The organism is Nonomuraea sp. NPDC001684, assembly GCF_053596515.1.
This window is the reverse complement of the sequence record NZ_JBSFGJ010000007.1, coordinates 1-56841: the sequence shown is the minus strand read 5'-3', so window position 1 is coordinate 56841 and position 56841 is coordinate 1. Positions and strand designations below refer to the sequence as shown.

Genomic DNA, 56841 nt, shown 5'->3' with positions numbered 1-56841 from the left:
TCCCTTCGGCGGGGGATATTAAGGACGTCGTCGATCTTTACCGAGACTTGACCGCAATTCAAGGGGGTTGGTGAATGCCGCTCATCGCGGTGTCCGCCGTCTGGGCGGTGTTCTGGGGGTCCTGGGCGGCTCTGCTGCCTGCCGTGAAGCAGGAGCTCGGCGTCTCGGCGGCGCAGCTCGGCACGGCGCTGAGCGCGGTGCCCGTCGGGGCCCTGCCCGCGATGGCGCTGACCGGCCGGCTGGCCCGCGGGCGCGAGCGCCATGCCCTCATGGCGACGACCGCCCTGTTCGGGCTGGCCGTGGCGGGCCTGGCCGCGGTCACCGCGTACTGGCCGCTCGTGGCCGGGCTGCTGCTGCTCGGCGCGGCCAGCGGGGCGCTCGACGTGGCGCTCAACCTGACCACGGGACGCGTCGAGCGCGAGAGCGGCCGGCGGCTCTTCCAGGCGGTGCACGCGGCCTTCCCGCTCGCGGTCATCGTGGCCGCCCCGCTCACCGGCCTGGCCCGGTCGCTCGGCCTGGACGTCCGGGCCGTGCTGCTGGTGATCGCGGTGCTGGTGGCGGCGACGTCCCTGTCGCTGCCCGCTCTGGCCGTGGGCGGCGGCCGGGCCGCCCCCTCCGGCGACCACCACGCGGGGCGCCGGCTGTGGGGCGTCGCGCTGCTGCTCGGGACGCTGGCCGGATGCGTGCTGGTGATCGAGAACGCCGTCGAGCAGTGGTCGGTGCTCCTGCTGGAGGAGCACCGGGCCGCCACGCCGCTCATGGCGAGCCTGGCTCCCTCGGTCTACATGGCCGCGCTCACGGCCGGCCGGATCGCCGCGCAGACCCTGCCTCCGGTGCCCCTGCGCGCGCTGTACCTGGTCGCCGGGGTGGGCGGCGCGGCCGGGATCGGCCTGGCCGGGCTCGGTGACGGCGTGCCGCTGTCGATGGCGGGCTTCGCCCTGACCGGGCTGGCGCTCGGGCCGCTGGTGCCCGCGCTGCTCAGCCGCTCGGCCGCCGACGACCCGACCGGGACGCTGGTGTGGGGCGTCTCGATGGTCTCCTACGCCGGGTTCGTCGTCAGCCCGCTGCTGGTGGCGGGGCTGACCGGACCGTTCGGGCTGCCCGTCGCGCTCGCCGCGCTGGGCATCCTGGGGCTGCCGCTGATCGTACGGTTCGTCATCATCGATGGGGACTCGGCGTGAATATGGTGTTTCGTTGGGGAAAGCGCACCACGGTTCGGGGTATTGCCCCAGGTGATTCGGACGTGAAGAGGGGATCACCATGGCCGTCTGCGACAACTGCGGCAACGACTACGACATGGCCTTCGAGGTGCACGCGCAGGGGGCCGTGCACACCTTCGACTGCTTCCAGTGCGCGATCGAGGCCATGGCGCCGATCTGCGAGCACTGCGGCACCAAGGTCATCGGGCACGGCGTCCAGTCGGGCGAGCACTGGTACTGCTGCGCCCACTGCGCCCGCGAGGAGGGCAACAAGGGCATCGTCGACCGGGTGATGGCGAGCTCGTCCGCCTGACCGGACGGCGTCAGGCCGGGCCCAGCAGCGATCGCACGCGGCTCAGGGCGCGGTCGAGCGCGTCCTGAGGCACCGGCGCGGCCAGGTCGAGGGTGATGGCGCCGTTCTTCGCCTCCCACAGCCCGGCCACCCGGCCCTCGTGCACCACGACGGGCGAGATCCAGCCCGCCTGGCGGCTGACCTTGGGCTTGAGCGACGGCGGGACGAGCGGGGCGAGCGTCCGCGGCGCCCCCAGGATGAACTGGTCGAAGCCCGGCAGCAGGTGGACCTCCTGCGAGGGCCGGGTGGCGGCCAGCTCGTCGGCGTGCTCGGCCAGCGCGTACAGGGTCGTGCCGTCGTCGGCCCTCACCTCCACCAGCTCCGGGGCCAGGCCCTTGACCCACGCCTTGAGCACCGCCTTCCTGGCCACGCCGCCGAACAGCCAGGTGTCGAACATCTCCGGCGTGGCCGGCCCGTGGGCCCCCAGGAACGCCCGCAGCACCCGCACGCCCGCCTCCTCCTGGCCGGGCAGCTCCCCAGGCCAGCCCGGCACCCACGATCGCGGCGCGGTGAAGGTCACCTTGCCCTCGCGGGGCGGCCCGTAGCACAGCTCGCCCAGGCGGCTCAGCGGCTTGAGCAGCGCTCCCCATCCGGACGTCAGCGCCTCGCGGAGATGGGCGTCGCCGGTCAGCGCCACGATCGCGTCGACCAGCTCCTCGCGGGTCAGCGGCGCACCCTTCAGCGCCTCGGGAACGGCCTCGATGACGGCCTCGATCTCCGCGGCGGTCACGCCGTGCCCGCGCTGCCAGGAGCCCTTCTCCCAGAAGCGCAACGTGCTCAGCGCCGCGCACAGGCCGGCCAGCTCGTCGGCGGGCACCAGGTGGAGGGTGCCGCGCATGAGCCAGGTCTTGACCAGGGTCCGATCGCTCCACAGGGCCCGGTCGATCTCACCGGGGTCGGGCCGGGCGCTCCTGACCGCCACCGCGAGCTGGGCCGAGGAGGCGACCTGCGCCTGCACCCCGCACAGCCGGCGGGCCACCGACACCGCGTCCGGCCCGTCGGCCGCCGCCACGAACTGCCTGCGCAGCCGCCAGGAGAGGATCTGCGGCCAGGTGAGCTCCATCGTCATGCGTCACTTCTACCGCCTCCCACCGACGTTCCGCACATTGGGCGAAAAAAGGGGATATGAGAGGATCAAGCGTGCCTCTCGACGGTCATCTTCTCGCGCTGTTCGCGGTCACCACCATCGTGGCGATGATCACGCCCGGCCCCGACATGCTGTTCGTCCTGGGCTGCGGGATGCGGGGCGGCCCCAGGGCCGGGCTGCTGGCCACGGCCGGGGTGGCGACCAGCGAGGCGATCCACGTCGCCGTGGCCGCCGCGGGGCTGGCCGCGCTCTTCGCGGCCGTGCCGGTCGCCTTCACCGTCGTACGGATCGGCGGCGCCGCGTACCTGATCTACCTGGGCGTGCGGATGTTGCGGGACCGCAAGGGCGGGGTGAGCGACATGCCCGAGCCGGGCACCGGGATGTCCGGCCGCCGGGCCTACCTGAGCGGCCTGCTGACGAACCTGCTCAACCCCAAGATGGTCACCTTCACCGTCGCCTTCCTCCCGCAGTTCGTCGATCCGGGGCTGGGGCGGATGTGGCTGCAGTTCGCCGTGCTCGGCGCCGTCCTGATCGCCTTCGAGTTCGTCGTGGACGGCGCGGTGGGCGTGCTGGCCGGGCGCATCGGCGGATGGCTGCGCCGCAGCGCCGTCGCCCGCCGCCGGGTGAACACGGCGACGGGCGGCATCTTCGTCGGGCTCGGCGTGAAGCTCGCCGTGGAGCGTTGAACGCCGGTCAGCCGGTGAAGCCGATGTCCTCGTAGCGCAGGTCGTAGAAGCCGCGCGCGCCGACGTTGGCCAGCGTCTGCTTGGCCGCCACGTTCTGCGGACGCTGGTAGAGCGGCAGGACGTTGACCAGCTTCCAGATCAGCCCGTCGGCTTCGTTCGTCTGGGTGCGGGCGCCGGCCGGGTCGAGGTTCTGGGCCGCCTTGTCCATGGCCTGGTCGATCTCCGGCGAGCCGGTACGGCCGAAGTTGGCGTTCCACGTCTTGCCGTTCGCCGAGTTCGCGTAGATCCCGTAGCTGCTCGAAATCGGATAAGGCGTCCCGATGTAGGCGAAGGGCGTGATGTCGAAGTTGCCGGGGATGACGTACTTGGTGAAGAAGTCGTCGCTCGGCACCGCCTTGATGGTGAGCTTGACCCCGATCTGGGCCAGCATGTTCTGGGCCAGCTCACCCTCGGACTTGCTGAGCTGCACCCCGGACGGCACCACGAACCGCAGGTCGAGCGGCTGCCCGTTCTTCTGCCTGACGGCCCCGTTCAGCTTCCAGCCGGCCGCGTCGAGCATTTGCTTGGCGCGTTCGGGGTTGTAGACGCCGAGACTTCCGGCGTTGTCCAGGTAGCCCTCCTGGGTGTTCATGAAGAAGTGGTTGTTCAGCAGCGCGATCGGCCAGTCGAGCCCCTGCAGGTCGGACTGCGCGATGGCCTGCCGGTTGATGCCGAGCTGGATGGCCTGGCGCACGTTCACGTCCTTGAGCGGCTCGCTCGACCCGTTGAAGGTGAAGTGCCGGAAGTCGGGCCCGGCGGCCTGGCGCACCTGGGCGCCCTGCGTGGCCCTGGCCCGCGCGTAGTCGGGCGCCGACGGCCCGACGTCGATGAGGTCGAGCTCCCCGTTGCTGAACGCGCCGATCAGTGAGTCCTGCTCCGAGGCCCGGTAGATGATCTGGTCGAGCTTGGCCCGGTTGCCCCACCAGGCGTCGTCGCGGACGATCGTGATCGTCTTGGCCGTCTGGTCGAAGCCCTTGAACTTGAACGGCCCGGCGGTCACCGGGATCTTGTTCAGCCACGCGGTGTTGAAGGCCTGCGGTGTCCGGTTCGTGGCGGCCGGCAGCAGCGGCCCGAACAGCGACTGCCAGTCGCCGAACGGCTTGGCGAAGGTGACCTTCACCTCGTGGTCGTCCTTGCCCCGCTCGACCTTCTCGATGTCCTGGTAGCCGGTGGCCGAGACGATGTGGAACTCGGGGTTGCGGCCGTTGAGCGCCTGCCACTGGGCCTGGTAGTCGGCCCAGGTGATCGGCTGCCCGTCCGACCACTTGGCCTTGGGGTTGAGCGTGTAGGTGACCACCTGCTTCGGGCTCTGGTCGGTGACCTTGGCGTCGAGTACGTAGTCGGGATCGACGGTGATCTCCGCCTTCTCGTCGGAGACGAACGGCGAGGGCAGCAACGCGTTGCTGATCACGGCCGCCACCGCCAGGTTGCCGTCGACGTGGTTCCGGTTCCACTGGCTGGGGAACTCGTTGATGCCCCAGCGCAGCGTGCCGCCGTCCTTGACCTTGTCGCGCGGCTGCGGGTTGATGTCGAAGGCCTTGATGGTCTTGTGCGCGCCTTCCGTGCCGCTCGCCGAGCCGCCCCCCGAGCCGCCGCCGCCACAGCTCACCAGCGACAGCGAGCCGGTCACGGCGACGGCCACGACAAGACGTGAAGCTTTCATCGAGCGCATTCCTCCTGATCTAGACGACGTCGAGCCTCTCGGCGTAATGGCAGGCCGCGCCCTGGTCGTCGCCCACCGGCAGCACCTCGGGCTCGACGTCCACGCAGAGCGCGCGCTCGTCGTGGGTGAGCACCGAGCGGAACTTCGGGCAGCGGGTGCGGAAGCGGCAGCCGGTCGGAGGGTGGGCCGGGCTGGGCAGGTCGCCTTCGAGCAGGATGCGCTCGCGTACGCGCTCACGCGCCGGGTCGGGCAGCGGGATCGCCGACAGCAGAGCCTGCGTGTACGGATGCGCCGGAGCCCCGTAGACCGCGTCTACCTGCCCGATCTCGGCGATCCTGCCCAAATACATGACCGCCACCCGGTCGGCGATGTACCGCACCACCGCCAGGTCGTGCGCGACGAACAGGTACGACAGCCCGAGCCTGGACCGCAGCGAGCCGAGCAGGTTGATGATCCCGGCCTGGATCGACACGTCGAGCGCGGAGACCGGCTCGTCCAGCACCAGCAGCCTGGGCTCCAGCGCCAGCGCCCTGGCGATGCCGATGCGCTGGCGCTGGCCGCCGGAGAAGTCCTGGGGGTAGCGGGCGGCGTGCGCCGGGTCGAGGCCCACCAGGGCGAGCAGCTCGCCCACCCGCCGGCCCGGCCGGCGCTCGCCGTGGGTGCGCAGCGGCTCGGCCAGGATGTCGTAGACCGTCATGCGCGGGTCGAGCGAGGCCATCGGGTCCTGGAAGACGACCTGCATGTCCCGCCGGATCGCGGTGCGCCCGGCGCCGTCCAGCCGGGCGGTGTCGCGGCCGAGCACGACCACGCGCCCCTCCTGCGGCGGGACCAGCTCCAGGATCTGGGTGAGCGTGGTGGTCTTGCCGCTGCCCGACTCGCCGACCAGGCCCAGCGTCTCGCCCCGGCGGATGTCGAAGCTGACGCCCGCCACCGCGTGCACCGTGCCGACCCTGCGCTTGAACAGCGCCCCCTTGAGCAGCGGGTAGTCCTTGACCAGGCCGTCGACCTCCAGCACCGGCTGCTCGGCGCGCACCGCGGGGGCGACGGGCTCCCCGGCCGCGTGGCGGCCCGGGCCCTGAGGGCGGACGATCTCCCAGCGGATGCACGCCGCCCGGTGGCCCGTCGCCACCTCGAACAGCGGCGGCTCGGCCTCGTCGCACTCGTGGATCTTCAGCGGGCAGCGCGGCGCGAACGGGCAGCCCGGCGGCAGCGCCGCGGGGGAGGGCGGGTTCCCGGCGATCGGCAGCAGCGGCTGACGGCCGCCGCGGTCGACCCGCGGGATCGAGGCCAGCAACCCCGCCGTGTACGGCATGCGCATCCGGTAGTAGATGTCGTCGACGCCGCCCACCTCGACCGGGCGCCCGGCGTACATGACCAGGACCCGGTCGGCGAAGCCGGCCACCACGCCGAGGTCGTGCGTGATCATGATGATCGCCGCGCCGGTCTTCCGCTGGGCCTTCTTCAGCACCTCCAGCACCTGCGCCTGGATGGTCACGTCGAGCGCGGTGGTGGGCTCGTCGCAGATGATCACGTCGGGCTCGTTGGCGATGGCCATCGCGATCATCACGCGCTGCCGCATGCCGCCGGAGAACTCGTGCGGGAAGGCGAGCGCCCGCTCGCTCGGCGACGGGATGCCGACCAGCTCCAGCAGCTCGACGGCCTTGACCGCGGCGTTCTCCTTGCTCACCCGCTGGTGGACGCGGACGGCCTCGGCGATCTGGTCGCCCACCCGGTAGACGGGCGTGAGCGCCGACAGCGGGTCCTGGAACACCATCGACACGGTCTTGCCGCGGAAGCGGGTCAGCTCCCGCTCGGAGGCGCCGATCAGCTCCTTGCCGTGCAGCCGCACCGACCCGGTGACCCGGGCGCTCGGCGGCAGCAGGCCCATGACCGCGGCCGAGGTGACCGACTTGCCCGACCCGGACTCGCCCACGATGCCCAGCACCTCGCCCGGGCTCACCGAGTAGGTGACCCCGCGCACCGCGCGCACGTCGCCGAAGGACACGTGCAGGTCGCTGACCTCCAGGACGGGGTTCGCCGCCGGCCTCATCGCCGCGCCGCCGGGTCGAAGGCGTCGCGCAGCGCGTCGCCCATGAGGTTGACCGCCAGCACGGTGACCACCAGCAGCCCGGCCACGAACCAGAACGTCCAGGGCGCGTAGACCGCCGTGCGGGAGCCGTCGGCGATCAGCGTGCCGAAGGACACGTCGGGCGGCTGGATGCCGAACCCGAAGTACGACAGCGAGGTCTCGGTCAGGATGGCCGCGCTGACGTTGAGCGTGGCGTCGACGATGAGCAGCGAGGACAGGTTGGGGATCACGTGCCGGAAGATGATCCGCACCGGCGGCACCCCCATGAAACGGGCGGCCTGGATGTACTCGCGCTCCTTCAGCGAGATCGTCATCCCCCGGACGATCTTCGAGGTCACCATCCACAGGAACAGCGCCAGCATGACCACGAACAGCACCCACTGCCCGGCCCCGAACAGCGGCGACATGATCGCCAGGATGAGGAACGCGGGCAGCACGAGCAGCAGGTCGGTCACCCAGCTCAGCGCCCGGTCGGTCCAGCCCAGGAAGTAGCCGGAGAAGGCGCCCACCACGGCCGCCACCGCCGTGGACACCAGCGCCGCCAGCAGGCCCACGATCAGCGACTTCTGCATGCCGCGCAGCGTCACCGCGTAGACGTCGGCGCCCGTCTGGAGCGTTCCGAACCAGTGCCGCGGCGAGGGCGGCTGCAGGAACGCCGTGAAGTCCTTGTCGGCGTAGGACCACGGGCTGAACAGCGGCCCGGCGAACGCCAGCAGGAACATCAGCGCCAGCACCGCGAACCCGATCAGCCCCTGCGGTGAGCGGAAGAACCGCCCGGCCACCACCCGCAGCCGCGACGGCGCCCGGCCCAGGTCGCCGGTCAGCTCCTCCGCCAGCTCCTCGTCGGAGAGCGTCATCACGCCCGCACCCTGGGGTCGAGCGCGGCGTGCAGCAGGTCGGAGGCGAGCGCGGCGCACAACACGGCCACCGCGGCCAGGAAGGAGATCGCCGCCACGGTGTTGACGTCGTTGGTGAAGATCGAGTTGATCAGCTGCTCGCCCAGCCCGTGCCAGCCGAAGATCTTCTCGGTGAAGGTGGCCCCGGTCAGCAGGGTGCCGAACGTGAAGGCGAAGTAGGTGGCCACCGGGATCAGCGCGGTGCGCAGCGCGTGGCGGGTCAGCGCCCGGCCCCTGCTCAGCCCCTTGGCCCTGGCCGTGCGGACGAAGTCGGCGCCGAGCACGTCGAGCATCATGTTGCGCTGGTAGCGGCTGAAGACCGCGACCAGGCCGACGGACAGCGAGATCGTCGGCAGGATCAGGTGTTGCACCCGGTCGAGCACGTAGCCCCAGAACCCGGTCTGCAGGCCGGCGCTGTACTCGCCGCTGACCAGCAGCACCTGGCGGCCGAAGAGGTTGTCGTTGGCCCAGGCGCCGGCCAGGATCAGCATGTTGGCCAGCACCACGACCGGCACCGCGAGCACGACGAACGACAGGCCCGTGGAGAGCCGGTCGAACCAGCCGTACTGCCGCACCGCCGCGTACGCGCCCACCAGCACCCCCAGCAGGCTTCCGAACAGCAGCCCCAGGATGACCAGCCGGAACGTGACCCCCATCCGCCGCCGAAGGTCCTCGTTCACGGGCGAGCCGGTGACGGTCTTGCCGAAGTCGCCGTGCAGCACGCCCGCGGCCCAGGTGGCGTAGCGCTGCAGCAGCGGGGTCTTGTCGTTGAGGTTGAGCGCGGTGAGCTGGGCGTCGACGACGGCGGGCGGCGGTTTCGGGGTGCGGTCGGCGTAGTTGGAACGCGGGTCGAGCGCCCCGGCGGCCAGCAGGTACGCCAGACTCGCGGCCACGCCGACCAGCACCACGTAGTTGAGCAGCCTGCGGGCCAGGAACCCCGCCATCGTCCCCCTCCCGGACGCGCACGATAGGTAGTCATACTGCTACACGCAGCAGCATCGTGGCGCGGGGAAATGCCAAAGAGGGGTTAACGTCCGGAAAGTTCGTCCACGGCGGTGCGCACGTCGTCGCTGGTGATCGTCGTGAGGTCGGCGGCGCTGGCCGACCCGCCGCCCGACGCGTGGGCGGCCAGGCGCACGTCACGGCGCATCGCGGCCCGTTCGAACAACGAGCGGGCGAAGCGGCCGTTGCCCAGGCCGTCGATCAGCCGTTCCTCGCACACCCAGGCGAACACCTCGTCGAGGTCGCGCAGGGCCTGCTCGTCGAAGCTGTCGCCGGCCTTGCCGGCCAGCAGCACCGCGATCTGCGACAGCTCGCGCGGCGAGTAGCTGGGGAAGGCCACGCGCTGGTTGAACCGGCTGGCCAGGCCCGGGTTGGTGGCCAGGAAGGAGTCCATCTCGCGCGAGTAGCCGGCCAGCACGATGACCAGCCGGTCGCGGTCGTCCTCGGCCCGTTTGAGCAGCGTCTGGACGGCCTCGGAGCCGAAGGCGTCGCCGCCCGCGTAACCGGGGTTGACCAGGCTGTAGGCCTCGTCGATGAACAGCACGCCGCCGAGCGCCCGGTCGACCAGCTCGTTGGTCTTGATCGCGGTCGCGCCGAGGTGCTGGCCGACCAGGTCGGCCCGGTGGGCCTCGACGACGTCGGGCCTGGCCAGCAGGCCGAGCGCGGCGAAGACGCGGCCGAGCACCCGCGCGACGGTGGTCTTGCCGGTGCCGGGCGGCCCGGCGAAGACGAAGTGCCGCATCTGGGGCGGCGTGGGCAGCCCGCGCTCCTGCCGCATGCGGGCCACCTGGAGCTGGGCGGCGATGGCGTGCACCTGCCGCTTGACCGGCTCAAGACCGGCCATCGCGTCGAGGTCGGCCAGCGCCTCCTCCAGCGTGGGCGTGGCCACGTAGCCGCGGAAGCGGGCGGTCAGCTCCTCGAACGCCTTGGTCACGTCGGGCGTGGTGGTGGTCACCAGGTCGTGGGTGGTCGGGGTGCCGCCGGCGCCCACCACGCGCACGTCTCTGGCCTGCGCGGCGGCCTCGACCAGGCTGCGCACGAAGCGGGCGTTGCCCAGCTCGTCGACCAGGCCGCGCCGCTGGACGTCCTCGTAGAGGCCGAGCAGGGCGCGCCTGGCGTCGGGGGCCATCGTGTCGCCCCTGCGCCGCTGGAGCACCTCGGTGATCTCGGCCAGCTCGGGGGCGGAGTAGCTGGGGAAGCGCACCCGGGTGGCGAACCTGCTGGCCAGGCCCGGGTTGCTGGACAGGAACGAGGCCATCTCCTGCTCGTAGCCGGCCAGGATGATGATCAGGCGCTCGCGGTCGTCCTCGGCCCGTTTGAGCAGGGTCTGGACGGCCTCGGCGCCGAACCTGTCGGGCTGGCCGTCGGAGGAGTTGACCAGGCTGTAGGCCTCGTCGACGAACAGCACGCCGCCGAGCGCCCGGTCGACCAGCTCGTTGGTCTTGATCGCGGTCGCGCCGAGGAACTCGCCCACCAGGTCGGCCCGCTGCGCCTCGACCACGTAAGGGGTCTCCAGCAGGCCGAACGCGTAGAAGATCTTGGCCAGCGCGCGGGCCACGCTGGTCTTGCCGGTGCCCGGCGGGCCGACGAAGACGAAGTGCCTGGTCGGGCGTTCGGCGGTGTAGCCGGCCTCGGCCCGCAGCCGGGTGGCCTCGATGGAGGCGGCGATCGAGCGGACCTGCTCCTTGACCGGCGCCAGCCCGATCATGCCCTCCAGCTCGGCCAGCGCCTCCTCGACGGAGATCTGCGGCGGCGCGCCCGCCTTGTCGGCCTGCGGCTCGGGCCGGCCCTCGCGGGCGCGCACGCGCACCTGCTGCTCCTCGGCGGACAGCTCGGCCTTGGCCCGCCGCGCCTGGAGGAACCGGTGGACCAGCACGACGACGGCCGCCAGGCAGGCGCCCCAGAGCGCGACGGCGGCCGACACGAAGGAGAGCCCGAAGGCCAGCACCCCGGCCGGCACGAGCGCGGCCAGCGTGGTCACCCACGGCGTGACCCAGCGGATGAGGTGGGCGGCGGCGGCCACGGGCAGGGCCAGCGCGACCATCGCGTGCAGCGCCATGGAGCCCGGGGGGAAGCGCCAGGAGAACAGCGGCAGCGCCAGCACCACCCAGCCGGCCACGACCAGCGCGGTCGCGGCGGCCCGCGGGAAGCGCATGGTCAGCGCCACGAAGGCGAGCGCCATCAGGACGAGGGGGAACGTCTTCAGCAGATCCCAGCCGAGCGCCGCGCCCACGCCCATGACGACGATGAGCAGGACGGCGTAGAGCACCCGGCGCACGGCGGGGGGAATCTGGAAATAACGCAGTCTCACCTGCTCGAACAGATCCCGCGCCGCGGCCCGCCCCGCGGCCTGGGCCCTGTCGGACTCACGCATCACGCCTCCCCGGTCCGCCCCCGGTTATACCGCACCCGACCGACGATTGGGCGGGCCTGACACGCTAGGTGGAGGTCACGAAAAGGGCGATCCGCCGTCCGAGTTCGGTGCCGGCGTCCTCCTGGAGGAAGTGGCCGGCGCCGGCGATCACCGGATGGGACAGCCCGGCCGTGCCCGCGACGGCCTTGAGCATGATGGGCGCCATGCCGCCGGTGATGGGGTCGCCGTCGGAGAAGGCCACCAGGAACGGGCGGTCGAGCGTGGTGAGGATCTGCCAGGCAGCGCGGTTGGCGGGCGCGGCGGGGTCGTCGGGCGTGATCGGCACGAGCTCGGGCAGGGCACGCGGGCCCGCTTTGTACGACTCGTCCGGGAACGGCGCGTCGTAGGCCGCCCGCACCTCGTCGCTGAGGCGCGTCCGGCAGCCCGCCTGGACCAGCCGGGCGATGTCCAGCGTGGGGGCGCCGGCGACGGTGTCCCTGAAGCGGTGCCAGACGTCGGGCATGGGAATGTCACCCGAGGGCAACCCCGTGTTGGCGGCCACGATCCTGGCCACGCGCTCGGGGTGCTCGGCGGCGATCCGAAGCCCGATCAGGCCGCCCCAGTCCTGGCCGACGACGGTGACGCGGTCCAGGGCCAGCGCGTCGAACAGCAGCGCGCGGGTCCACTCGACGTGCCTGGCGTAGGTGTGGTCGGCGGGGTCCACGGGTTTGTCCGAGCGGCCGAAGCCGATCAGGTCGGGGGCGATCGCGCGCAGCCCGGCCGCGGCCAGCTCGCGCATGACGTGGCGGTAGAGGAAGGACCAGCTCGGCTCGCCGTGCAGCAGGACGACCGGCTCGCCGTCCGCGGGGCCGGCCTCGACGTAGGCCATGCGCGGGCCGTCCGGCAGGTCGGCGTGGCGGGGCTCGTAGGGGAAGTCGGGCAGGTTCGCGAAACGCTCTTCGGGGGTGCGCAGGGTCCGCATAGAACAAAACTCTATTCACCGTCGCTGGTGCCTGCCGGGGAACTCGCCGACGAGCACCTGCTTGGGGGTGACGCGCAGCACGTCCGGACCGGCCAGGGCGATGCCGCGCACCTCCACCCAGAACCGCCGCTGCAACGGGTCGGCCGCGAACACCGCGACGCGCGGGTCGGCCGCCACGCCCTCCCACGCCTCGGGCCCGGCGATCAGCCGCAGCTCGCCGGAGGAGGTGACGGACCCGGCCGCGCCCACGACCCGGGGGCCCGCGGGGTCGCCGTAGGACAGGACGAGGCTCCTGGCGTAGGAGAACGCCTGGCGTGCCTCCGAGGTCAGGACCACCGAGGGCGCGCCGCCCATGGGCAGGTCGCACATGACGAGCGAGGCCCGCCAGGGCCCCGGCGCGCCGCGCCACCACGCGCGCAGGGCGCGGGCCGCGAACACCGTCATCGCCGCGGCGAGCGCGCCCACCCCCGCCCGCCAGCCCCAGGCCGACCCCAGCGCGCCGCCGACGGCGCAGCCCAGGGCGGCGAGCGCCACCAGCCCGCCCGCCGCCAGCAGCCAGCCGTCGCCCCCGCGGCGGGCCCGCAGCCAGGCCCGCACCATCGGGAACGGCACCGCCACCGCCGCCACCGCGGCCCGCGGCTCGACCGCCAGCGCCCCGCCGACCAGCGGCACCAGCACCGACCAGGTCCTGATGAGGACGATCCACAACGTCACGCCGGCGTTCCTGGCCGCCGTGCGCTCGCCCGTGACGCGGGCCAGCTCGGCCAGCGCGGGCATCGGCCGCCCCCGCCACGACTCCGCCAGCACCCGGACGACCGTCAGCGCCGGCCACATCAGCACCACGATCCCGGCCAGCCCCGCCCAGACCGGATCCCGCCAGGACGGCGCCGCGTGCGCCGCGCCCAGCAGCAGCCACCCCGCGAACGCCGGCACCGACAACCCGGCCGACACCACGGCCGCGCCCAGCCAGGGATCGCGCCCGGCCATGGCCGGCACGTACGCCCAGACCCCCACCCGCCGCGCCTGCCGGACCGTCAGCGGCACCAGCGCGGCCAGCGCGGCGAACCCGCACCACCGGGCCCACCCCGCGGAGTCGAGGGCCAGCGCGGCCGCCGTGACGGCGATCGTGGCCAGGGCGAGCAGCAGCCGGGCCTGGCGCGCCCACACCTCCAGCGCCCGCCTGGCCCGTCCCGTCTGGCGCGGGTCGACCGGCCAGGCGGGATCGTGGTGCGGGCGCGGACGGTCCCAGCGCAGCAGGCACAGGGCCAGGTTCACGCGGGCCTGCGGATGGGCCGGAGCCGTGGCGAGCGCGGCGCGGTAGGCCCGCCCGGCCCGCGGATGGTCGCCGCGCAGCAGCGCCAGGTCGCCGAGCAGGACCTCGGGGTCGGCCTCCTCGGGGGCGAACCGCGCGGCCAGCGCGGCGTCGGCGACCGCCGCGGGCCAGCGGCCGGGGATCCGGCGGGAGATCGCGGCCAGGCGCAGGCGGGCCGACCAGGAGCCGGGCGCGAGGTCCACCGCGCGTTCTGCCGGGGGGAGGGCGTCGGCGTCGCGGCCCTGGCGCTCGTGGGCCAGGCTGATGAGGCGGCAGGCCCATTCGTCGCCGGGGTCGAGGTCGGCCGCCCGGCGCGCGGCCTCCAGCGCCGATTCGGGACGGCCCGCGTTCAGCCTGGTCAGGGCCTCGGTGCACCACTCGCGTGAGGACTTATCGGAAATATCATCTTTACCGGCACTTCCAGCGTTCCCCACGGCTCCCATGATCGGGTGACGGATGGAGGTTGGGTAGATCCGGACATATGGCTGTATCTCACTAGAGAGGTGGGGGGCCTCGCGGATCGGCCCATACCGCTATGCCGAGCGCCTGGCATGGCCTAAGCTGCCACGCAAGCCGGAGTGGAGAGCCGCGGCAGGAGAGGGCGCGAGACCGCCCCCCGTGAGTTCCCCCGCTTTCGACCGTTCTGCACGTGCAGGCCCTGGTGACCGGATCGGCCTGCAAGGAGGCCCATGACCGTCACCCAGGCCGCACCCCTCGTACGGCGTGCCGATCGCCCGCGACGGGACAACCGCTGGGCCGTCCTCGTGCTGCTCTGCCTGAGCCTGCTGCTGATCACGGTCGACGCCACCGTCCTGCACATCGCGGTGCCCGCGCTCACGGCCGCGCTCGAACCGTCCTCCGTCGAGCTGCTGTGGATCATCGACAGCTATTCGCTCGTCGTCGCGCCGCTGCTCATCGTGTTCGGCACGCTCGGCGACCGCTACGGCCGCAAGCGGCTGGTCCTGGGCGGTTTCGTGCTGTTCGGCGTGGCCTCGGCGGGAGCGGCGTTCGCGCCCACGCCGCTGACCCTGATCCTGGCCAGGGCGCTGCTCGGCGTCGGCGGCGCCATGATCATGCCGGCCACGCTCTCGCTGATCCGCCAGGTGTTCACCGACCGGCGCGAGCGGGCCGTCGCGCTCGGCGTCTGGAGCGCGGTCGCCGCGGCAGGGGCGGCGGTGGGCCCGCTGATCGGCGGCGTGCTGGTCGGCCTCTGGTGGGGCGCGGTCTTCCTGATCAACGTGCCGATCCTGCTGGTGCTGCTGCCGCTGGCCGTCCGGCTGCTGCCGGAGTCGCCGCTGCGCAGGGAACGTCCTTGGGACGCGACGAGCGCCGTGTTGTCGGTGCTCGGCCTGCTCGCCCTGGCCTTCGGGCTGAAGGAGGCCGGGTCGGGGACCCTGCTGCCGTTCTGGGCCTCGGTGCTGGTCTTCCTCGGCGGCGCGGGGCTGCTGGTCGCGTTCGTCCGCCGCCAGTCCCGTCTGCCGGCGCCGCTGCTGGAGCTGGCCCTGTTCCGGCGGCGGGAGTTCACCACCGGCGTGGCCGGCGTGCTGCTGGGCGTGTTCGCGCTGGTCGGGCTCCAGCTCATGCTGGCCCAGTACCTGCAGCTCGTGCTGGGCGACAGCCCGGTGCGCGCGGCGGTCAGGATGTTGCCGCTGGTGCTGTCGGCCGTCACCGGCGGGCTCGCGGCGGCCCACATCCTGCCCAGGATCGGCATGCGCGCCACGATGAGCGGCGGGCTCGGGCTCGTCGCGCTGGCCCTGACGCCCACGCTGGGCTGGGGCGTCGAGGGCCATCCGGTGATGCTGGCGGTCTGCTTCGTGGGCATCGGGTTCGGCGTGCAGGTGGCGCTGCTGGCCGCCTCCGACACGATCATGTCCTCGGTGCCCGAGTCCCGGGCCGGCGGGGCCGCGGCCATCGAGGAGACCGCGTACGAACTGGGCGCGGGCCTCGGCGTCGCCGTGCTGGGCACGATCACCACGCTCGCCTACGCGCCCGCCCTGCCCGCCGTGCCCGGCGTGTCGGCGGGCGGCATGGACCAGGCCAGGCAGTCGCTGGCCGGCGCCGCCCACGTCGCCCGCGAGATCGGCGGCAGCACCGGCGACGCGCTGCTCGACGCCGCACGCTGGGCCTTCGTCAACGCCCTGCACACGACCGTGGTGGTCAGCGTCGTCCTGCTCGGCCTGACCGCCGTCGCGGTGGCCATGCTGCTCAGCCGTGATTGAGGTGTGCCGTGCCCCGGACAGGGCAGACAAATATCGTGAAACAGGCCCTGCGTGATGTCGCCGCCTTAGTCGCCCGCGTCGGCGTGGGCGGCATCTTCTTCGCCAACGGCTGGACCAAGCTGGAGGACGGGCTCACCGCCACCGGCGCGAAGTTCCTCCAGCAGGGCGCGCCCGCTCCTGGCGCGTGGGCCACGGTCACCATGCTCACCGAGCTGATCGGCGGAGCGCTGCTGATCGCCGGGCTGGGGGTCGCCGTCACCGGGCTGATCCTGTTCGCCGAGGCGCTGGGCGTCTTCCTGGTGGCCCCGCCGCTCAACCCCATCAGCATGAACGAGCTGATCCTGCTCGGGGCGGCCGCCATCCTGCTCGCCGTCGTGGGCGCCGGACGGCTGTCGGTCGACCACATGGTGGTGATCCGCAGGCGGGAGACGGAGGCGGCCAACGAGTTCGCCGCCGACGCCGAGGCCGACCGGGTCATCGCCTCCCTGCGCGACGCCGACGCACCGGCCCGCCAGTCGAGACCGGCCGAGGATGCCGATCCGCCCGCCCGTCAGTCGAAGCCGGCCGAGGACGCCGTCCCGCCCGCCCGCCGGTCGAGACCGGCCGAGGACGCCGTCCCCGAGGAGGCCGGTCAGCAGGCCGGGGACGCGCCCTCGCCCATGACCGACACCATGCCGCACCCCCGGACCCGCACGCGCCCCGCCGGCCCGCCGGCCACCGAGGAACCCGCGCCGGCCCCCGTGCCCGGCGACACGCTGGTGGCGGGCCGCAAGAAGCCCGCGCCCCGCGGACGCCGTCCCTCAGCGGACGGCTGAGCGCGCGGGCACGCGCAGCGCGCCCTGGGTGAGCGCGATGGCCAGCAGGATGACCAGCGCGCCCACCGGCTGGTTCCAGGTGATCGTCTCGTCGAGCAGCAGCACGCCGGAGGCCACCGCGAACACCGGCAGCAGGTACGTCACCGTCGAGGTCGTCGTCACGCCCGCCTGGGCCTGGACCCGGTACAGCAGCAGGTAGGCCACGCCCGTGCCGAGGCCGCCGAGGCCCAGCAGGCTCCACCAGACCTCGGCGGGCGCCGCGGTGTCCACCAGCGGCACGCCCGCCACCAGCGTGATCACCGCGAGCTGGGCCGCGCCGGTCAGGAGCTGCCCCGCGGCCAGCACCACCGGCGGCTCGGACCGCCGCCCGGTGATGAAGCGCCCCATGTACGCCCCGCCGACCCCGTAGCACAGCGCCGCCCCGAAGCAGGCCAGGCTGCCGCCGAGCTGCCCGCCCGCCATGGGCTGCCACACCCCGAGCACCACCATGACGCCGGCGAACCCGAGACCGAGCCCGGCCGCCCGCGCGGCGGTCGCCCGCTCGGCGCGCAGCACCAGCGTGAAGGCCAGGGTGCACAGCGGCGTGGTGGCGTTCCAGATCGCGGCGACAACGGAGGAGACGTACTGCTCGCCGTAGGCGAACAGGGTGAAGGGCAGCGTGGTGAGCACGACGGAGGCGATCTGGAAGTGCCCCCACAGCCGCGGGTCGCGGGGGAGCGGCCGCCTGGTCACCGCGAGCGCGACCAGCAGGGTCGCCGCGCCGACCGCCATGCGGCCGAACGACACCTGCAGCGGGTGCAGCGCGCCGACGGCGATCTTGATGAAGAAGAAACTGTTGCCCCAGATGGCGGCCAGCAGCAGGAACGCGGGCAGCCACCTCCCCGTGGCCTCGCTGCGCACGTACGCCTCCTGTAGATGAACCATCGAGGAGCGTAGCGGTCACAACCGACAATTGGGAGAAGTCACATGTCGGCGGTGAGCCGGGCCACCACCCGCATCTTGTTCATCGCGTCCAGCGCCGCCACCTTGTACGACTCCGCCAGCGTCGGATAGTTGAACACCGCGTTGACCAGGTAGTCGACGGTCCCGCCGCAGCCCATCACGGTCTGGCCGATGTGCACCAGCTCGGTGGCTCCCGTGCCGAACACGTGCACGCCGAGCAGCCGCCGGTCCTCCGAGGAGACCAGCAGCTTGAGCATCCCGTACGAGTCGCCGATGATCTGCCCCCTGGCCAGCTCCCGGTAGCGCGAGATGCCCACCTCGAACGGGATCCGGTCGCGGGTCAGCTCGTCCTCCGACCTCCCGACGAAGCTGATCTCGGGGATCGTGTAGATGCCGATGGGCGGCAGCTCCCGCAGCTCCGCCACGGGTTCGCCGCAGGCGTGCTGGGCGGCCACCCGGCCCTGCTCCATCGAGGTGGCGGCCAGCGCCGGGAAGCCGATCACGTCGCCGACCGCGTAGATGTGCGGCACGGCCGTGGCGTAGTGCTCGTCCACCCGGATCCGGCCGCGGTCGTCGGCGGCCAGCCCGGCGGCCTCCAGGTTCAGCTCGGCCGTCCTGCCCTGGCGTCCGGCCGAGTACATGACGCAGTCGGCGGGGATGCGCTTGCCGCTCTCCAGCAGGGTCAGCGCGCCGCGCGGGCGGCGTTCGACGGCGGCGACGTGCTCGCCGAAGCGGAAGGTCACCGCCAGGTCGCGCAGGTGGTACTTGAGCGCCTCGACGATCTCCAGGTCGCAGAACTCCAGCATGCGCTCGCGCCGTTCGACCACGGTCACCTTGGTGCCGAGGGCGGCGAACATGGAGGCGTACTCGATGCCGATGACCCCGGCGCCGACCACGACCATGGTCTCGGGCACCCGGTCCAGGTGCAGGATCGCGTCGGAGTCGATGACCGTGCGCTCGTCGAACTGCACGCTGTCCGGGCGGGCGGGGGAGGTGCCGGTGGCGATCACGATCCGGTCGGCGGTGACCTTGCGCTCCTCGTCGCCGCTGATCCCGATGGTGTGCGGGTCGAGGAAACGTCCGGTGCCGGGCAGGACCGTGACGTGGTTGCGGCCGAGCTGGCTGCGGATCACCTGGATCTCGCGGCCGATCACGTGCTGGGTGCGCATCCCGAGGTCGGCGACCGTGATCTCGTCCTTGACGCGGTAGCTGGCGCCGTACAGCTCCCGCTGGTTGAGGCCGGTGAGGTAGAGGACCGCCTCGCGCAGCGTCTTGGACGGGATCGTGCCGGTGTTGATGCAGACGCCGCCGATCATGTTCCGTTTCTCGACCATGGCGACGCGCCGGCCCAGCTTCGCCGCCGCGATGGCGGCCTTCTGCCCGCCGGGACCGGAGCCGAGCACCAGCACGTCGTAGTCCGCCACATCGCCCAGTGTGAGCGCGCGGGGTTACCGGCGGAAGACCCGTCGGCCAGACTGCGCGTATGCAACGTGCATTCCGTCAGGTCGACGTGTTCACCTCCGTCCCTTATCGCGGCAACCCGCTCGCGGTCGTGCTCGACGGCCAAGGGCTGGACACCGAGGAGATGCGGCGCTTCGCCGCCTGGACGAACCTGTCCGAGACGACGTTCGTGCTGCCCCCGACCGTGCCCGGGGCCGACTACCGGGTCCGGATCTTCACCGGGGGCGGCGAGCTGCCCTTCGCCGGGCATCCCACGCTCGGCACCTGCCACGCCTGGCTGGAGAGCGGCGGCCGGCCGCGGGACGCGGCGGAGATCGTCCAGGAGTGCGACGCCGGGCTGATCCGGGTGCGCAGGACCGCGGACGGGCTCGCCTTCGCCGCGCCCGAGCTGCTGCGGTCCGGGCCGGTCGAGGAGGAGCTGGCCGAGCGGCTGGCCGAGACCCTGCGCATCGGACGCGAGCGCATGCTGGCCGTCGAATGGGCCGACAACGGGCCCGGCTGGGTGGTCGTCCTGCTCGCCGCCGCCGAGGAGGTGCTGGAGCTGCGGCCGGGCGCGATCGAGCACATGGTCGGCGTGGCGGGGCCCTGCCCGGAGGGCTCGCCGTACGCCTACGAGGTGCGCGTCTTCGCCCCCGACGTCGAGGATCCGGTGACCGGCAGCCTGCACGCGTCCCTGGCGCAGTTCCTGCTGCGCACGGGGCGGGCGAAGGCGCCGTACACGGCGGGGCAGGGGACCGTGCTCGGCCGCGCCGGGCGCGTGCGGATCACCGCCGACGATCGGGACGTGTGGGTCGGCGGGTCGGTCGTCACCTGCGTCAGCGGCCAGGTCGCGTTGTGAAGCGCACCTCGTCGCCGGGCCGCAGCTGCGCGGCGACCGGCAGGTCGGCCTGCCGCACCACCGCGATCACCGGGTAGCCGCCCGTGGGCGGGTGGTCGGCGAGGAACACGATCGGCTGCCCGCTCGGCGGCACCTGCACCGCGCCGGTGACCATGCCCTCGCTCGGCAGCTCGCCCTGCCTGGCCCGCGTCAGCCCGGGCCCGCGCAGCCGCACCCCGACGCGGTTGCTGTCCTGGCTCACCTCGTACGGCCCCCCGCACAGCGCCTCCAGCGCCCCAGGGACGAACCAGTCGTCCCGCGGCCCGGCGAGCACCCGCAGCACGGCGGGTGCGGGCCCCGGCGGCGGCGCCAGGTCCACCGAGATCTCCCCGGCGGCGGACCCGCCCACCGGCAGCAGCGTCCCGGCCCGCAACGGCTCGGGGCCGAGCCCCGACAGCGAGTCGGTGGACCGGCTGCCCAGCACCGGCTCGACCGCGATCCCGCCGCGCACCGCCACGTACGTGCGCAGCCCCCACTCCGGCGCACCCAGCCGCAGCTCGCCCCCCGGCGGCACCCAGAACGGCGCCCCCATCCGCGCCTCCGCCGGCGCGCCGGTCAGCGCCGCCCACGCGCCCTCGTGGAACCGCAGCCGCGCCAGCCCGAACGTCACCTCGACGCCCGCCGCGTCCTCGCGGTTGCCCACCAGCCGGTTGGCCAGCCGCAGGCTCGGCGCGTCGGCCGCCCCCGAGCGCGGGACGCCCAGATGGGCCAGGCCCGGCCGCCCCAGATCCTGGACGGTCGCGTAAGGGCCGGGCGCGATCACCTCGATCATGCGCGCTCGAACCGCACGCGCATCCCCGGCCGGAACAACGACGGCGGCTCGGCCGTCACGTCCCACACCCGGGTCGCCGTGCGCCCCAGCAGCCGCCACCCGCCGGGCGAGGCCGTCGGGTAGACCGCCGAGTACGGCCCCGCGACCGCCACCGAGCCGGCCGGCACCGACGTGCGCGGCGTGTCCAGCCGGGGCAGCTCCAGCACGGGGTCGAGCCCGGTCAGATAGGCGAACCCCGGGGCGAACCCCAGCCACCCGACCACCAGCTCGCGCCCGGTGTGCCGGGCGACCACCTCCTCGGCCGAGATCCCGGCCAGCGCCGCGACGGAATCGAGATCGGCCCCGTCATAGACGACGGGAATCGTCACCATCGGCCCGGCCGGCGCGTCCGCCCCGGCCGCCGCCTCGCGCGCCGATCCCGTCAAGGCCGTCAGCCTGGCCCGCAACCGCTCCCGGTCGGCGCCCGGCGCCACCACCAGCACGGTCTCCGGCCCCGGCACGACCTCCACGACCCCCTCGGGCCGCTCGGCCCGCAGCGCCGCGTCGAGCCGGTGGGAGGCCGCCAGCGACCCGGTCTCGACGAGCAGCGCGTGCTCTCCCGCCGGACGGATCACGCGAACGCCTGCAGGACCACTCCGGCCGCCAGCAGGTCGTTGCGCACGGCACGGGCCAGCCCGACGGCGTCAGGGGTGTCTCCGTGGACGCACAGCGACCGGGCGGAGACGGACACCGGACTGCCGTCCACGGCCGTCACAGAGCCCTCCAGGGCCATCCGGCGGGCCCGCGCGGTCACCGCCGCCGCGTCGTGGATCACCGCCCCCGCCTCGCGCCGCGGCACCAGCGCCCCCGCCGCCGTGTACGCCCGGTCGGCGAACGCCTCGCTCACCGTCGGGACGCCCGCCGCCGCGGCCACCTCGTGCACGACCGAGACCGGCAGCGTCAGCACCGGCAGCGTCGGGTCGTAGTCGGCGACCGCGTCGATCACCGCCGCCGCCTGCACCTCGTCGCGGCAGACCCGGTTGTACAGGGCGCCGTGCGGCTTGACGTAGGAGACCCGGCCGCCCATCGCCCTGGCGATGCCGTCGACGGCCGCGAGCTGGTAGAGCACCTCGGCGCACAGCTCCTCGGGCTCGACCTCCATCTCCCTGCGGCCGAAGTGGGCCAGGTCGCGGTAGGACACCTGGGCGCCGATCGACACGCCGCGGTCGACGGCCGCGGCGCACGTGCGCCTGATCGTCACCGGGTCGCCCGCGTGGAAGCCGCAGGCGACGTTGGCGCTGGTGACGATGTCGAGCAGCGCGAGGTCGTCGCCGAGCCGCCAGATGCCGAAACCCTCACCGAGGTCGGCGTTGAGGTCGATCACCATCCCACCATCATGACGCAGCGCTACCTCGGCGCGACGAACAACGTCTGAGTCGCCGTGCCGACTTCGCCGCGCTCGTCGTACAGGGTGGTGCGGGTCAGGCCGCGGCCGGAGGGGCCGATCGCGGTGGCCGCGTCCATGCAGGTCCACTCGCCCACCGGGGTGCGGAACAGCGAGATCGTCAGGTCGACGTTGACGAAGACGTGGGTGGCGAAGTCGACGGCCGGGCTCACGCCGTTGCCGCTGTCGGCGAACGCGGCCAGCCGTTCGAACGGGGTGATCTCCTCGCCCTCCACCAGCGGCACGGTCAGCCTGCCCCACACCGTGGCCGGGCCGGGCAGCATCGGGCCGCCGCGGGCGAACCGCCAGTCGAACGCCCTGCCGTAGCCGAAGCCCGACACCAGGTAGGACGCCGCGTGCTCGGGCGAGGGCGGCGGCACGGGCGCGGGCGGCCCGGCGGCCGGCGTGGCGGGCGTGTCGGCCTCGCGGATGCGCCACGCGGTGGCCCTGGCGTACTCGCGCCCGCCGGACAGCACGGCCGCCGACAGGCACTGCACCCGCTTGCCGTCGCGGACGACGTCGGTGACGACCTCCAGCTCGGCCACGGGCACCGGGGCGAACACGTCGACCGCCAGCCTGGACAGCGCCAGGCCGGGCAGCGGCGCGGTGCGGTCGAGCTCGTGCGCCATCAGGGCGGTCACCGGGCCCATGTGCTGGGAGCCCGGGTCCCACGGCCCCTGGGTGTGCTCGGAGGCGAGGTAGCGGCCCATGGCCAGCCGGCGGTACATCGACATGGGACGGACTCTAGATCTCGTCGGGGATGTCGGCGATGTCGTCGAGGGCGGCGGCCAGCTCGTCGGGGTCGCCGCCGATGCGCTCGGCGATCTCGATCAGCACGTGGAGCACGTCGTGGCGGTCGTGGCCGAGGTCGAGCAGGCGCTGGGCGGCCTCCCACAGCTGGGGCGGGTCGCCGTCCCACAGCCGGGTCGCGATCTCCTCGTGCCAGGCCAGGTGCTCCTGGTCGATCACGCCGCCGTGGTCGATCTCCAGTAACGTGCGCCGGTCGGCCTCGTCGGCCGGGTTGAGCCGGTCGAGGTCGATGCCGTTGTGCACGCCCTGCAGGTAGGGGAACGCGAACACCCGTCTGGCCAGCGCCGACAGGTCGCCGTCGGGCAGCAGCCGCTCCAGCAGCGGCCGGTCGAGCCCGAACGACGTCGGGTCGCGGTAGGCCTCGGGGAACTTGCCCGTGGCCTCCCACACCGCGTCGAGCGTGGCCTTGAGCCCCTGCTCGGGCAGGCCGGTGCGGCGCGCGGCGAAGCGCACCCACGCCGACAGCACGTGCGGCATCGCCTCCTGCTCGGCCGCGCTCAGCATCACCTTGCGCGGCAGCCAGTCGAGCAGGAACGTCTCGCACTTGGTCGGGCTGACCCGCAGCGGCCGGTTGAAGTCGCGCTCGCAGCCGTAGTCGATGATGTGGTCGGCGCAGCGCGAGGCCGCCGACGGGTCGGACAGGTGCTCGGCGGCGTCGGAGGCCAGGAACTCGGCGGCCAGCATGGCCCGCCGCTCGCGGCTGTAGGGCGCCTCGATGTGCAGCGGCGCCGGACGTTTGCGGCCCGGCGGCAGCGCCTTGAGCCGGGCGCGGGCGAAGGCGTGGTAGGCGCTGTAGCTCTCGCTCACCGGCGGCGGCGTCTTGGGCTCCCTGGTGGCCTTCATGGCCGAGTCCAGGAGCGCCCTGGCCTGCTCGGGCTGGATCTCCTCGAACAGCAGCATCGGGTTGCCCGCCGCCTCGGCCCTGGCCTGCTCCAGCAGCTTGTCGACGTGCGAGGAGACCCACGCGTCGCGGGCCATGCCGTTCATGTTGTGGTCGACGACCACGACCAGCGCGTGCCGGTCGCTGGGCACCGATGCCTCGTTCCATCGGTAGGCGAACGTGCAGATCACCGTGTCCTGGTCGCCGTAGGCGTCGCGGGAGACGTAGCAGCCGGTGGGCTTGACCGCGCCGACCTTGTCGGCCCAGCCCGGCCTGGCCACGCCCGACTCCATCATCGCCAGCGCCGCGCCCTCGGCCTTGGCGCCCTGGCGGGCGGTGCCCAGGTAGGCCAGGCACACCAGCAGCGTCAGAGAGGCCGGGGTGCCGGCCTTGGCCGCGTAGTCGACCAGGCCCTCCCCGAGGACCTGCTCCACGTCACCGCCCCTGACCCGCCTGCCCCACCAGGCCCCGATCATGTCTGAGACCATCAGCTCCGCGTCGAGAGGGCTGCGCACCGCGAGCAGCTCGCGGGCCGCCTGCACCATCTCCTGGAACACGTCGTCGGGCGGGCTGCTCTCCCGGGGATCTCGTCGGTGTCGGCGCACGCCCTCACTCTCTCGTATTCCAGGCGCAAACGGTGAAGAGAACTCGGCCTGGTGACCCCGATGTTATCGGTGGAGCCGCGATCAGCGGGGACTTCGGGGCGGCGGGGCGGAGTTCACGATGGCGAGCAGATGCTCGCGCGCGATGCGCTCCACGACCTCCGGTGTGGGCGGGACGCCGAGATGCTCGGCGCACGCGCACACGTCGGCCACGCACCGGTCGATCGTGTCCACGGGTACGGTCAGGAACTCTTCGGCCAGCCGGAGACTGACCGGCTCCCTGAGGAAGCGTGTGGCCAGAGCGAGCATAGATGTGAGATTCCTCTGGAGACCCGGGAGCAAACCCCCAGGAACGTATGCAGGGTGACTTGCGCTCCCATTTCATCTTTTCTCGGCCTTGTGTCAAGGCTCTGAGGCGCCTGTGTTCGCTTCTCGTGCAAAGCTGTTTCCATGCGCATCCAGCTCGCCCAGCGGGACGAGGCAGACGAGCTCCTCGGCCGCAGCCCGCTCGCCCTGCTCGTCGGCATGCTGCTCGACCAGCAGATTCCCATGGAATGGGCGTTCACTGGGCCGTACACCATCTCGGAGCGCCTGGGGCACGACCTGACCGCCGAGGAGATCGCCGCCTGCGACCCCGAGGCGTTCGCCGCGCTCCTGGCGCAGAAGCCGGCCGTGCACCGATACCCCAAGTCGATGGCCGCCCGCGTCCAGCAGCTCGCGGCCTACCTCGTCGAACACTACGACGGGCGGCCCGAGCTCATCTGGAGCGACGCGGCCGACGGGAAAGACTTGTTGAAACGACTGCAGGCCCTTCCGGGATACGGCAAGCAGAAGGCCCAGATCTTTTTGGCATTGCTGGGCAAGCAGCTGGGGGTCCAGCCGTCAGGCTGGCGTGAGGCAGCCGGACTCTACGGCGAGGAGGGGTCATACCGTTCGGTCGCCGACGTGGTCGACACCGACAGCCTGGGCCGGGTGCGCGCCGCCAAGCAGGAGGCCAAGCGCGCGGCCAAGGGCGAGTAACCTGATCTTGCTGCGCAATGTGGAGCGACTTTGACAGGATGCGTTGACCCTTATGGCGACCGGGCGGCGGCGGGGGCTTCCGTCGGCGCATGCCCATCGCCGATGATGTACTGCAGAATCCGGTCGCCCGGAGCTGCGCTACGCCGATACACAGTTATGGAGATGTGCCGCGTGGGAGACCCTGGCACGCGACGGAGGTGCCGACCATGAGCGCCGAGACCTCCGTTCCCCGTCCCCGGGAGTCGGATGTGGACATCTCAGACTCCGCCCTGTTCAAGGGCATGCTGTCGGAGGCCGAGTTCGCCTTCGCGTTCTTCGACGGCGATGGCCGCGTCCAGCGGGTCAACGACGTGTTCAGCGACGTCGTCAGCGTGCCCGCCGAGCGCCTGGTGGGCCGCCTGCCGGTCGAGGTGCTGGCGGCCGACCTGAGCCAGATCATCACCCACGCCGTCCAGGCCGTCATCGAGAGCGACGCGCCGGTCACCGAGGGCCGCGTGCGCGTGCGGTCCGCCGAGGGCGACACCCGCCACTGGTCGCTGTCGTTCTCGCCGGTCCACGACGAGGCGGGCGAGCTGCGCGCCATCGCGCTGGTGGGCCTCGACGTGACCGAGAGCCGGCAGACCGAGGAGGCGCTGCGCCGCAGCGAGGAGCGTTACCGCTCGCTGGTGGAGGCGCAGTCCCAGCTCGTCTGGATCACCTCGCCCACGGGCGCCGTCGTCGAGGACGCGCCCCAGTGGCGCGCCATCACCGGCCAGGGGCTGGAGGAGTACCTCGCCAACGGCTGGCTGGAGGTCGTCCACCCCGAGGAGCGCCAGCAGACCGAGGAGGCCTGGCGCGAGGCGCTGCGCGGCCGCACGATGTTCGAGTGGAACTACCGGGTCCGCACCCGGGCCAGCGGCTACCGCCACTTCGAGGTGCGCGCGGTGCCGATCATCAGGCACGGCAGGGTCGTGGAGTGGGTCGGCGCCAACACCGACGTCACCCCGCAGCGCGAGGCCGAGGAGATGCGCGGCAGGCTGACCGACCAGCTCGGCGCCGCCGCCCTGCGCACCGCCCGGCTCCAGGGCGCCACGGCCCAGCTCGCCGAGGCCCTGACGGTCGAGCAGGTCGTCCAGGTCATCATCGACGTCGGCCGCACCGCCCTGGCCGCCGACCGCTCGGCCGTGGCGCTGCTCGACACCGACCGCGCCGCGCTCAAGCTGGTCAACGGCGAGGGCATCCCCGAGGTCCAGGGCTCGGGCGACGAGATCCCGCTGTCCCACTCCAACGTGATGACGATGGCCGTCAACAGCCGCCGTCCGGTCTTCGCCGAGTCGCCCGAGTCGCTGAAGGCGCAGCTGCTGGAGGCCGGCGACGACGAGGAGGCGCTGGCCGGGTTCATCAGCCAGGGCGACGAGCGCGCCTGGGTCGGCCTGCCGCTGCTGGCCGCCGGCCGGGCGCTCGGCGCGCTGCGCTTCTCGTTCACGCGCCCGCAGAAGATCTCCCAGGAGGACGGCGTCTTCCTGGAGGCGCTGGCCGGGCAGTGCGCCCTGGCCGTCGAGCGGGCCACGCTCTTCGAGCGCGAGCACCGCACCGCCGAGACGCTCCAGCGCAGCCTGCTGCCCGACCGCCTGCCCGTGGTCAAGGGCCTGGTGCTGGCCCAGCGCTTCCGTTCGGGCAGCCGCCACGTCCAGGTCGGCGGCGACTGGTACGACGCGTTCGTCCTGCAGGACGGGCGTGTCGCGGCGGTCGTCGGCGACGTCATGGGCAAGGGCGTCAAGGCCGCGGCGGGCATGGGCCGCATCCGCAACGCGATGCGGGCGCTCGCGCTCACCAACCCGCCGCCCGCCGCCGTGCTCACGGGCCTCGACCGGGTCTTCGAGGCCACGGAAGAGGAGGAGCAGGTCACCACCCTGGCCTACATGGTCGTCGAGCCGGTCACCGGCGAGGGCACGCTGGCCATGGCGGGCCACCCGCCGCCCGTCCTGGTCTCGCCCCAGGGCACGGCGATCCTGTGCGACGCCGAGCCCGGCACGCCGCTGGGCTGGCCGACCAGCCGCCGGCAGTTCCGGTTCGTGGTGCCGCCGGGACACACCGCGGTGCTCTACTCAGACGGTCTCGTGGAGAACAGGAAGCGAGGGCTTGACGCCGGTCTCGCAGAGATTTGCAGTGTTGTGACCGAAGCGCCGCCTGAGGTGGTCAGCAGTCCGCACATGTTGCTGGACTTCCTGGTTGACCGGATGTTGTCTGGATATGAACAGGATGATGACGTTACCGCGCTCGCAATTCACGTCCCGCCGGCCACGAAGAGTGACTGAATGAAACAGTCATAACGGTTGCTTTCGGGTATCAGTGCCCCGCTTACGTACGCACTACTGTCTTGGTCGGCCTAGGGTGGAGGACAACCGCCGGGAGGTGGCCGTATGGAGTGCGGGGTCGTGCCACAATGCTGTGTCAGGTCCGTCGCGCTTCGCACGGCCTCACCGATCTCCGAGAGAGGCAACAGCCCCCAGCGGGCATCTGGGTCCATTGTCGCCACGCGTTCGTTCGAGAGGTGTTCGTGTCGCCTGCAAGTTCGACTCGCTCGAAGCCACAAGAGCTGAACGAGCCCGTCATTCAGCGACTGCTCGAGCGTGGGCGCTCGCAGGGTTTCCTCGAGTCTGAGGATGTCCGTCAGGCCTTCGAGGAGGCGGACATCCCCATGTCGCACGCCGCCGCGTTCTTGCGGAACCTCAGCAAAGAGGGCGTGACCGTGGTGGTGACCGCCGCGGATTCGGCTGCGCCGAAGAAGTCTCGTGGTCCAGCAAAGCGCCGCACCGCTGCCCCCGTCAAGACCAAGACGGCAGCGGCCGCCAAAGAGCAGCAGCCCGAGACCGTGACCGCGGTCGTGGGCGCCGCTGAGGCCGAGCCGGCCGCCAAGAAGCCGGCTCCGGCCAAGAAGGCCGCTCCCGCTCCGAAGAAGGCGGCTCCGGCCGCCGCCAAGAAGGCCAAGCCAGAAGTCAGCGCTGGGCCTGCCGAGACCAAGCCGAAGGCACCCGAGGGCCTCAAGGCGACCGACTCCGACGACGACGATCTCGAGCTCGACGGCGACGTGGAGCTGGAGGACCTCGAGGACATCGAGGTCGACGACATCGTGGCCGAGGACGACTCCGACGCCGAGGGTGACTCCGACTCCGACGACGACTCCGACGACGAGCCCAAGGCCGCCGACGTCGCCGCCGCCACCGCGGACAAGACCGAGGACGAGGTCCTCATCCTGTCCGACGACGACGACGACGCCCCGGTCGCCCAGGTGGCCGCCGCCGGCGCCACCGCCGACCCGGTGAAGGACTACCTCAAGCAGATCGGCAAGGTCCCCCTGCTCAACGCTGAGCAGGAGGTCGAGCTGGCCAAGCGCATCGAGGCCGGTCTGTTCGCCGAGGAGCAGCTCGGCGGCGGCGAGACCGACAGCCTGCCGGTCGACGTCCGGGCCGAGCTCGAATGGATCGCCGAAGACGGCCGCCGGGCCAAGAACCACCTGCTGGAGGCCAACCTCCGGCTCGTGGTCTCGCTGGCCAAGCGCTACACCGGGCGCGGCATGCTGTTCCTCGACCTGATCCAGGAGGGCAACCTCGGTCTGATCAGGGCCGTGGAGAAGTTCGACTACACCAAGGGCTACAAGTTCTCCACCTACGCCACGTGGTGGATCCGGCAGGCGATCACGCGTGCCATGGCCGACCAGGCGCGGACCATCCGCATCCCGGTCCACATGGTCGAAGTGATCAACAAGCTGGCCCGGGTCCAGCGGCAGATGCTGCAGGACCTCGGCCGCGAGCCCACGCCGGAAGAGCTGGCCCGCGAGCTGGACATGACGCCCGAGAAGGTCGTCGAGGTCCAGAAGTACGGCCGCGAGCCCATCTCCCTCCACACCCCGCTGGGTGAGGAGGGCGACAGCGAGTTCGGTGACCTCATCGAGGACTCCGAGGCCATCGTGCCGGCCGACGCCGTCAGCTTCACGCTGCTGCAGGAGCAGCTGCACTCCGTTCTCGACACGTTGTCGGAGCGGGAGGCGGGCGTCGTGTCGATGCGGTTCGGCCTCACCGACGGGCAGCCGAAGACGCTCGACGAGATCGGCAAGGTTTACGGGGTCACCCGTGAGCGCATCCGCCAGATCGAGTCGAAGACCATGTCCAAGCTGCGTCACCCGTCCCGGTCCCAGGTTCTGCGCGACTACCTGGACTAGGAGCCACCTCGTCGATCGCCCCGTCCGGAACCCTCCGGGCGGGGCGATCGCCGTTTCCGGGGGCGTCAGGCCGGGTCGGTGACGTGCACGTCGAGCAGCCAGGGGCGGTTCGGCCGCGCGGGCTCGGCGAGGTCGACCGTCCAGCCCAGGTTGCCGAGGGTCTTGGCCAGCTCGCCGGGCGTGCCGGGGGCCTCCTCCTGCTGGAGCAGGACGCGGGCGATCTCGCCCCGGGTGGCCTTGGCCATGTGGCTGACGACCTTGCCGTCGCGGAAGACGCGTACCGACACCGACCGGTCGCCGGGCTGCCAGGCCCCCGCGTACGTGGCCGAGCGCAGGTCCACCACCAGCCCCGGCATCCGGTCCAGTTCCTTGGCCAGGTGCGTGCGCCAGTAGGCGGCCAGGCCGCCCAGCGGCGGCAGGCTGACACCCATCGACAGGCGGTACGGCGGCACCCGGTCGCAGACGCGCAACACGCCCCACAGGCCGGAGAAGATCAGCACGGACTCCTCCGCCCTGGCCCTGGCGGCGTCGTCCAGGGTGTTCAGGCCGAGGTTGTCGTACAGGACGCCGGTGTAGAGGTCGGCGGCGGGAAGGGTGGGCGCGGTCTTCAGCGCCGTGTTCTTGGCCGCCTCGCCCGCCAGACCGGGCGTCAGCCCGAGCACCTGCGCGGCGTCGCGGCGCTTGGAGGCCCGGATGAGCGCGGTCACGACCCGCTTGCGGGCACGGTCGAGCTTGGGGAAGGACAGCTCGCCGAGCGGCGGGCCGCTCCCCTCGGCGGCCTTTCCTTCGGACGGCGGCAGCAGAATCAGCACAACCCCACACCCTAACGGGCCGGTCAGAGGGTGTTCGCGCTGGTCGGCTAGGCTGCGCGGATGAACGTCGACCTGCTGGTGCACCAGGCGTGGCCGGCCTACGAGCAGCGTGTCCACGACGGCTGGGTGCTGCGTTCCGCCGGAGGCGTGACCAAACGGGCGAACTCGGTGCTCGCCCTGAACGCCCCCGCCGACCTGGACGCCGCGATCGGCGCCGCAGAGGCGTTCTACGGCGAGCGGGGACAGAACTGCGCCTTCTCCGTCGGCCCCGGCACCTGGGCCGGCCTGGACGCCGAGCTGGCCCGCAGAGGGTACGAGCTGGTCGATCCAACGGTCGTCATGGCCGGATCACCGTCGGCCGAGCCGCGCGGCCCGGTGCGGATCGAGGACCATCCGTGGCCGGAATGGCTGGAGACCTGGTGGTCCGTGGACGGCCGGTACGGCGCCGGCCTGGAGGAGGCCGCCCGCATCTGCACCGGCGTGCCCGCCTGGTACGGGGCCGTCGAGGAGGACGGCGTGCCGGTCGCGGTCGGCCGGGTGGTGCCGCAGGGGGACACGGCGGGGATCTTCTGCATGGCGACGTTGCCGCGGGCCCGGCGGCGCGGGCTGGCCCGTACGGTGCTGCGCGCCCTGACCAGGCATGCCGGGGCGAAGAGCGCGTACCTGGTCACCACCGAGCCCAACCACGGGGCCCAGGCTTTGTACCGCAGCGAGGGTTTCCAGACCATCGGCCGATACCACTACCGCGTACGAACACCGTGACCTGAGCCGTACGACCGGCCTGCACCAAAGACGTGTGCACGGCCCCAACCACGCCGCGTGCGGACGCTTGAGACGCCGGCGCCCGTGCGGCCCTCTGACCACCGGGCGGAGGCCTGGTACACGGCAGGCACGGCCTGGGCCACGCCTCCGCCCGCGCTCTGGATCCGCGTGTACGTGTGTCCAGGGCCACAGTCTGCGTGCGCCCGGACATCCCCTGCGGGTGGCCTGATTCACTGCGTGCGTGTGCGCTGGACCACCGTCTTCGCGCAACCCGGCGACCGCCTTCGCGCACCCAGCCCTGCCTGTACGCGGTCTGGCCACTACGTCGTGTGACCTGAACCATCGCTTGCGGGTGCTCTGGCCACCGCCTGGACGGGGTTGAACGCAGAACGGCGATCCCGGCGTGGTGTGCCGGGATCGCCGAACTGGTCGTGCAATATGTGGTTATGTGATCACAACGAACGCGTCAGCGGTCGTCGTTGGGGTTCATTGACGGGGTTTCGCTGAGGCGAGCCGACTCGTCCAGGATGTCGGCGCCCTTTTCGCGCAACGCTGCGACGTGCTGACGCCCATGGTGGGCGCAGAACAGCAGCTCCCCACCAACAGGCAGGGTCGCGCGAATGTAGGCCTGGGCGCCGCAGCGGTCGCAGCGGTCGAGGGCCGTCAGCGGCTTAACGGGGGCGAGAGCTCCAGTCACGTATCGCCTTTCGGGTCACCCCCGCCGAAGCGAGGATCTGGCGTCAGTCACTTGAGACAACATCTAACCGGACGTGGACGTTCCCAACCTCCGCCTCGCTACGCCCAGAGCAGAATGTGTCCGAAAGTAATGGTGATCAGCCGGTTGGTAACGGCAAACGTGTCGCCATGGCAAGCTTGTACGCGCGCCTGAGGGAAGAACGGTAGGCTACGCACACGTGTTCGATGCTTAGACCAGGGGAGCAAGAGTGACGGTAGTGGAGGCGGGTTACACAGCTCGTCACCTGTCGGTGCTTGAGGGCCTCGAGGCCGTACGCAAGCGGCCGGGCATGTACATCGGGTCCACCGACAGCCGCGGGCTCATGCACTGCCTCTGGGAGATCGTGGACAACGGGGTCGACGAGGCCCTGGCCGGCCACTGCGACCGCATCGAGGTCGAGCTCTACGCCGACGGCTCCATCGAGGTGCGGGACAACGGCCGCGGCATCCCCGTTGACATCCACCCCAAGACCGGCCTGGCCGGCGTCGAGCTCGTCTACACCAAGCTTCATGCCGGCGGCAAGTTCGGCAGCGGCTCCTACGGCGCCTCCGGCGGCCTCCACGGCGTGGGCGCCTCCGTGGTCAACGCCCTGTCCTCCCGGCTCGACGTCGAGGTCGACCTCGACGGGCGGGTCCACGAGATCAGCTTCAGGCGCGGCGTGCCCGGCGTCTTCGACGGCGACGGGCCCACGGCCAAGTTCAAGAAGAAGTCCGGGCTGCGGATCGGCGGCAACCTGCCCAAGAACGTCACGGGCACCCGTGTGCGCTTCTGGGCCGACAAGCAGATCTTCCTGCCCGACGCCGAGGTCTCGCTCGACGAGATCCACGTGCGCCTGCGGCAGACCGCGTTCCTGGTGCCGGGCCTGACCCTGGCGGTCTTCGACAGCAGGGGCGAGGAGCGTACCGGCGAGGAGTTCCGCTTCGACGGCGGCATCTCCGAGTTCACCGAGTTCCTGGCCCGCGACGAGCCCGTCTGCGAGGTGCTGCGGCTGCAGGGCGTGGGCCACTTCCACGAGACCGTGCCGGTCCTCGACGACCAGGGCCACATGACGCCCACCGAGGTGCAGCGCGAGCTCACCGTCGACGTGGCGGTCCGGTGGGGCAAGGGTTACGAGTCGACCGTGCGCTCGTTCGTCAACGTGATCGCCACGCCCAAGGGCGGCACCCACCTGACCGGTTTCGAGCGCGGCCTGGTCCGCACGATCAATGAGCTGCTGCGCGAGACCCGGCTGCTGAAGAGCGGCGACGACCCGGTCAACAAGGAGGACATCTCCGAGGGGCTGACCGGCGTGGTCACCGTCCGGGTGCCCGAGCCGCAGTTCGAGGGGCAGACCAAGGAGGTGCTCGGCACCTCCGCGGCCACCCGCATCGTCTCCCACGTGGTCTCGCGCGAGCTCAAGGAGCTGTTCGCCAACCCGCCGCGCGGGTTCAAGCAGCCGCTGCGGGCCGTGCTGGAGAAGATCGTCGCTGCCGCCAAGGCCCGCATCGCGGCCCGCGAGCACCGCGACAACCAGCGGCGCAAGAGCGCCCTGGAGAACTCCGCGCTGCCCGCCAAGCTGGTCGACTGCCGCAGCGACGCCGTCGACCGCAGCGAGCTGTTCATCGTCGAGGGCGACTCCGCGCTCGGCACGGCCAAGCTGGCCCGCGACTCCGAGTTCCAGGCGCTGCTGCCGATCCGCGGCAAGATCCTCAACGTGCAGAAGGCGTCCGTGAGCGACATGCTCAAGAACGCCGAGTGCGCCGCGATCATCCAGGTGGTGGGGGCCGGGTCGGGGCGTTCGTTCGACATCGAGGCGGCCCGCTACGGCAAGGTCATCCTCATGGCCGACGCCGACGTCGACGGCGCGCACATCCGCTGCCTGCTGCTCACCCTGTTCCACCGCTACATGCGGCCGATGGTGGAGGCCGGCCGGGTGTTCGCGGCCGTGCCGCCGCTGCACCGCATCGAGCTCACCAACCCCGGGCGCGGCAAGGAGAAGTACATCTACTGCTACTCCGACGCCGAGCTGCAGAAGGTCCTGCGCGACCTGGAACGGCGGGGCAAGCGCTGGAAGGACCCGGTGCAGCGGTACAAGGGCCTTGGGGAGATGGACGCCGACCAGCTCGCCGAGACCACGATGGACCCGCGGCACCGGGTGCTGCGCCGGGTGCGCATCGAGGACGCCGAGGGGGCCGAGGCCATCTTCAGCCTGCTCATGGGGAGCGACGTGGCGCCGCGACGGGAGTTCATCGTCAGCAGCGCGGCCGAGGTCGACCGCGACCACATCGACGCCTGAGCCTGGAGGCTCTCACCCGGGGTCACGTATCTGACCCCGGGTTTCGCTGACACCGGCTCAAGCAAGGGCCCAGATTTCAGGGACCTCGCGCCCATGTCCGCGGCGCTACCGTGCTGCAACCTCGCCGGCAGAACGCCACCGGGTCTCAATGCGACCTTGTGCTTCCACAACGGCCTCTCGCGTTTCCTCGATCGAAAGACGGACCCCGTGTCGTCAGGCTGCGCCCTGGCCGGGCTTCTGGGGCCGCCGAATGTCACGTCACCGCGCCTCAATCTGGCCCCTGGGCTCAAGGTGATGGCGGCGTCCTCGGGCCAGGCGACGTTGGGTACGGGAGGACGCTGGATTCCGGGTGTCATCGGGCCAGGGCGACGCCGGGCTCAGGAGGACGCCGGATTGGGGCGGCATCGGGCTCAGGGCGGGCATTCAGGGCCTCGGAACGCCCTCCGGCAGCAGGGTTTCTGGCCCAAGGAGGGGTGGCGTTGCCGGCGGATGGCGCGCGGGCTGGCTTGAGGAAGTCCTCATGGGAGGTCGGAGCGGAGCTCCCGGCCGATGCGGGGGCGCTGCACGTTTGGTAGGGCGCGGGGCTGCTTGGCAACCCCGGCGACCCGGTCTCGAAGGGTTCTGCCCAGGTCGGAAAGGGCCCGTCGCTTCCGCCGCCAGACGGCCCGCCCTGGCGGCACGCCGGTCACAGGGCGTTCAGAAGGCGCTGCGGTGATGCGCTCTCTGTCGCACGCGGTCTTTCGCAGGCAACTCGGTCTCGCCTGTCACCGACGGTTCGGCCGGCTGGGATGGGCTTCGTTTGCAGCGCAGCGCGCCTTAGGTTCTGTGTCCGCTGCAGAGATGCGCAGCGCGGGGGGGCCGCTCGGGCCCGTTCATGGCTACGCCTAGGGCCCCGACCGGGGCTGTGGGCGTGTCGGCTTGGGGCGTCACCCGGACCTGCGCCGCATCGGTGTGCCCGCGCAGGACGTGGGAGCCGGTCATCACGGTGGCCGCTGGTAAGAGCATGTCGCGCTTGGGGCATCGAGGGCCTTGGACCAGCTTCGTCGACCGGCGTCGCACCGGCACCGGCCCCAAGGCTCTCAGAGCCTCACGTAGGGCTTCTGAGGTCAGCGGCTGGGGTCCGAGTGCTAGTAGGGCGTTCTGGAGGCTCCTGGGCCTCGTGGTGGCGTGGGTGGGCGCGCTGGCGGGCCTCTTGGTGTTGCGGTGCAGCGAGGTGCACGGTGGGCCGCCCGCATGAGGGGCCCGCGGAGGCCTGAGGGGGAGGGTGGCAAGTCGGGGAGCGCGGTAGGGGCCTGGGCCTGGTGCCCAGCATCGGGATTGCATGTGGTGGCTTGAGTGCTCATGGCGCATAGGGCCCTGCTGGTGGGGATGGCTGCTTCTGGGGACTGGCAATTCCCCGGTCCCGGGCTCGGTTCTGGGCTCTTGGTGGGTGGGGGTTTCCGGCCTGCTTCGTGCTTCCGTGTCCTTGCGGACGGTAAGCGCCAGTTACGTAGTGTCATCCACGAGTCGGCGGGGTACGGGCGGGACGCAGCCGTTTCGCGGATCACCTCCTGGAACGAGCCCTGCCAGATCCCCCCACGAAGTCCACGGCCCCGATGGGCGGGGGGAGAGGAACGGCGATGGGGGTGACCGCGGGGGCGGCGGTGGATCTGGGGGCGGCGCGCATGCAGATGGCGTTGTCCCTCGGCTGGCACATCATCATCGCCTGTCTCGGCGTCGGCATGCCCGCCATCACCCTGCTGGCCGAGTGGCGCGGGCATCGCACCGGGGACAACAACTACCGGCTGCTGGCGCGACGCTGGGCCAGGGCGCTCGGGGTGCTGTTCGCGGTCGGCGCAGTTTCGGGGACGATCCTGTCGTTCGAGATGGGCCTCCTGTGGCCGGGCATGATGGGCGTGTACGGCGAGGTCATCGGCCTGCCGTTCTCGCTGGAGGGCATCGCGTTCTTCGTCGAGGCCATCTTCCTCGGCATCTACCTGTACGCCTGGGACCGCCTGCGTCCCGTCCCGCACCTGCTGACCGGGATCCCGATCGTGCTGGCGGGGGTGGCCAGCGCGTTCTTCGTGGTCGCCGCCAACGCCTGGATGCAGCAGCCCACCGGGTACGAGGTCGCGGGCGGCCGGATCGTGGCCGTCGATCCATGGGCGGCGATGTTCAACCGGGCCACGCCGCCCCAGACCGTGCACATGATCCTGGCGGCGTTCATGGTGGCCGGATTCCTGATGGCCGGCGTGTACGCGGCCGCCATGCTGCGCGGCCGGCGCGACCGCTACCACCGGCTCGGCCTGCTGCTGCCGCTCACGGTCGCGGCGGCCGTCACGCCCGTGCAGATCGGCGTCGGCGACTGGGCCGCGCACTTCGTGGCCGAGTACCAGCCGGTCAAGCTGGCCGCCATGGAGGGCGTGTTCCGTACGGGCCGCGGCGTGCCGCTGCACCTGGGCGGGATCGCGGTGGACGGCGAGCTGAAGTACGCCCTGGAGATCCCCTACGGCCTGTCCCTGCTGGCCCACTGGAACCCGCACGCGGAGATCGCCGGCCTGGAGCAGGTGCCGCTCGCCGACCGGCCGCCGGTCAACATGGTGCACTGGGCGTTCCAGATCATGGTGCTGGTGGGCTTCGGACTGCTGCTGCTCGGGGCCTGCCTCGCGCTGTCCTGGAAACGACGGCGTGACCTGCCGGAGTCCCCGTGGTTCCTGCGCGCCGCCGCGCTGTCGGGCGTGGCCGCCGTGCTGGCGCTGGAGAGCGGCTGGGTGGTCACCGAGGTCGGACGCCAGCCGTGGATCGTGTTCCGGGTGATGCGCACGGCGGAGGCGGTCAATCCCGCGCCGGGCCTGGTGTACGGGTTCGCGCTGGTCACGGCCGTCTACGTGGTCCTGACCGTGGCCACCGTGTACGTGATGCGCCGGCTGTCCCGCGACGTGCCGGTGCCGCTGGCGCCGCAGGAGCCCGACGTCACCGGCTACAGGGTCGTGTGACGATGCCGCTGCCGCAGATCATGCTGGCCGTCCTGTGGATCGGGCTGACGGCGTACGTCCTGTTCGGCGGCGCCGACTTCGGCGGCGGCGTCTGGGACCTGCTGGCGGGCGGCGCCGAGCGCGGCCGGCGGCGGAGGGACCTGGTGGAGCACTCCATCGGCCCGGTCTGGGAGGCCAACCACGTCTGGTTGATCTTCGTGATCGTGCTGGCCTGGACCGGCGTGCCGTCGGTGTTCGCCTCGGTCGCCTCCACCCTCTACATCCCGCTCACCCTGGTGGCGCTGGGCGTGATCGGGCGCGGCGCGGCGTTCGCGTTCCGCAAGGTCTCCTCGCGGCTCTGGCAGCGGCGGCTCTTCGGCGCCACCTTCGCCTTCTCCTCGGTGGTGACCCCGTTCTTCCTCGGCGCCGCGGCGGGCGGCATCGCCTCCGGCCGGGTGCCGCCCGGCGTCGCCAAGGGCGACCTGGTCGGGAGCTGGGTCAACCCCACGTCGATGGCGGTCGGCGCGCTGGGCGTCGGCACGGCCGCGTACCTGGCCGCCGTCTACCTGACCCGCGACGCCCCGCGCGGCGGCCAGGAGGACCTGGCCGAGGAGTTCCGGCGGCGGGCGCTGGGCTGCGGGGCGGTGGTCGGCGTGCTGGCGGCGGTGAGCCTGCTCGTGCTGCGCGCCGACGCGCCCGCCCTGTTCGCCGAGCTGACCACCGGCCGCGCCCTGCCGCTGCTGGCGCTGTCGGTGCTGGCCGGGCTGGCCTCGCTGGTGCTGCTGTGGCGGCGGGCCTATCTGGCGGTACGCCTCAGCGCCGCGCTGGCCGTGACCGGGCTGCTGTGGGGCTGGGGCGTGGGGCAGTACCCCGTGCTGCTCCCCGGCCTCACCCTCGACCAGGCCGCGGCCACCGACGCGGTGCTGGGGGCCAGCCTGGGCTCGCTGGCCGTCGGCGCGGTCCTGCTGGTCCCGTCGTTGTGGTGGTTGTACGCCACCTTCCAGCGCGAGCGCGGCGAGATCAGTCGCCGACCGGCGTGAGCAGGCCCGTGCGCACGTCGTAGATCGCGCCCGTCACCGGCATGTCGGCGGGCAGGAACGGGGTCGTGCGGATGCGGGTGAGGTCGTGGCGCAGCGCCTCGCCCTGGTCGGGGACGGTGTGGAACTCCAGGCTGCGGGTGTCCACCCCCCGGGCGCTGGTCAGGTCGTGCACGTCGGCGTCCGTCACCTTGGTCATCCCGCAGTCGGTGTGCGGCATGACCAGGACGCGCTCGACGCCCAGCAGGTACACGGCGAGGACCAGCGTGCGCAGTACGTCGTCGGTGACCCGCGCGCCGGCGTTACGCAGGATCTTGGCGTCGCCGGGTTGCAGGCCCAGCAGGCCCAGCGGGTCGATGCGGGAGTCCATGCAGGTCACCACGGCAAGCCCGCGGGCTGCCCGGCCGGTGAGCCCGGAGTCGCCGAAGTCCTTGGCGTACTTCGCGTTGGCGGCATACAGGTCGTCGAACGCAGTCATGCCTCAGATCTTCCCTTACGTCCCAAAGATGATGCTTTCCGGGGTGGCGACTGGCGCGAGTTCCCGAAGGTCCCACGAAAATCACTCACCTTGAGTGATGATGTCGTCACCATCTGTACGTCGTCGAAGAAGGTCAGTCGTGAGTAGGTCCGAATCGCTCGCCGCGTATCTCCGCGCTCAGGCCCGGCGCCGCCTCGACCGTGTGGAGTCCAACGACGACGGGCGCAACGCCAGATGCGCGCTGGCCCTGCTCGACACCGCCGCGTACGCCGCCGGCCTGCCCGAGGACGACCCGATCATCCTCATGCTCGACCAGGCGGGCTGCTACGGGCCGCTCGGCTGCGAGGAGTTCGACCCGGGGGAGGCCGGCGTCCGGCTGATCCGGTCGTGGACCGGCGGCGAGCCCCACGAACTCCTGCTCGCCCTGCCCGCCGCCATCGAGGCCGCCGCCTCCGCCTGAGCCGCGTTCAGGCCGCGTTCAGGCCGCGTTCAGGCCGCGTTCAGGCCCTGTTCAGGCCGTGGGCTCGTTCCCCGGCCGCCACTTGATGCCGCAGCCGATCGAGGCGCGCTGCTCGGCCGGGACGGGATCGCCCGCCAGCAGCGCGTCGACCGCCGCGCGCAGCGAGGAGCCCGTCACCGGGATCGAGTTGCCCGGGCGCGACCCGTCGAACTCTCCCCGGTAGACGAGCCGCAGGTCGCCGTCGTAGAGGAAGAAGTCGGGGGTGCAGGCCGCGCGGTAGGCCTTGGCGACGTCCTGGGTGTCGTCCAGCAGGTACGGGAACGGGAACCCCGCGCGCCGGGCCTGTCCGGCCAGGTGTGTGGGATCATCGTCGGGGTAGTTCACGCTGTCGTTGCTGCAGATGCCCACCACCGACAGCCTGGAGCCGTAGCCCGCGGCCAGCGTGCCGAGGCCCGTCTCGATGTGCCGTACGTAGGGGCAGTGGTTGGACAGGAAGACCACGAGCGTGGCGGGAGAGCCCTTGAGGTCCGCGAGCGAGACGCTGCCGCCGTCGATGGCGGTGAGGTCGAAGGCGGGCGCGGGAGTGCCCAGGGGAACCATGAACGAATTGGCAGCCATGACCTTCATTCTCGTCGGCCGGGACGCCGGCGAAACAAGTCCAGGAGGTGAATGATGGCCGGCATCGCGGAGTTCCGCACGACGGTCCTCGACTGCCCGGAGCCGCGGGCGCTCGCCGAGTTCTACTCGCGCCTGCTCGGCTGGCCCGTCACGTACGAGGACGACACCTGGGTGGTCGTCGAGGACGGCGGCTCGCCCAAACGCCTGGCCTTCCAGCGCGTGCCCGGCCACCGGCCGCCGACCTGGCCGGAGGGCGATCGGCCGCAGCAGCTCCACATCGACGTCACCGTCACCGACATGGACAAGGCCGAGCGGCAGGTGCTGGAGATCGGCGCGACCAAGCACGAGCGGCAGCCGAGCGAGGACGACAGCTTCCGGGTCTTCCTCGACCCCGCCGGCCACACGTTCTGCCTCTGCCGCGACTGACCGGGCACCCGCCCCGCGCAGGCGGGGCGGGCCTCCGTGACGCCGGTCAGCCGGGGATCACTCCTCCTCGGACGCCGGGGGCGCCGGGGGCGCCGGGGGCGCCGGCGCGTCGGCCTGCGGCCCCGCGGCCAGGGCGCCGCCGACGGCGCCGATGGTGTGGGTCAGCCGCACGCCGGAGCCGTCGCGGCGGCCGATCTCCTCCGGCAGCGGCACCGGCTTGCCCACCGCCGACACGGCCTTGGCGGGCGCGGGGCCGGCCCAGGCGAGCAGCAGCTCGTCCTCGCCCTTCAGGAAGCGCTGGGCCCGCACGCCGCCGGTGGCCCGGCCCTTGGCCGGGAACTCGGCGTAGTCGGAGACCTTGCCGCCCCCGACCTGCGTGCCCGGCAGCGCCGTCGAGGACCCGGCCACGGTGACGACCTGCGCCGGACGCGAGGGGTCGACCACGCCGAACCAGATCACCCGGGCGCCGCCGTCGAGCCGGATGCCGGCCATGCCGCCGGCCGGACGCCCCTGGGGACGCACCAGCGAGGCCGGGTAACGCAGGAGCTGGGCGTCGGAGGAGATGAAGACCAGGTCGTGGTCCTCGGAGTCGAGCTCGGCGGCGCCCACCACGGTGTCGCCGTCCTTGAGGGTGATCACTTCGAAGTCGTCGCGGTTGGCCGGGTAGTCGGGCACCACCCGCTTGACCACGCCCTGGGCCGTGCCGAGCGCCAGCCCGGGGCTGTCGGGGTCGAGCGAGCCGAGGCCCACGACCTTCTCGTCGGGCTGCAGCGAGACGAACTCGGAGACCGGATGGCCGCCCGACAGCGTCGGCGGGTTGGCCGAGGGCGGCAGCGTCGGCAGGTCGACCACCTGGACCCGGATCAACCGGCCCAACGACGTCACCACGCTCACCTCGCCGCGTACGGACGTGCGCGCCACCGACACCAGCACGTCGTGCGCCGAACGGTCGCCCTCGCCCGCCAGCGGAGCCGCGTCGGAGGTGCGGGCCAGCAGCCCCGTGGAGGACAGCAGCGCCCAGCACGGGTCGTCGGCCACCTGGAGCGAGGCCACCGGCGTGCGGGCCACGCCCGGCGCCTCCAGCAGCACGGTACGGCGCGGCGTGGCGTACTTCTTGGCCACCTCGGCCAGCTCGCCCGAGACCACCTGCCGCAGCTTCGCCTCCGAGGACAGGATCTCGGTGAGCGCCGCGATCTCCTCGCTCAGCGTCTGCTTCTCCTGGTCGAGCTCCAGCTTGTCGAACCGGGTCAGCCGGCGCAGCGGCGTGTCGAGGATGTAGGCGGCCTGGATCTCGGTCAGGTCGAAGACCTCCATCAACCGGGCGCGGGCCTGCGCCGAGTCGTCGGAGGAACGGATGACCTGGATGACCTCGTCGATGTTGAGCAGCGCGATGATCAGGCCGTCGACCAGGTGCAGGCGCTCCTCGCGCTTGCGCCGGCGGTACTCGGACCTGCGCCGCACGACCTCCAGCCGGTGGTCGACGTAGACCTGCAGCAGCTCGCGCAGGCCGAGCGTGCGCGGCTCGCCGTCGACCAGGGCGACGTTGTTGATGCCGAAGGTCTCCTCCATCGGCGTGAGCCGGTAGAGCTCCTCCAGGACGGCCTCGGGAATGAAGCCGTTCTTGATCTCGATGACCAGGCGCAGGCCCTTGTGCCGGTCGGTGAGGTCCTTCAGGTCGGCGATGCCCTGGAGCTTCTTGCTGGTCACCAGCTCCTTGATCTTGGTGACCACCCGCTCGGGGCCGACGTTGTAGGGCAGCTCGGTGACGATGATGCCCTTGCGTCGCGGCGTGATCTGCTCGACCGCGCACCTGGCCCGCATGCGGAACGTGCCGCGCCCGGTCTCGTAGGCGTCGCGCACGCCCTGCAGCCCGATGATCGAGCCGCCGGTCGGCAGGTCGGGGCCGGGCACGAACTTCATCAGCTCGTCGAGCGTGGCGTCGGGCTTCTTGATCAGGTGGCGGGCGGCGGCCACGACCTCGGCGAGGTTGTGCGGCGCCATGTTGGTCGCCATGCCGACCGCGATGCCGGTGGTGCCGTTGACCAGCAGGTTGGGGAACGCCGACGGCATGACCGTGGGCTCGGTCTCCTGGCCGTCGTAGTTGGGCTTGAAGTTGACGGTGTCCTCGTCGAGTGACTCCACCATGAGCATCGCCGCCGGGGCCAGCCTGGCCTCGGTGTACCGCATGGCGGCCGGCAGGTCGTCGGGGGAGCCGAAGTTGCCGTGGCCGTCGACCAGCGGCAGCCGCATCGAGAACGGCTGCGCCAGGCGCACGAGGGCGTCGTAGATGGCGCTGTCGCCATGGGGGTGGAGCTTGCCCATGACGTCGCCGACGACGCGGGAGGACTTGACGTGGCCGCGCTCTGGACGCAGGCCCATCTCGCTCATGGAGTAGAGGATGCGCCGCTGCACCGGTTTGAGGCCGTCGCGAGCGTCGGGCAGAGCCCGCTGGTAGATCACCGAGTACGCGTACTCGAGATAGCTCTTGCGCATCTCGGAGGAGACGTCGATGTCGACGATCCGCTCCTCGAAGTCCTCAGGCGGGGGTGCAGTCGTACGTCGGGCCATGTCGAACATTGTGCCGAAGAGACTCGGGTGCCCGCGACTCGTCGGCGCGCCGCCCTGCTCTTGACCAAGCAATTGCTTGGGTCTTACCGTCGGAGGCGAGGACCCCGTCCATCCGCCTCCGGAGGCTTCGCCATGATCGAGTTCCATCCCGTGACCAAGCACATCGGCGCCGAGGTCACCGGGGTCGATCTGCGCAAACCCCTCTCCCCGGAAGACGTCGCGACCCTGCGCGAGGGGTGGCTGCGGCACCTGGTGCTGTTCTTCCGCGACCAGCACATCGACGACGAGCAGCATCTGCAGTTCGCCCTCAACTTCGGCACGATCAACCACCCGGCGTTCAAGAAGGACTCCGGCAGCCCGATCCACATCCTCGACCAGACCTCCCCGAAGGGCGAGGGCGGGGACGAATGGCACAGCGACAACACCTTCGAGCCCACGCCGCCGATGGGCTCGCTGCTGCGCTGCATGCAACTGCCGAGCGTGGGCGGCGACACCTGCTGGGCCAACACCTACCTGGCCTACGAGACGCTGTCGCCGTCGATCCAGCGGCTGTGCGACGAGCTGACCGCCGTGCACGACATCACGATGTCGATGAAGAAGGCGATCTCCAAGGGGCACCCGTTCGACCTGGCCGAGATCCAGGCCAAGTGGCCGCCGGTGGAGCGCCCGGTGGTCCGCGTGCACGCCGAGACCGGGCGCAAGGCCCTGTTCGTCAACCGGGCCTCCACCACCCGCCTGGTGGGGCTGAGCGACCGGGAGAACGAGGCCCTGCTGCCGCTGCTCATCGACCACATCCGCTCGCCCGAGTACCAGTGCAGGCTGAACTGGCGTCCCGGCACGCTGGCCTTCTGGGACAACCGCCCCACCCAGCACTACGCGGTCGCCGACTACACCGAACGCCGCCGCATGCACCGCGTCACGATCAACGCCTTCCCCGAGCACGCGGACGAGGAGCGCCTCACAGCTTGAGCGAGGCCCAGCCCGACAGGGCGAAGAACAGGAACAGCAGCGTCTCCACGCCGTAGACGATGTTGCGTCCGGTCGGGCCGAACAGCACGTACGCCACGGCGGCGAGCGTGCACCCGACCACGAGGAGCACGTCCACCACCCCGAGCACGATCGCCAGCGCGAGGCGCACCAGGAACCACAGGAAGCCCAGGCCGAACCAGCTCGACATCGTGGAGTCGTCGTAGGCCCACCTGGACAGCGCCATGGGGGAGTAGAAGGAGGTGTCCCAGTACTCCTGCCAGCGCTCCCCGATGCCCGCCGACCGCTCCTTGACGGTGGCCTGGGCGTTCTTGAACTCGATGGTCCGCACGGCGCCGTTCGTCACGTCGATGAGCACCTGCCGGCGGACGACCTGGATCACGGCCGTGCCGTTCACCACGGCCATGAACTCGCCGGAACCGCTGTTGACCTTGTAGATGTGATCGAAGCCCGCCACGTCCGGCTTGTCCGGGCTTCTGCGGGCGTCGCGGACGACCACGTAGAAGGCGTCGTCGTCGGCCTCGGGCAGGTTGTACTCGGCGCCGATCGAGAAGATGCCGACCGGCGTGACCAGCGAGGTCTCCCCCGAGACCTGCACCTTGCCGTCGCTTCCCCACTCCAGCTTCACCGGCAGGAAGGCGGGGTGGTAGGACGCCTTCACATCGGTCCCGGCGCAGCCCGCCGTGGTGAGGATCATGACGGCCAGCACCACCCGGGCCATCATCTCGAAGTGATCTTTGGTGTTCCTCCGGCGACGCGTCGCCGCCGGTACGACCGGGGTGTGGACAAGCCCCGTCATCAGCCCTCCTGGGGGGCGAAAGCGCTTGACGACTGCTCAACGTTCCGTCCCGCCCCCCGGTTCCGCACGGCGGACCCCGCACCTTCGTCCGCACGGCGGACCCCGCACCTTCGTCCGGGCGGGGACGCGCGGTGGGCCTGTTCCGTCGGTGGAAGCTGGTAATAAGGGGGGCATGATTGAAGCCCCCGACGCGGCGATGCTGCGCGAAGAGGCCGAGGAGCGGCTGCGGGCCCTGGCCGGCGACCACGCCCGGCTGCGAGACGACCAGTGGTCCGCCATCGAGGCGCTCGTGCTCGACCGGCGCAGGGTGCTCGTCGTGCAGCGCACCGGCTGGGGCAAGTCCGCCGTCTACTTCGTGGCCACCGCCCTGCTGCGCGAGCTCGGCGAGGGCCCCACGGTCATCGTCTCGCCGCTGCTCGCCCTCATGCGCAACCAGATCGCCGCCGCCGAGCGCGCCGGCATCAGGGCCGTCACCATCAACTCCGCCAACCCCGAGGCGTGGGAGGAGATCTACGGCCAGGTCGCCGAGGGCATGGTCGACGTGCTGCTGGTCAGCCCCGAGCGGCTCAACAACCCCGACTTCCGCGACAACGTGCTGCCCGAGCTGGCCGAGAGCGCCGGGCTCGTGGTCGTCGACGAGGCCCACTGCATCTCCGACTGGGGCCACGACTTCCGGCCCGACTACCGCCGGCTCGCCACGCTGTTCGACGAGCTGCCGCCCGGCATCCCGGTGCTGGCCACCACCGCCACGGCCAACGCCCGCGTCACCCGCGACGTCGCCGAGCAGATGGGCGAGGGCACGTTCGTGCTGCGCGGCCCGCTGGAGCGCGAGAGCCTCCACCTGAGCGTCGTCAAGCTGCCCTCGGCCGAGCAGCGCCTGGCCTGGCTGGCCCAGACCCTGCGCGAGCTGCCGGGCTCCGGCATCGTCTACACGCTCACCGTCGCCGCCGCCCACGAGATCGCCGGCTACCTGCGCGAGCAGGGCCACGAGGTGGCCGCCTACTCCGGCCAGACCGACCCGGCCGAGCGGCTGGCCGCGGAGGAGGCGCTGCTCAACAACAAGATCAAGGCGCTGGTCGCCACGAGCGCGCTCGGCATGGGGTTCGACAAGCCCGACCTGGGCTTCGTCGTGCACGTCGGCGCGCCGCAGTCGCCCGTCGCCTACTACCAGCAGGTCGGCCGGGCCGGGCGCGGCGTCGAGCGGGCCGAGGTCATCCTGCTGCCCGGCACGGAAGACCGCGAGATCTGGGCCTACTTCACCTCCCTGGCCTTCCCGCCCGAGCCCGTCGTGCGCGCCACGCTCCAGGCGCTCGAACAGGGCGGCGTGATGTCCACCCAGGCGCTGGAGACCGCGGTCGACCTGAGCCGCAGCCGCCTGGAGATGATGCTCAAGGTCCTCGACGTCGACGGAGCCGTGCGCCGGGTCAAGGGCGGCTGGGAGTCCACCGGCGAGCCCTGGGCCTACGACGCCGAGCGCTACGCCCGCATCGCCGCCGAGCGCAAGGCCGAGCAGGACGCCATGCTGCGCTACCTGACCACCGAGGAGTGCCGCGAGCAGTACCTGCGCAGGCACCTCGACGACGACACCGCCACGCCCTGCGGCCGTTGCGACAACTGCACCGGCCGCCACCGCTCGCCGGAGATCGCCGCCCAGGCCGTCGGGACCGCCCGCGAGCGCCTGAGCAGGCCCGGCGTCGAGATCGAGGCGCGCAGGCAGTGGCCCACCGGCCTGGCCGACCTGTCCGGCAGGATCAAGCCCGAGCTCGGCGCCGAGCCGGGCCGCGCGCTCGGCCGGCTGACCGACATCGGCTGGGGCAACCGGCTGCGCGAGCTGCTCGCCGGAGCCGACGGGCCGATGGCCGACGACATGTTCAAGGCCGTCGTCCAGGTGTTGTCGGCGTGGGACTGGCGGGAGCGGCCGGTGGCCGTGGTCAACGTGCCGTCGGCGACGCGCCCGCAGCTCGTGCGCGGCTTCGCCGAACGGCTGGCGCAGGTGGGCCGGCTGACCTACCTGGGCGAGCTGGGCTACCGGGCGGGGTCGCCCGGCCGGCAGTTCAACAGCGCCAAGCGCGTCCAGGCGATCAGGGGCACGCTGGCGATGCCGAAGGACCTCGGTGCCGCGATCGCGCAGTGCGGCGGCCCGGTGCTGCTGATCGACGACCGCGTGGACACGGGCTGGACGATGACCCTGGCGGCGGCCCTGATCCGGCACGCGGGCGCGCCGGCGGTGCTGCCGCTCGCGCTGGCCACCACGTCCTGACCGGCGGAAGGAAGCCCGGCCGGGGCAGGAGAAGCCCGGCCGGGGAGCGGGTCAGAACGGCGGGCGCGCGCCCAGGTGCATGATGGCCTTGGCGGCGAGCCGGCACCCGGCGGCCAGCGACTCGGCCGGCGGCTTGCCGGCCAGCCACGGCGGCAGGAACCCGGCCGAGAACGCGTCACCCGCGCCCGTGCCGTCGACGATCTTGTCGACCGGCTCGGCGGCCACCCGGACCGGGTCGGGGCGGCCGTTGCTGAACCACAGCGCGCCCTCGGCGTTCATCTTGATGACGACCTGCGGGAACCACGCGGTGAGCACCTTGGCGGCGGCCTCGGCGTCGTCGCGGCCGGTCAGCACCTTGGCCTGGTCGATGTTGGCGAACAGCAGCTTCGCGCCGTTGGTCCATTCGAGGAACGGCTCGGCGCCCGTGCGCTCCAGCGGCGCCGAGGAGGCGCAGTCGACCGAGATCGACATGCCCGTGCGGCGCGCCATGTCCAGCGCCGCCAGACCGGCGTCGCGCGAGCCCTCGTTGACCAGCGTGTAGCCCGAAAGGTGCAGGTGGGCGCCCGAGGCGAACAGGTCGCGCGGCAGGTCTTCGGGGGACAGGGCGGCGTTGGCGCCCGGGTCGGAGAGCATCGTGCGCTCGCCCTTGTGCGTGACGAGCACCACGCAGGTGCCGGTGGGCCGCTCGGGATCCATGACGAGCCGGGCGTCGACGCCGTAGCCCATCAGCTCCATGTCGCGGTTGCGGCCGGTGATGTCGGCGCCCCGGCGGCCGATGAAGGCCACCTCCGCGCCCTCGACGGCGAGCCACGAGGCGATGTTGGCGCCGGAGCCGCCGCCGTGCATCGTCACGATCGCGGGCGTGTCACTTGCCCTGGCGAGCGCGTAACGGGCGCGCGCGACCGCGTCGGTCATGAGATCGCCCACCACGACGACCCGCGTCATGATGCCACCACCTTGCTGCCTTCAGAACGACCCTGGCCACGGCAAAACTAACAGCTTCCGGGCTGTTCGTGGGGCTGACCCCGGACACCGGGCAGCAGTCGATGCACAAGCGTTGCCCAAGAGGCCCACCGGTCTTGGCATGTGGGATGCGGGTTTACGCTCGTGGCGTGGAGGCACAGTATCCGGCTCACTGGGAGGCCGACGTCGTCCTGGCCGACGGGGGCACCGCGCACGTGCGCCCCATCAGGCCCGCCGACGCCGACCGTCTCCGTGCTTTCTACTCCCGTCTGTCGGCCGAGTCGATCTATTTCCGGTTCTTCGGCCCCCGGCCCCGGCTGTCCGACCGCGACGTCGAGCGCTTCACCAACGTCGACTACGTCAACCGCGTGGCCCTCATCGCCACCATCGGCGCCGAGATGGTCGCGGTCATCCGCTACGACCGCACCGAGCCGGGCGAGGCCGAGGTCGCCTTCCTGGTCGAGGACGCCCACCAGGGCAGGGGCGTGGCCTCCGTCCTGCTGGAGCACCTGGCGGCCACGGCCCGCGAGCGCGGCATCGAGCGGTTCGTCGCCGACGTGCTGCCCGCCAACATGAAGATGATGGGCGTCCTGCGGCAGGCCGGCTACACCGCGCAGAGCCAGTTCGCCGACGGCGTCGTCCGCATGACCCTCGACCTGACCCCGACCGAGACCTCGGCGGAGGTGACGACCTCGCGCGAGCACCGGGCCGAGTCGCGCTCGATCGCGCGCCTGCTGGCCCCCGGCTCGGTCGCGGTCATCGGCGCCTCGCGCGAGCCCGGCGGCGTCGGCCAGACCGTCCTGCGCAACCTGCTGGCGGCCGACTTCACCGGCCCGGTCTACCCCGTCCACCGCCAGGTGCGGGCCGTCGCGGGCGTGCGGGCCTACCCCAGCGTGACCGAGATCGACGGCGAGGTCGACCTGGCGGTCGTGGCCGTGCCCGCCGAGGGGGTCCTCGACGTGGTCAAGGAGTGCGCCGAGAAGGGCGTGCACGGGCTGGTCGTGGTCTCCTCCGGGTTCGGCGAGACCGGCGCGTCCGGCCGCGCCCGGCAGGACGAGCTGGCCCGCATCGCCCGCTCCTACGGCCTGCGCGTGGTCGGCCCCAACTGCCTGGGCATCGCCAACACCGACCCGGCCGTCAAGCTCAACGCCACGCTGGCCGCCACCGTGCCGGGCCGCGGAAGGGTGGGCTTCTTCAGCCAGTCGGGCGCGCTCGGCACCGCGCTGCTCCAGCGCGTGGCCCAGCGCGGCATGGGCATCTCGTCGTTCGTCTCGGCCGGCAACCGCGCCGACGTCTCGGGCAACGACCTCCTGCAGTACTGGGAGGAGGACGCCGCGACCGAGGTCATCCTGCTCTACCTGGAGTCGCTGGGAAACCCGCGCAAGTTCACCCGGCTGGCCAGGCGCATCGCGCGCAACAAGCCGATCGTGGTGGTCAAGAGCGGCGGCACCCCGGCCGGCCACTCGGCCGAGGAGCTCGGGCTGCCCGACTCCGCGATCAGCTCCCTGTTCGCCCAGGCGGGCCTGATCAGGGTCGACGACCTCATCCAGCTCTTCGACGTGGGCCAGCTGCTGGCCTACCAGCCGCTGCCCGCCGGGCCCAGGGTCGCGCTCGTGACCAACTCCGACGCCCTCGGCCTGCTGGCCGCCGACTCCTGCCTGGCGGCCGGCCTCGAACCGCGCCCGCCGGTCAACCTGGGCGCCGCGGCCGGGCCGGCCGAGTTCGGCGCGGCGCTCGCCGGCGAGCTGGCCGCCGACGAGGTCGACGCGGCCGTCGTGATCTACATGCCGCCGATCCCCGGCGAGTCGGACGAGGTGGCGGCCGAGCTGCTGCGCGTCTCGCAGGGGTCCGCCAAGCCGGTGCTGGCCACCTTCCGCGGGCATCTCGGCATGCATCCGTCGCTGCGCGTGCCCAGCGGCTCCGGCGGCACGCCCGCGCGGGGCTCCATCCCGTCGTACGCGGCTCCGGAGGAGGCGGTCAGGGCCCTGGCCCACGTCGTGCGGTACGCCACCTGGCGGGCGCATCCGGCCGTGCCGCCGCCCGAGCTCGACGGCCTCGACACCGCCCGCGCCCGCGAGCTGGTGCTGGCCGCGCTGGCCGGCGCCCCTGCCCCGGCGGGTGAGGAGCCGGGCGGGTTCGCCGAGCCGGGCCCGCCGGTCGAGATCGACGCCACCGAGCTGCTGTCGTCCTACGGGCTGACCGTCTGGCCCGCCGAGGTCGTCCGCTCGCCGGAGGAGGCCGTGGCCGCCGCCGAACGGCTCGGCTGGCCCGTGGTGCTCAAGGTGGCCGACCCGGGGGCCTCGCGCCGCGCGGGCACCGTACGCCTGGGGCTCACCGGTCCCGAGATGGTGCGCCACGCCTACGCCGAGTTCGCCGACCAGCTCGGCGAGCGGGTCGAGCTGGCCGTGCAGCGCATGGCGCCGCAGCCGGCCGTGCCCACCGTCGTGGGGGTCGTCGAGGACCGCGCGTTCGGGCCGGTGGTCTCGTTCGGGCTCGGTGAGGTGACCGCCCGGCTGCTGCTCGACCAGGGCTTCCGGCTGGCGCCGCTGACCGGCGAGGACGCCGCCGCCCTGGTGCGTTCCGTACGCGCGGCCCCGCTGCTGTTCGGCGAGTACGGCTACCCGCCCGTCGCCGTCCCCGCCCTGGAGGAGCTGCTCGTCCGCGTGGGCCGCCTGGCCAACGACCTGCCGCAGGTGGCCCGGCTCGACCTCGACCAGGTGCTGGTGGGCGAGTCGGAGGTGCTGATCCTGGGCGCCCGCGCCACCCTGCGCACCCCGGCCGGACCACGCCTGGACGGCGGCCCGAGAAGGCTCTCCTGACCGCGCGCACAATGTCGTTCATGTCTGGACAAAGACGTTCATAGAGCGTTATGTCTGGCGGGTGAGTGCACTGCGCGGCCCTGGCAGGATGGAGGCATGAGGGAAACCCGAGTCTCAGCCGCGGGCCTGCGTGAAGCGATCGAGCGCAGCGGCTACTACCCCGACCTCGTCACCGATGCGGTCGAATCCGCGCTGGGCAAGGAGGCCGTGACCGCGTTCGTGGTCCACCACGAGGCCACCTTCGATCCCGCGATGGAGGTCCGCAGGCACGTCACCGTCCTGGTGCTGTCGACGACGAGGCTGCTGGTCTGCCACACCGACGAGCACCCGGCGGTCGAGGGCGTCTCGGCCTCCCACGCGTCCACGACCACCGAGGCGGTCCGGCTGAGCCGCGTGCAGTCGGTGGCCGTCACCCGCGTGGTGCCCGACCCGGCCTCCTACGTGCCGGGCGTCCCGCCCACGGAGGTCACCCTCACCATCGGCTGGGGCGCGATCTCCCACGTCGACCTGGAGCCGGCCACCTGCGGCGACGAGAACTGCGACGCCGACCACGGCTACACCGGCGCGATCACGGCCGACGACCTGTCGCTGCGGGTCAGCGAGGCGGCCGACGGCCCCGAGGCGGTCACCCACGTGCTGGCCTTCGCCAAGGCCCTGTCCGAGGCCACCGCAAGAGCCGCCGCCTGACCATCCCCGGCCACTAGGATGTGGGGATGCTGCCGGACTACGGCGCCGGGTCGCTGGCGGACCTCCCCGGTTCGCTGCTGGCCGCCCTCGGCCTGACCGAGCCCAACCCGCTGGCCCTCGACCCCGCGGCGCGCGTCTGCCTGCTCCTGGTCGACGGCCTGGGGGCCGAGCTGCTCCGCGCCCACCCCGAGACCGCCCCCTTCCTGTCCGCCCTGCCCGCCCGCACCCTCACCGCCGGTTTCCCCGCCACCACCGTCACCAGCCTGTGCTCGCTCGGCACCGGCCTGACCCCGGGCGAGCACGGCATGGTCGGCCTGACGCTGGCCGTCCCCGGCACCGGCCACCTGTTCAACTGCCTGCGCTGGACCCTCCCCGGCGGCCGGACGATGGACCCCGACGAGTGGCAGCCCGCCCCCACCGTCTACCAGCGAGCCGCGGCCCAGGGCGTCGACGCCGTCTACGTCGCCCCCGCCGAGTTCGAGCGCTCCGGCCTGACCAGGGCCGTCTACCGCGGCGTGCGTTACGTGCCCGCCGACGGCGTCGACGACATCGTCGCCCGCGTCGGCGAGGTGCTGCGCGCCGCGCCCCGCGCCCACGTCACCGCCTACTACGGCAAGCTCGACGCCGTCGGCCACATGTCCGGATGGGGTGGCGAGGAGTGGCTGGGCGAGCTGGCCGTCGTCGACGGCCTGGCCCGGCGGCTGGCCGAGTCACTGCCGCCCGGTTCGGCCCTCTACGTCACCGCCGACCACGGCATGGTCAACGCCACCGAGAAGCTCGACGCCGAGCGGGTGCCCGCGCTGACCGAGGGCGTGGCGCTGCTCGGCGGCGAGGCCCGGGCCAGGCACGTCTACGCCGAGCCCGGAGCCGCCGGGCACGTCCTGGAGGCGTGGCGCGCGACGCTCGGCGACCGCGCCTGGGTAGTGTCCAGGCAGGAGGCGGTCGAGTCCGGCTGGTTCGGGCCCCGGGTGCGCGAGGCGTGGCTGGGCCGCATCGGCGACGTCGTGGCCGTGCCCCGCGCCGGTCTGGCCCTCACCGCCCCCACCCGTCATCCGATCGAGGCGCTGTTCACCGGCTACCACGGCTCGCTGACCGCCGCCGAGCTCAACGTCCCGCTGCTGGAGGTATCCACCCGATGAGTGCGCTGATCACGCCCGCCGAGCTCGCCGCGCTGCCCGACGTGTCCGTGCTCGACGTGCGCTGGCGGCTCGGCGGCCCGCCCGGCGTGCAGCTCTATCGCGAGGGGCACCTCGCGGGCGCCGTCTTCTGCGACGTCGACGCCGACCTCGCCGCGCCGCCCGGTCCCGCCGGCCGCCACCCGCTGCCCGGCGCCGACGAGTTCCAGCGGGCCATGCGCGCGCTGGGCGTGTCCGACGCGCGCCCGGTGGTGGTCTACGACGACGCCGGCTCCACGACCGCCGCCCGCGCCTGGTGGGCCCTGCGCTACTTCGGCCACCGGTCCGTACGCGTGCTCGACGGCGGCCTGGCGGCCTGGGCCGAGGCCGGCCTGCCGATCACGAAGGACGAGCCCGAGGTCGCGCCGGGCGACTTCACCGCCAGGCCCGGCGGCATGCCGACGCTGACCGCCGACGAGGCCGCCGCGGTGGCCGCCGAGGGCGTGCTGCTCGACGCCCGCGCCGCCGAGCGGTACCGGGGCGAGGTCGAGCCCGTCGATCCGGTGGCCGGGCACGTGCCCGGCGCGGTGAGCGCGCCCACGACCGGCAACGTCGACCAGGGCGGCAGGTTCCTCGCCCCCGCCGTCCTGCGCGACCGCTTCGCCGCGCTGGGTGTGCGCGAGGGCGTCCCGGTGGGCGCCTACTGCGGGTCGGGGGTCACCGCCGCCCACGAGGTGCTGGCCCTGGAGCTGGCCGGCGTGCCCGCGGCCCTCTACGTCGGCTCCTGGTCGAACTGGGTCGCCGACCCCGCCCGCCCGGTGGCCACCGGCTGACGCCCGAACGCGGTCAGCCGGCCGGCCGGACCGGCCGGTCGCCCGCCCCGAAACAGACGAACCCCAGCAGGCCGGTCTTGGCCGACGCGCAGGCCAGAGCCGCGTCCGGCGCCTGCCCATCGGCCAGCAGCTCGTGGAAGGCGCCCATCATGGCCATCGCGGCCTCGTCCCCGATGGGCACCATCCCCGCCACCACGCACGAGCTCCCGCGCGCCAGGAACGTGCCCGGCAGCCCCAGCGGCGCCCCCTCCGCCGGCGTGCGGGCCATGCCCGAGTTGCACGCCGACAACACGACCAGCTCCGGCGCGCGGTGCAGGCCCAGCAGGTCGTAGGCCATGAGCTGCCCGTCGCCGAGGGTGATGCCGGACAGCAGCGGGCTGCGGGCGTGGAAGGCGCCGTGCGCGGCCAGATGGAGGACGTCGGCCTCGCCGAGCGCCGCCAGCACGGCGTCGCGGCGGCCGGGCACCGCCCGCGCGCCCGGATGGCAGGCCAGCACGCGGGCCACCTCCTCCTCCGCGTGGGCCAGCTCGGGCCCGGCCGCCGCCAGCACCACCGGCGCTCCCGCCCGCACGCGGGCCCGCCGCCGCGCGCCCACCCACGCCGCCGCGCTCGCCGCCACGCTCACAGGACGCTCGCGCAGCCCCGGCAGCGCGCCCCAGGGCAGGGTGTGCAACGGCCCCACCGGCACCACCACCAGCGGCCGGTCACCCAGCTCGGCCGCGAGCGGCCCCAGCAGCAGCCGCTCCAGCTCCGCGCCGGCGCCGGTCAGCTCGGTGAGCGCCTGCGCGGGACCGGCCACGTCGAGCCCCGCACCCCACTGACGCAGGGCGTGGCGCAGCCGCATGATCGCCTCACGCGCCTGCCGCACGCCGCCCAGCCGCCGCAGGACCAGCCGGTCGGCGGTGATCAGCACCACCAGCAGCGTCTCCTCCTCGGCCACGAACTCCACCAGCGCCGCGCCGTCGAGCGCCGCCCGGACCCGGTCGATCTCCACCAGGCCGCACGCGTGTTCCGGCGCCGCGACCGCACGCCACCGCTCGGCCCACTCGAACACCTCGCCCGCGCACCCGTCACGCACCGCCAGGCCCAGCCCGAAGGCGGCCAGCCGCTCACCGGACCGGGCCGCGTGCGCCCGCAGCGCCGGATCCTCGAACGTCTCCACCTGCCCGCTCACCTCGGCCAGCCCGTCGCGGACCGCCCGCAGCGCCCCCGTGACGTCCTCCCGCAGCGCCGCCTCCAGAGCCAGGGCGTGCTGGCGGACGGTCGCCGGGATCTGCGCGAGCTGCGTGGTCTGCGGCTCGGGGGCCAGCGAGGTCAGGCGGGTGCCGGCCGGCATCCAGCGCTCGGCGCGCTCGGCGTGCCGGGTGAGCCTGCGCAGCTGCGCCGAGGCCACCGGATGGTCGTCGACGGCCAGCGCCGCCTCGGCCGCGCTCAGCCGCAGCGCCGCGGCGGCGGCCACGTGCGAGGAGACGTCCTCCAGCTCGTCGGCGCACTTGATCAGATCGGCGACCAGCTCGGACGTGACCGGCCCCATCGCCAGCCTGGCGCGCAGGACGACCTCGCCGGCCAGCGGCAGCCACGACAGCCGCTCCTGATCGGCCAGCTCGCGCGCCGCCTGCTCGGCCACCTGCCGGGCCCGGTGGGGGTCGCCGGTGAGCAGCTCGACCTGGGCCAGCTTGAGCCGCGCCTCGGCCAGCGCCACCTGCGCGCCGGAGGACTCCAGATCGGGCACGGCCAGGCTCAGCATCGCCCTGGCCTCGCCGGGCAGGTGCGCCGCCAGCAGCGCGCCGGCGAAGTCGGCCCGCATCGTGGCCAGCCGCTCGGGGAAGCCGAACAGGGTGTCCTCGGCCTCCCGGTAGTGCTCGAACGCGCCCGCGATGTCCCCCCGCCGCACGGCCAGGAACGGCAGGTTGGCGGCCGACAGCCGGGCCAGGTGGCGCAGGCCGGCGTACTGGGCGATCTGCAGGCAGGCCGCGATGTCGCGCATGGCGGCGTCCCAGTCGCCGCGGTAGGCGTGGATCAGGCCGCGGTTGAGCAGGCCGCCGGCCAGGAAGCGCCGGTCGTCGACCGTGCCGGGCGCGGCCACCAGGGCCCGCAGCGACCGGTCGCAGGCGGCGATGGCCTCCTGGTGGCGGCCCAGGTGGGCCAGGGCGACCGCGCGCTGCGTGTCGAGCTTGGCGCGGTCGAGGGGCGACAGGTAGGCCCAGGCCAGGGCGGCCACGCGCAGGGCCTGGAGCGGGTGCCCGCGCTCGGTGCGCACGGTGACCAGCGACAGCCGCGCCTGGGCCTGGCGCTCGGCCGGGGCGCCCGGAGTGGCGATGGCCTGCCGCAGGCAGTGTTCGGCGCTGAGGAGGTCGCCCAGCTCGCGGGCGGCCAGAGCCATGGCGCGCAGCGCGATCGCCTCGGCTTCGGGCGCCTCGGCGCGGCGGGCGGCGGCCAGGACGGTGCGGCCGGCGTAAAGGGCCTGCTCGGGATCGACGTGCGCGCGCAGCACGGCGGCCTCGGCCGCCTCGACGAGCGGGCCGTGGTCGGGTGCTGATCCTGGTGGGGGAGAAGTGACGCTCATAGGGGGCTGACCGGCGGGGAGGAGGGGTGGGGGCGTACTGCGTGGGCGGCGGCGTCACGGCCGGATGCGCACCCACCTGGTCTGGACGGGGGCATGACCGGGACGGTGGCACACGATGCTCAGCCATCCGGGCGGCAGCCCGGTGGCGGCGAACCGGCCGTCCTGGGCGACCTGCCGGGTGAGCGTCAGGTGGGGGGTGCGCACGTCGATGGCGGCGCCCTCCCCGGGATCGGGAAAGATCTGCCCGGCGACGTCGATCAGCCCGTCGCCCACGGTCACCTCCAGGTCGAAGGTGAGACCGTCGGTGACGAACCGCACCAGATGCGAGCCGTCGTCGCGGTCGGGCGCGCCGGACCGCGCCGCCCGGCCACCGCCGTGGTCGGCGGGGTTGGCGGTCACCGCCTGGGGGACGCGCAGCCCGTAGATGTCACGCGCGGCGGCCGACACGTGCCCGGGCATCGGATCCATGCCGGCGGCCAGCCGGAGCGCTGCCAGGAAGTACTCGTCGTTGATCATTGCGCTGTCTCCTGTAGTGAGAGCAGAGTGCGCAGTTTCTCCAGGCAGCGGGCCCTGGTCGGCCCCACGCTGCCCACGGGCAACCCGAGCCGCATCGCCATCTGCTGGTTTCCCAGATCGGTCGCGACCAGCTGCAGCAGGGTGCGGCAGGGTTCCTGCAGGGCGGAGACCGACTTCCACAGCAGCCGCCTGCCGTCGGCCTCCAGCACGGCGGACGCCGGATCGGGCTCCTCGACGGCGCCGAAGGTGGGCCTGCCCTCCGGATCGGCGACCAGCAGGCCCGACGGCTCCTTCCGGAGCAGGAGGAGCGCCTCGCGGCGGGTGGTGGTCATCAGCCAGCCGCCCACCCGCGAGGGGTCGCGGATGTCGTGCATGTGCTGGAGCAGCCGCAGCCAGGCGCCCTGGACCGCGTCGGCGGCGTCGGCCTCGCCCAGCCCGCACGAGCGGGCCAGCGCCCACATGCGCGGGCCGAACCGGGACTCCATCTC

The 56841-nt window shown here is 72.6% G+C and carries 47 protein-coding genes; 21 read left to right on the top strand and 26 right to left on the bottom strand.

What is annotated here, in order from left to right; translation table 11 throughout:
- Positions 1-74 precede the first annotated feature (74 nt).
- Both ACWCSD_RS02975 and ACWCSD_RS02970 read left to right on the top strand, forming a co-directional pair.
- Complete coding sequence (locus ACWCSD_RS02975) at positions 75-1181, top strand: MFS transporter (RefSeq protein ID WP_449912684.1); 1107 nt, start codon at positions 75-77, stop codon at positions 1179-1181.
- Between the two features lie 79 nt (positions 1182-1260).
- The gene (locus ACWCSD_RS02970; RefSeq protein WP_352326656.1) at positions 1261-1512 is read left to right on the top strand and encodes a hypothetical protein; all 252 of its coding nucleotides are present in this window, start codon (positions 1261-1263) and stop codon (positions 1510-1512) included.
- A gap of 10 nt (positions 1513-1522) precedes the next feature.
- On the opposite strand, the gene ACWCSD_RS02965 is transcribed toward ACWCSD_RS02970, so the two are convergent.
- Entirely contained in the window at positions 1523-2620 is a 1098-nt protein-coding gene (locus ACWCSD_RS02965) for a winged helix DNA-binding domain-containing protein (RefSeq protein ID WP_449912681.1), read from the bottom strand.
- Positions 2621-2691: 71 nt separating this feature from the next.
- Here ACWCSD_RS02965 and ACWCSD_RS02960 point away from each other — a divergent pair, with 71 nt between their 5' ends.
- Entirely contained in the window at positions 2692-3324 is a 633-nt protein-coding gene (locus ACWCSD_RS02960) for a LysE family translocator (RefSeq protein WP_364329247.1), read from the top strand.
- 7 nt (positions 3325-3331) lie between these two features.
- On the opposite strand, the gene ACWCSD_RS02955 is transcribed toward ACWCSD_RS02960, so the two are convergent.
- The 7 genes from ACWCSD_RS02955 to ACWCSD_RS02925 all read right to left on the bottom strand — a co-directional run bounded on the left by ACWCSD_RS02955 (position 3332) and on the right by ACWCSD_RS02925 (position 14103).
- Complete coding sequence (locus tag ACWCSD_RS02955) at positions 3332-5026, bottom strand: ABC transporter family substrate-binding protein (RefSeq protein WP_397163243.1); 1695 nt, start codon at positions 5024-5026, stop codon at positions 3332-3334.
- 19 nt (positions 5027-5045) lie between these two features.
- On the bottom strand, positions 5046-7076 hold the full coding sequence (locus ACWCSD_RS02950) for a dipeptide ABC transporter ATP-binding protein (RefSeq protein ID WP_449912678.1): 2031 nt from the start codon (positions 7074-7076) through the stop codon (positions 5046-5048).
- Positions 7073-7972 carry an ABC transporter permease gene (locus ACWCSD_RS02945; protein ID WP_397163246.1) on the bottom strand — a complete coding sequence of 300 codons (900 nt, stop codon included), beginning with the start codon at positions 7970-7972 and terminating at the stop codon, positions 7073-7075. The genes ACWCSD_RS02950 and ACWCSD_RS02945 overlap by 4 nt, the downstream gene beginning before the upstream one ends.
- Entirely contained in the window at positions 7972-8955 is a 984-nt protein-coding gene (locus ACWCSD_RS02940; RefSeq protein ID WP_358284224.1) for an ABC transporter permease, read from the bottom strand. Before ACWCSD_RS02940 ends, ACWCSD_RS02945 begins: the two co-directional genes overlap by 1 nt.
- A gap of 83 nt (positions 8956-9038) precedes the next feature.
- Positions 9039-11387, bottom strand: coding sequence for an AAA family ATPase (locus ACWCSD_RS02935; protein WP_397163247.1), 2349 nt, complete (start codon positions 11385-11387; stop codon positions 9039-9041).
- 64 nt (positions 11388-11451) lie between these two features.
- Positions 11452-12348: a haloalkane dehalogenase gene (locus ACWCSD_RS02930; RefSeq protein ID WP_449912674.1), complete on the bottom strand. Its 897-nt coding sequence runs from the start codon at positions 12346-12348 to the stop codon at positions 11452-11454.
- A gap of 15 nt (positions 12349-12363) precedes the next feature.
- Positions 12364-14103 (bottom strand): hypothetical protein, encoded by a 1740-nt coding sequence (locus tag ACWCSD_RS02925; protein WP_449912672.1) that lies wholly within the window; start codon positions 14101-14103, stop codon positions 12364-12366.
- A gap of 246 nt (positions 14104-14349) precedes the next feature.
- Here ACWCSD_RS02925 and ACWCSD_RS02920 point away from each other — a divergent pair, with 246 nt between their 5' ends.
- Both ACWCSD_RS02920 and ACWCSD_RS02915 read left to right on the top strand, forming a co-directional pair.
- Positions 14350-15879, top strand: a complete 1530-nt coding sequence (locus tag ACWCSD_RS02920) for an MFS transporter (RefSeq protein ID WP_358284233.1) — start codon at positions 14350-14352, stop codon at positions 15877-15879.
- Positions 15880-15914: 35 nt separating this feature from the next.
- The gene (locus tag ACWCSD_RS02915; RefSeq protein ID WP_397163253.1) at positions 15915-16694 is read left to right on the top strand and encodes a DoxX family membrane protein; all 780 of its coding nucleotides are present in this window, start codon (positions 15915-15917) and stop codon (positions 16692-16694) included.
- Here ACWCSD_RS02915 and ACWCSD_RS02910 read toward each other — a convergent pair.
- Positions 16680-17618, bottom strand: coding sequence for a DMT family transporter (locus ACWCSD_RS02910; RefSeq protein WP_397163254.1), 939 nt, complete (start codon positions 17616-17618; stop codon positions 16680-16682). The two genes, ACWCSD_RS02915 and ACWCSD_RS02910, sit on opposite strands and share 15 nt — an antisense overlap.
- 38 nt (positions 17619-17656) lie before the next feature.
- On the bottom strand, positions 17657-19060 hold the full coding sequence (gene sthA, locus ACWCSD_RS02905) for a Si-specific NAD(P)(+) transhydrogenase (protein WP_358284239.1): 1404 nt from the start codon (positions 19058-19060) through the stop codon (positions 17657-17659).
- Positions 19061-19119: 59 nt separating this feature from the next.
- On the opposite strand from sthA, the gene ACWCSD_RS02900 reads away from it, so the two are divergent.
- The gene (locus ACWCSD_RS02900; protein ID WP_397163256.1) at positions 19120-19935 is read left to right on the top strand and encodes a PhzF family phenazine biosynthesis protein; all 816 of its coding nucleotides are present in this window, start codon (positions 19120-19122) and stop codon (positions 19933-19935) included.
- On the opposite strand, the gene ACWCSD_RS02895 is transcribed toward ACWCSD_RS02900, so the two are convergent.
- From ACWCSD_RS02895 to ACWCSD_RS02870, 6 genes are all read right to left on the bottom strand, one after another.
- Positions 19913-20746 (bottom strand): biotin-dependent carboxyltransferase family protein, encoded by an 834-nt coding sequence (locus ACWCSD_RS02895; RefSeq protein ID WP_397163258.1) that lies wholly within the window; start codon positions 20744-20746, stop codon positions 19913-19915. The two genes, ACWCSD_RS02900 and ACWCSD_RS02895, sit on opposite strands and share 23 nt — an antisense overlap.
- Positions 20743-21360 carry an allophanate hydrolase subunit 1 gene (locus tag ACWCSD_RS02890; protein WP_397163260.1) on the bottom strand — a complete coding sequence of 206 codons (618 nt, stop codon included), beginning with the start codon at positions 21358-21360 and terminating at the stop codon, positions 20743-20745. The genes ACWCSD_RS02895 and ACWCSD_RS02890 overlap by 4 nt, the downstream gene beginning before the upstream one ends.
- A complete protein-coding gene (locus tag ACWCSD_RS02885) occupies positions 21357-22112 on the bottom strand; it encodes a LamB/YcsF family protein (protein WP_387663619.1) in 756 nt (251 codons plus the stop codon). The genes ACWCSD_RS02890 and ACWCSD_RS02885 overlap by 4 nt, the downstream gene beginning before the upstream one ends.
- 20 nt (positions 22113-22132) lie before the next feature.
- Positions 22133-22903: a thioesterase family protein gene (locus tag ACWCSD_RS02880; protein WP_397163262.1), complete on the bottom strand. Its 771-nt coding sequence runs from the start codon at positions 22901-22903 to the stop codon at positions 22133-22135.
- A gap of 10 nt (positions 22904-22913) precedes the next feature.
- The gene (locus ACWCSD_RS02875) at positions 22914-24404 is read right to left on the bottom strand and encodes a hypothetical protein (RefSeq protein WP_387665263.1); all 1491 of its coding nucleotides are present in this window, start codon (positions 24402-24404) and stop codon (positions 22914-22916) included.
- Positions 24405-24545: 141 nt separating this feature from the next.
- The gene (locus ACWCSD_RS02870; protein ID WP_125639785.1) at positions 24546-24770 is read right to left on the bottom strand and encodes a hypothetical protein; all 225 of its coding nucleotides are present in this window, start codon (positions 24768-24770) and stop codon (positions 24546-24548) included.
- 141 nt (positions 24771-24911) lie between these two features.
- Here ACWCSD_RS02870 and ACWCSD_RS02865 point away from each other — a divergent pair, with 141 nt between their 5' ends.
- The 3 genes from ACWCSD_RS02865 (at position 24912) to ACWCSD_RS02855 (ending at position 29682) form a co-directional block, all read left to right on the top strand.
- Positions 24912-25481 carry an HhH-GPD-type base excision DNA repair protein gene (locus tag ACWCSD_RS02865; protein ID WP_352329753.1) on the top strand — a complete coding sequence of 190 codons (570 nt, stop codon included), beginning with the start codon at positions 24912-24914 and terminating at the stop codon, positions 25479-25481.
- 206 nt (positions 25482-25687) lie between these two features.
- Positions 25688-27778 (top strand): SpoIIE family protein phosphatase, encoded by a 2091-nt coding sequence (locus tag ACWCSD_RS02860; protein WP_352329755.1) that lies wholly within the window; start codon positions 25688-25690, stop codon positions 27776-27778.
- A 242-nt stretch (positions 27779-28020) separates the two neighbouring features.
- Complete coding sequence (locus tag ACWCSD_RS02855) at positions 28021-29682, top strand: RNA polymerase sigma factor (protein ID WP_397163265.1); 1662 nt, start codon at positions 28021-28023, stop codon at positions 29680-29682.
- A 65-nt stretch (positions 29683-29747) separates the two neighbouring features.
- On the opposite strand, the gene ACWCSD_RS02850 is transcribed toward ACWCSD_RS02855, so the two are convergent.
- Positions 29748-30494, bottom strand: coding sequence for a YaaA family protein (locus ACWCSD_RS02850; protein ID WP_397163267.1), 747 nt, complete (start codon positions 30492-30494; stop codon positions 29748-29750).
- A gap of 60 nt (positions 30495-30554) precedes the next feature.
- On the opposite strand from ACWCSD_RS02850, the gene ACWCSD_RS02845 reads away from it, so the two are divergent.
- Positions 30555-31256 carry a GNAT family N-acetyltransferase gene (locus ACWCSD_RS02845; RefSeq protein WP_449912665.1) on the top strand — a complete coding sequence of 234 codons (702 nt, stop codon included), beginning with the start codon at positions 30555-30557 and terminating at the stop codon, positions 31254-31256.
- Between the two features lie 466 nt (positions 31257-31722).
- Here ACWCSD_RS02845 and ACWCSD_RS02840 read toward each other — a convergent pair whose 3' ends face one another.
- Entirely contained in the window at positions 31723-31953 is a 231-nt protein-coding gene (locus ACWCSD_RS02840; RefSeq protein ID WP_125639804.1) for a DUF7455 domain-containing protein, read from the bottom strand.
- Between the two features lie 247 nt (positions 31954-32200).
- On the opposite strand from ACWCSD_RS02840, the gene ACWCSD_RS02835 reads away from it, so the two are divergent.
- The 3 genes from ACWCSD_RS02835 to ACWCSD_RS02825 all read left to right on the top strand — a co-directional run bounded on the left by ACWCSD_RS02835 (position 32201) and on the right by ACWCSD_RS02825 (position 38261).
- Complete coding sequence (locus ACWCSD_RS02835; protein ID WP_352327648.1) at positions 32201-34267, top strand: DNA gyrase/topoisomerase IV subunit B; 2067 nt, start codon at positions 32201-32203, stop codon at positions 34265-34267.
- A 1619-nt stretch (positions 34268-35886) separates the two neighbouring features.
- A complete protein-coding gene (locus tag ACWCSD_RS02830) occupies positions 35887-37242 on the top strand; it encodes a cytochrome ubiquinol oxidase subunit I (protein WP_449912661.1) in 1356 nt (451 codons plus the stop codon).
- 2 nt (positions 37243-37244) lie between these two features.
- Positions 37245-38261 carry a cytochrome d ubiquinol oxidase subunit II gene (locus ACWCSD_RS02825; protein WP_449912659.1) on the top strand — a complete coding sequence of 339 codons (1017 nt, stop codon included), beginning with the start codon at positions 37245-37247 and terminating at the stop codon, positions 38259-38261.
- On the opposite strand, the gene ACWCSD_RS02820 is transcribed toward ACWCSD_RS02825, so the two are convergent.
- Positions 38242-38736, bottom strand: coding sequence for a beta-class carbonic anhydrase (locus ACWCSD_RS02820; protein ID WP_358284263.1), 495 nt, complete (start codon positions 38734-38736; stop codon positions 38242-38244). The two genes, ACWCSD_RS02825 and ACWCSD_RS02820, sit on opposite strands and share 20 nt — an antisense overlap.
- Positions 38737-38875: 139 nt before the next feature.
- Between ACWCSD_RS02820 and ACWCSD_RS02815 the strand changes: the two genes are divergently transcribed.
- Complete coding sequence (locus ACWCSD_RS02815) at positions 38876-39196, top strand: hypothetical protein (RefSeq protein WP_352357718.1); 321 nt, start codon at positions 38876-38878, stop codon at positions 39194-39196.
- Positions 39197-39247: 51 nt separating this feature from the next.
- Here ACWCSD_RS02815 and ACWCSD_RS02810 read toward each other — a convergent pair whose 3' ends face one another.
- Complete coding sequence (locus ACWCSD_RS02810; protein WP_397163275.1) at positions 39248-39814, bottom strand: thioredoxin family protein; 567 nt, start codon at positions 39812-39814, stop codon at positions 39248-39250.
- Between the two features lie 51 nt (positions 39815-39865).
- Between ACWCSD_RS02810 and ACWCSD_RS02805 the strand changes: the two genes are divergently transcribed.
- The gene (locus ACWCSD_RS02805; protein ID WP_387663634.1) at positions 39866-40240 is read left to right on the top strand and encodes a VOC family protein; all 375 of its coding nucleotides are present in this window, start codon (positions 39866-39868) and stop codon (positions 40238-40240) included.
- A gap of 57 nt (positions 40241-40297) precedes the next feature.
- Here the strand turns inward: ACWCSD_RS02805 and ACWCSD_RS02800 are convergent, their stop codons facing one another.
- Positions 40298-42808: a DNA gyrase/topoisomerase IV subunit A gene (locus tag ACWCSD_RS02800; RefSeq protein ID WP_449912655.1), complete on the bottom strand. Its 2511-nt coding sequence runs from the start codon at positions 42806-42808 to the stop codon at positions 40298-40300.
- Positions 42809-42940: 132 nt separating this feature from the next.
- Here ACWCSD_RS02800 and ACWCSD_RS02795 point away from each other — a divergent pair, with 132 nt between their 5' ends.
- On the top strand, positions 42941-43777 hold the full coding sequence (locus ACWCSD_RS02795; protein ID WP_358284271.1) for a TauD/TfdA dioxygenase family protein: 837 nt from the start codon (positions 42941-42943) through the stop codon (positions 43775-43777).
- Here ACWCSD_RS02795 and ACWCSD_RS02790 read toward each other — a convergent pair.
- Entirely contained in the window at positions 43767-44594 is an 828-nt protein-coding gene (locus ACWCSD_RS02790) for a hypothetical protein (protein ID WP_449912652.1), read from the bottom strand. The genes ACWCSD_RS02795 and ACWCSD_RS02790 overlap by 11 nt on opposite strands.
- 172 nt (positions 44595-44766) lie before the next feature.
- Here ACWCSD_RS02790 and ACWCSD_RS02785 point away from each other — a divergent pair, with 172 nt between their 5' ends.
- Positions 44767-46854, top strand: a complete 2088-nt coding sequence (locus ACWCSD_RS02785) for a RecQ family ATP-dependent DNA helicase (protein ID WP_449912646.1) — start codon at positions 44767-44769, stop codon at positions 46852-46854.
- A 51-nt stretch (positions 46855-46905) separates the two neighbouring features.
- Here the strand turns inward: ACWCSD_RS02785 and ACWCSD_RS02780 are convergent, their stop codons facing one another.
- Positions 46906-47799, bottom strand: a complete 894-nt coding sequence (locus tag ACWCSD_RS02780) for a carbohydrate kinase family protein (protein WP_352323632.1) — start codon at positions 47797-47799, stop codon at positions 46906-46908.
- 167 nt (positions 47800-47966) lie between these two features.
- Here ACWCSD_RS02780 and ACWCSD_RS02775 point away from each other — a divergent pair, with 167 nt between their 5' ends.
- The 4 genes from ACWCSD_RS02775 (at position 47967) to ACWCSD_RS02760 (ending at position 53271) form a co-directional block, all read left to right on the top strand.
- Complete coding sequence (locus ACWCSD_RS02775; RefSeq protein WP_449912643.1) at positions 47967-50636, top strand: bifunctional acetate--CoA ligase family protein/GNAT family N-acetyltransferase; 2670 nt, start codon at positions 47967-47969, stop codon at positions 50634-50636.
- A 96-nt stretch (positions 50637-50732) separates the two neighbouring features.
- The gene (locus ACWCSD_RS02770) at positions 50733-51323 is read left to right on the top strand and encodes a DUF5998 family protein (protein ID WP_352323634.1); all 591 of its coding nucleotides are present in this window, start codon (positions 50733-50735) and stop codon (positions 51321-51323) included.
- A 26-nt stretch (positions 51324-51349) separates the two neighbouring features.
- Positions 51350-52462: an alkaline phosphatase family protein gene (locus tag ACWCSD_RS02765; RefSeq protein WP_449912640.1), complete on the top strand. Its 1113-nt coding sequence runs from the start codon at positions 51350-51352 to the stop codon at positions 52460-52462.
- On the top strand, positions 52459-53271 hold the full coding sequence (locus tag ACWCSD_RS02760) for a sulfurtransferase (RefSeq protein ID WP_397163283.1): 813 nt from the start codon (positions 52459-52461) through the stop codon (positions 53269-53271). Before ACWCSD_RS02765 ends, ACWCSD_RS02760 begins: the two co-directional genes overlap by 4 nt.
- 13 nt (positions 53272-53284) lie before the next feature.
- On the opposite strand, the gene ACWCSD_RS02755 is transcribed toward ACWCSD_RS02760, so the two are convergent.
- The 3 genes from ACWCSD_RS02755 to ACWCSD_RS02745 all read right to left on the bottom strand — a co-directional run.
- Entirely contained in the window at positions 53285-55837 is a 2553-nt protein-coding gene (locus ACWCSD_RS02755) for a CHAT domain-containing protein (protein ID WP_449912637.1), read from the bottom strand.
- Positions 55838-55891: 54 nt separating this feature from the next.
- Complete coding sequence (locus ACWCSD_RS02750) at positions 55892-56353, bottom strand: hypothetical protein (protein WP_352323638.1); 462 nt, start codon at positions 56351-56353, stop codon at positions 55892-55894.
- A partial coding sequence (locus ACWCSD_RS02745; RefSeq protein WP_449912635.1) for an RNA polymerase sigma factor occupies positions 56350-56841 on the bottom strand: 492 nt, incomplete at its 5' end. The genes ACWCSD_RS02745 and ACWCSD_RS02750, both read right to left, overlap by 4 nt.

Coding starts and splice junctions, on each gene's coding strand:
- ACWCSD_RS02875 (WP_387665263.1), bottom strand. CDS start 24,404: ATGGTGCAGGCGGCCCGCGAGCTGCTCGCGGTGCGCAGCCCTCTCGAC.
- ACWCSD_RS02885 (WP_387663619.1), bottom strand. CDS start 22,112: ATGGTGATCGACCTCAACGCCGACCTCGGTGAGGGTTTCGGCATCTGG.
- ACWCSD_RS02940 (WP_358284224.1), bottom strand. CDS start 8,955: ATGGCGGGGTTCCTGGCCCGCAGGCTGCTCAACTACGTGGTGCTGGTC.
- ACWCSD_RS02910 (WP_397163254.1), bottom strand. CDS start 17,618: ATGGTTCATCTACAGGAGGCGTACGTGCGCAGCGAGGCCACGGGGAGG.
- ACWCSD_RS02900 (WP_397163256.1), top strand. CDS start 19,120: ATGCAACGTGCATTCCGTCAGGTCGACGTGTTCACCTCCGTCCCTTAT.
- ACWCSD_RS02865 (WP_352329753.1), top strand. CDS start 24,912: ATGCGCATCCAGCTCGCCCAGCGGGACGAGGCAGACGAGCTCCTCGGC.
- ACWCSD_RS02810 (WP_397163275.1), bottom strand. CDS start 39,814: ATGGCTGCCAATTCGTTCATGGTTCCCCTGGGCACTCCCGCGCCCGCC.
- ACWCSD_RS02975 (WP_449912684.1), top strand. CDS start 75: ATGCCGCTCATCGCGGTGTCCGCCGTCTGGGCGGTGTTCTGGGGGTCC.
- ACWCSD_RS02955 (WP_397163243.1), bottom strand. CDS start 5,026: ATGAAAGCTTCACGTCTTGTCGTGGCCGTCGCCGTGACCGGCTCGCTG.
- ACWCSD_RS02950 (WP_449912678.1), bottom strand. CDS start 7,076: ATGAGGCCGGCGGCGAACCCCGTCCTGGAGGTCAGCGACCTGCACGTG.
- ACWCSD_RS02895 (WP_397163258.1), bottom strand. CDS start 20,746: ATGATCGAGGTGATCGCGCCCGGCCCTTACGCGACCGTCCAGGATCTG.
- ACWCSD_RS02925 (WP_449912672.1), bottom strand. CDS start 14,103: ATGGGAGCCGTGGGGAACGCTGGAAGTGCCGGTAAAGATGATATTTCC.
- ACWCSD_RS02825 (WP_449912659.1), top strand. CDS start 37,245: ATGCCGCTGCCGCAGATCATGCTGGCCGTCCTGTGGATCGGGCTGACG.
- ACWCSD_RS02750 (WP_352323638.1), bottom strand. CDS start 56,353: ATGATCAACGACGAGTACTTCCTGGCAGCGCTCCGGCTGGCCGCCGGC.
- ACWCSD_RS02805 (WP_387663634.1), top strand. CDS start 39,866: ATGATGGCCGGCATCGCGGAGTTCCGCACGACGGTCCTCGACTGCCCG.
- ACWCSD_RS02920 (WP_358284233.1), top strand. CDS start 14,350: ATGACCGTCACCCAGGCCGCACCCCTCGTACGGCGTGCCGATCGCCCG.
- ACWCSD_RS02845 (WP_449912665.1), top strand. CDS start 30,555: ATGAACGTCGACCTGCTGGTGCACCAGGCGTGGCCGGCCTACGAGCAG.
- ACWCSD_RS02795 (WP_358284271.1), top strand. CDS start 42,941: ATGATCGAGTTCCATCCCGTGACCAAGCACATCGGCGCCGAGGTCACC.
- ACWCSD_RS02800 (WP_449912655.1), bottom strand. CDS start 42,808: ATGGCCCGACGTACGACTGCACCCCCGCCTGAGGACTTCGAGGAGCGG.
- ACWCSD_RS02760 (WP_397163283.1), top strand. CDS start 52,459: ATGAGTGCGCTGATCACGCCCGCCGAGCTCGCCGCGCTGCCCGACGTG.
- ACWCSD_RS02790 (WP_449912652.1), bottom strand. CDS start 44,594: ATGACGGGGCTTGTCCACACCCCGGTCGTACCGGCGGCGACGCGTCGC.
- ACWCSD_RS02880 (WP_397163262.1), bottom strand. CDS start 22,903: ATGTCGATGTACCGCCGGCTGGCCATGGGCCGCTACCTCGCCTCCGAG.
- ACWCSD_RS02965 (WP_449912681.1), bottom strand. CDS start 2,620: ATGACGATGGAGCTCACCTGGCCGCAGATCCTCTCCTGGCGGCTGCGC.
- ACWCSD_RS02935 (WP_397163247.1), bottom strand. CDS start 11,387: ATGCGTGAGTCCGACAGGGCCCAGGCCGCGGGGCGGGCCGCGGCGCGG.
- ACWCSD_RS02785 (WP_449912646.1), top strand. CDS start 44,767: ATGATTGAAGCCCCCGACGCGGCGATGCTGCGCGAAGAGGCCGAGGAG.
- ACWCSD_RS02930 (WP_449912674.1), bottom strand. CDS start 12,348: ATGCGGACCCTGCGCACCCCCGAAGAGCGTTTCGCGAACCTGCCCGAC.
- ACWCSD_RS02820 (WP_358284263.1), bottom strand. CDS start 38,736: ATGACTGCGTTCGACGACCTGTATGCCGCCAACGCGAAGTACGCCAAG.
- ACWCSD_RS02870 (WP_125639785.1), bottom strand. CDS start 24,770: ATGCTCGCTCTGGCCACACGCTTCCTCAGGGAGCCGGTCAGTCTCCGG.
- ACWCSD_RS02780 (WP_352323632.1), bottom strand. CDS start 47,799: ATGACGCGGGTCGTCGTGGTGGGCGATCTCATGACCGACGCGGTCGCG.
- ACWCSD_RS02860 (WP_352329755.1), top strand. CDS start 25,688: ATGAGCGCCGAGACCTCCGTTCCCCGTCCCCGGGAGTCGGATGTGGAC.
- ACWCSD_RS02770 (WP_352323634.1), top strand. CDS start 50,733: ATGAGGGAAACCCGAGTCTCAGCCGCGGGCCTGCGTGAAGCGATCGAG.
- ACWCSD_RS02970 (WP_352326656.1), top strand. CDS start 1,261: ATGGCCGTCTGCGACAACTGCGGCAACGACTACGACATGGCCTTCGAG.
- ACWCSD_RS02765 (WP_449912640.1), top strand. CDS start 51,350: ATGCTGCCGGACTACGGCGCCGGGTCGCTGGCGGACCTCCCCGGTTCG.
- ACWCSD_RS02830 (WP_449912661.1), top strand. CDS start 35,887: ATGGGGGTGACCGCGGGGGCGGCGGTGGATCTGGGGGCGGCGCGCATG.
- ACWCSD_RS02945 (WP_397163246.1), bottom strand. CDS start 7,972: ATGACGCTCTCCGACGAGGAGCTGGCGGAGGAGCTGACCGGCGACCTG.
- ACWCSD_RS02755 (WP_449912637.1), bottom strand. CDS start 55,837: ATGAGCGTCACTTCTCCCCCACCAGGATCAGCACCCGACCACGGCCCG.